Consider the following 57,671-nt stretch of genomic DNA (forward strand, 5'->3'; position numbering starts at 1 on the left):
TCTTTCCGCCAGGCTGGTCAGTGCTTGCATTTTCATGGCTGCGGGGCTGCAGCAGGGGCCCAACCCCTGGTTCCCCGCCAGGCCCGACTACTGGAACTTCATCAACATCTGGGACGCGCGGTGGTATGCCCAGGTCATCGTCAGCGGCTACCCGGCTGTTCTCCCGGTGGACGCTGCAGGCAACGTGCAAGAGAACACGTGGGCGTTTTATCCCCTGTTCCCCGCCCTCGCCCGTGCCCTGGGGTCGGTCACCGGGCTGACCCCTGCCGCCGCATTGACCGCCGTCGCGATGCTTTCCGGCCTGGCCGCTGCGCTGGTTGCGTACAGCCTCTTCCGACAAAAGGCCGCCCACGGGACCGCCCTATGGGGCGTTGCCTTTTTTGCGACGTTTCCGGTATCCGCCATTCTCCAGGTTCCCTACGCGGAGCCCCTGACTATCTTCCTTCTGGGCACAGCATTGTTGCTGGTGATCCGGCGCCGGTACCTCTGGGCCATGCCAGTAGTGGTGCTGATGTGCCTTTCCCGGCCCGTGGGTGTCCCTTTTGCGGCCATGGCGGGACTCCTCCTCGTCTACCATCTGGTGCAACGCCGCCGTGGCGGGGGAGAGCAGAGCCACAGCCCCCGTGAGCTGGCCGGCCTCGCAGGCCTGACCGTCCTCAGCGGGGTCTCCGCTCTTATCTGGCCGGCAGTTGCCTGGGCGGCCACCGGGGATATTGCGGCCTACACCAAAACGGAGACCGTGTGGCGCGGGGAGGACCTGGTCCCCTTCAAGCCGTGGTTCGATACTGGAATCCAGCTCTTCGGCCCGGTGCTGGGAGTCCTGGCGCCGTTTGTTTTTGCAGGACTTTTCGCGCTGGTGCTCTTCGCTCCCCCGGTGGTCCAGCTGGGTGAGGAGCTGCGCCTGTGGTGCGCCTGCTATGTGGGGTACCTCCTGGCCTTCCTGCACCCCCAGACAAGTACGTTCCGGATGCTGCTGCCGTTGTTTCCGCTCGCACTCGGGGCGGCCTTCCTGTCCCGCTCCCGCGCCTACCGGGGCACTGTCCTCACGATGTTTGTGCTGCTCCAGGTCGTTTGGATCGTCTGGCTCTGGGCGTGGGCCCAACTGCCCGGCGGAGGCGATTATCCGCCCTAGTTCCGGGCGGTGCTCCGCAGCGATCCGCAGGAATCCGACGCGGCCGGAAATGTCCATCGATTAGCTACGTACGGGTAATTACGGGATAATAGTAAGTAAGCAAGGACAAAAGCATTCAGACGATGTTCAGCCACGGCGGCCCCTCGGGCTGCCATAGCGGCTTGATTGACCATGCGGACACAGCCCGTCCGGGCTGCTATGTCCTGGGACTAAATGGAGGGGAATTCCTCATGGCGGCTATGAAACCACGCACCGGCGACGGCCCTATGGAAGTCACCAAAGAGGGCCGCAGCCTGATCATGCGTGTGCCGCTCGAAGGCGGCGGACGGCTTGTGGTCGAACTCAACGCTGCGGAAGCGGCCAACCTTAAGGAATGCCTCGTCGGCGTTACCGAGTAATCCCGACCGAACAATCCCGCCGGGCCTTTGGCCAGGGTCCGCAGCTTCAGCGCTGCGGGCCCTGGCCTTTTAAGGGTTCCTCTACTTCTTGACGGCTACCAGCAGGCCGTCGCCGGTGGGCAGCATGGCGGAGGCAAGGCGGTCGTCGTCGCGGATGGTCTTGCCCACCTGGCGGAGCACCACAGTGCTGGCCTCCCTGTCGGCAGGGTTGGCTACGCGGTCTTTGTCCAGGGCGTCGTTGATGATGAGCACGCCGCCCCTCTTCAGGAGCCGGATGGCCTGTTCCACATAACCCGGCAGGCCCGGCTTGTCGGCGTCGATGAACACCAGATCGTAGGCCGCATCCGTAAGGCGGGGCAGGACGTCACCCGCGCGGCCGGAAATCGTGCGGGTCCGGTTTGCCGGACTCCCCGCCTCAGAAAAAGCCTCCCGGGCGGCTTTCAGGTGTTCCACGTCCACATCGATGGTGGTCAGGACTGCCTGCGGGCCCAATCCCCGCAGGATGCAGACGCCGGAAACGCCGGCACCGGTTCCGATTTCAACGGCGGTCTGGGCTTTGGAGGCTGCAGTCAAGACTGTCAGGACGGCGCCGACGCCGGGGCCCACAGCCGTCACACCAAGCTCGAACGAACGCTCCCTGGCCCGAAGCATGACTTCATCCTCTGCGGGCAGATCTTCTGCATAGGACCAGCTCGTGGACTTGTCGGCGCTCATGGGATTCGCTTTCTGGGCGGCAGGGGAGTGTTTCATATAGCCTACTGGTTCACCCAGTGCCATCCGCGGAAGGCGCAGGGTTGCGCCCTTGGCAAAAAAGCAGCCCCGGTCAGGTAATTCCCAGCGAAATTTGAAATGATGGTTATCCGCTCATCCATGTGGTGATCGGCGCCGAACCAGAGATGTCAACAGTATCCGGGCGTTAGCAATCCACGAGGGGAGCGGACGATGTCAGCATCAGTTGTGGCACCTGTCCCTGCAGCAGAAGATTCAGCGGCTGAATGGGTCAGGCCTACCTGGGAGGAAGTGGTGGCCAACCACTCCGCCAAGGTCTATCGCCTTGCCTACCGTCTGACCGGAAACAAGTTCGACGCCGAGGACCTCACCCAGGAAGTGTTCGTCCGGGTCTTCCGTTCGCTGGAGAACTTCAAGCCGGGAACCCTGGACGGCTGGCTGCACCGCATCACCACCAACCTTTTCCTGGACCAGGCGCGGCGGAAGAGCCGGATCCGTTTCGATGCCCTGGCGGAAGACGCGGAGTCCCGCATCCCGGGCCGCGAGCCGGGGCCGGAGCAGAGCTTTGAACTCAACAACCTTGACCTGGACGTCCAGGCTGCCTTGGAGGAACTGCCGCCGGACTTCCGTGCCGCCGTCGTCCTTTGCGACCTGGAAGGGCTGTCCTACGACGAGGTCGCAGCGGCCCTGGACGTCAAGCTCGGAACGGTTCGTTCACGAATCCACCGGGGCCGGACCATGCTGCGGGAAAAACTTGCCCACCGTGACCCCAGGCCGCAGCAGTCGCGCAAGCCAAAGCTTTCCCTGCCACGCATCGCCGGCATTCTCTGATCGGCCCCATGGCGCCCCGGGAACTCTTTGGCCGCAGGCATCACCGCGGCGTCAACCACGTGCAATCATGTGCAGAGTGTGCCGCGGCCATGCATCGCGAACGCCAATACATTGAACGGCTCCGTGGCGCGGCTGTTCCGCCGGCAAGCCAGGACCTGACGGCCCGTTTGTTGGCCCACACAGAAATTCTGGCCGCTGCCCCTCCGCGGCCTGCCCCGGGGCAGCATCGTACGGCCAGGGTCCTCGCATTCACAGCAGGCGGTACGGCCGCTGTCGCAGGCGTGCTCGCGGTCAGCGCTTTCACCCTGGCCGGAGACACTCTGCCTGCGACGGGAGACTACCTGGCCGGCAGCCTGGCCCAGCATGCTGTGCAGCTTCCGGCGGACGGCAGAAAGTTGACTGAGGCGCAGCTGACGGAACTCCGCACTGAGGGCTGGGTCTGCCCCGAGCTCGGTTCCTTGGGATTCCACGTCCAGTCAGCGAGGACCACCACCCTGCAGGGCGTGCCTGCTGTGGAACTGCAGTTGTGGGACGGCCAGCACTACGCCACGGTCCTTGAACAGCACACTGGGGATGGTCGGCACCAGGCGGGCGGCCAGCCGACGGCGGCCGGGGAGCTGCGGGTCACCAGTACCGATCCCTGGACGGCCACCTACCAGACCCCGGCGGGGACGTTGACGTATCAGTCCGACCTTCCGGCGGACCAGACGGACGACGCCGTTGCACTCCTGAAGAAGCTCAGCGCCCTCGCTGCCGAGGGGGTCAACGCCGGTACCACTACGGAGGCCGGACCGGCTCAGGCTGGCGCCCGGGACGAATCCGTGAGCGAGCGGCTGCAGCGGGGAATCCGCAAAATTGCGGAAATGCTGACGCCTTGATTCCCGCTGTTTCGGCCGCCGTCGGGCGCGAATCGTCAGTGGGACGCAGGAGAGGGTAATCTTCCTAAAGTGTTTGGAATCAACGGCCCGGAGTTCTTTCTTCTGCTGATCATCGGCATTCTCGTGATCGGTCCCAAACGGTTGCCCGAATACACCCAAAAGCTCGCCAACCTGGTGAAGGAAGTCCGGCGCATGGCGTCCGGGGCACGCGACCAAATCAAAGAGGAGGTGGGGATCGATATCGACGAGGTCGACTGGAAGAAATACGACCCCCGCCAGTACGATCCGCGCCGCATCATCAAGGAAGCGCTGCTCGACGACGATGCCAAACCTGTCAGCCCGGGCGCCCCTGCCGCCGTGGCGGCTGTGTCCGGCGCAGCGGCCGTGGCCGCCAGCGGGACCGGGGACACCTCCCCGTCGGAAAGGGTCGTCCAGCGCCTCTCGGCGGGCGACGTGGCCCCCTTCGATTCGGAAGCCACGTAGGGCGGTTGTCTTAGAGCGCCGCCGCTAGTGGGGCTGCAGCCCCAGTTTCATTCCTGCCAGCCCCCGTGGCTTGGCGGCCAGCCTGTCCGCAATTGCAGTCAGCGCCAGGGATGCCGGAGTCTCAGGCCGGGCCAGGACGATCGGGGAACCTGCGTCCCCACCTTCCCGCAACAGGATGTCCAGGGGAATCTGCCCCAGCAGTGGCACGTCGGCACCCACCGTTGCCGTCAGCCTTTCGGCGAGGATCGCCCCGCCGCCGCTTCCGAACAGTTCCATCCTGCCGCCGTCGGGCATCTCCAGGTAGGACATGTTCTCGATGACGCCCGCCACTGACTGCCCTGTCTGGGTGGCGATGGCACCGGCACGTTCCGCGACGTCGGCCGCGGCCGCCTGGGGCGTTGTGACCACCAGGATCTCCGCCTTCGGCAGCAGCTGGGCCACCGAAATGGCGATGTCCCCTGTACCCGGCGGAAGGTCAAGGAACAAAGCGTCGAGGTCGCCGAAGTAGACATCGGTCAGGAACTGCTCCAGTGCACGGTGCAGCATGGGCCCGCGCCAGGCCACCGGCTGGTTGGCTGTCACGAACATGCCGATCGAAATGACCTTGACCCCAAACGCCACAGGCGGCAGGATCATGTCGTCCACGCGGGTGGGCGACTGGGTGATTCCCATCAGCGCCGGGACGGAGAACCCGTAGACGTCCGCGTCCACAATGCCCACCCGGAGCCCCTGCGCCGCCAGGGCGCATGCCAGGTTGACTGTGACTGACGATTTTCCCACGCCGCCCTTGCCGCTGGCCACGGCAAAAACCTTGGTCAGCGACCCCGGCTGGTTGAACGGGATCCCGCGCTGCCCGCCGGCTCCTCGGAGCTTCTCCTTGAGGGCGTCCCGCTGTGCCTGGGTCATCACCTTCAGTTCGACCTCGACGGCGGTGACGCCTGGCACCGCCGACAGCGCGTTTTCGGAGTCAGCCGTGATGGTTTCGCGCAGGGGGCAACCGGCGATGGTGAGCAGCACCGACAGCCGGACGGCGCCGTCGTCGGAAATCTCAACGGAATCGACCATTCCCAGTTCAGTGATGGGACGGCGGAGCTCAGGATCGATAACGGTTGCCAGTGCAGCGTGAACTGCCTGGTCCAAGGTGGCACTCATGCAGGCTGGACTCAGCTTTCGGGGGTCGGGGACTGCGGGGAGCCGGGGCGGTCCTGGGCGCTGTGGCCGGGACCGACTCTGGGAATCTGCTGCGTGCGGGGATTGCGCTGCCGGTCCCGCTTCTCCTTCAACTTTTCCTTGACCTTGTCGCGCGGTGATTCGTGGCTGCCGTCTCCGGAAGGATCATGGGTCCGCAGTTCCTCCTGCGCCTCCAGCATGTCCTCGAGCAGGGACCTGAGCTCTGCCCGGACGTAGTCGCGGGTAGCCACTTCGCGGAGGGCGATCCGCAGCGATGCCAGTTCCCTGGTCAGGTATTCAGTGTCGGAGAGGTTGCGTTCGGCCCGCTGGCGGTCCTGCTGGAGCGAGACGCGGTCGCGGTCGTCCTGCCGGTTCTGTGCCAGCAGCAGCAGGGGCGCCGCGTAGGAGGCCTGCAGGGAGAGCATGAGCGTCAGCAGCGTAAAGCCGAGGTCGCGCGAGTCGAACTGCCAGTCAACCGGGGCGAACGTGTTCCACAGCAGCCAGAAGACGCAGAAGACAGTCATGTACACCAGGAACTGCGGTGTACCCATGAACCGGGCAAAGCCCTCCGTGGCATGGCCGAAAGCATCGGGGTTCGGTGAGAACTTCGGCAGGATGCGCTGGCGGCCGCTCAGGGGCGTATCGAGGCTGCCCTTGCCCGCGGCCTTCTGCAGGTTCCGCTGGCCGGGATTCTTCGGGGCCATGTCAGCCAATGCGGCCTCCGAGCCTTCTTATGGGGGCTTCGCCGTCGTAGGCGCGCCAGTCATCCGGCAGCAGATGATCCAAAACGTCATCCACCGTCACCGCCCCCACCAGGCGGCCGGCGTCATTGACCACCGGGAGCGAGTTCAGGTTGTACGTCGCCAGGGTCCGGGCCACTTCGCTGATATGCGCCTGGTCCGACAACGGCTCCAGGTTCTTGTCTACGAGGTTGCCCAGCGGTTCAAACGGAGGAAAGCGCAGCAGCTGCTGGATGTGGACCACGCCCAGGAAACGGCCGGTGGGAGTCTCCAGCGGGGGCCTGGAGATGAAGATGGACGAAGCGAGGGCCGGCGAGAGTTCCTCCCGCCGGACATGTGCCAGGGCCTCGGCAACTGTCGCTTCCGGGGGCAGGATGACAGGAACGGGGGTCATCAGGCCGCCGGCGGTGTCGGCGTCGTATTCCAGGAGCCGCCGGACATCCTCGGCGCCTTCGGGCTCCATCAGTTGCAGCAGTTCCTCAGCCTGGGCGGAGGGAAGTTCGCCCAGGAGGTCTGCGGCGTCGTCGGGATCCATCTCTTCCAGCACGTCGGCGGCGCGTTGGACGTCCAGGGCGGAGAGGATCTCCACCTGATCATCTTCGGGAAGCTCCTGCAGGACGTCGGCAAGCCGTTCATCCTGGAGTTCGCTGGCGACTTCGAAGCGGCGTTTGTCGCTCATCTCCTGAAGGGCTTCGGCGAAGTCGGCGGGCTTGAGGTCCTCATGGTTTGCCACAAACTGGGTCGCGGCCTGCGGTTCTGTCCGGGCGCCCTGGAGCGCGTCCGCCCAGTCGATGATCAGGGTTTCGTTGCGGCGGAGCCGGCTCAGTGGCGACAGTGAATGGCCGCGGCGGACAAACAGCTTGCTCACGAACCAGTCGCCGGAACGGTGCTGGTCCATGGCGATGTCTTCGATCGTGGCGTCGCCGCTTCCGTCGCGGAGGGTGACCCGGCGGTCGAACATTTCTGCGACCACCAGGGTCTCCGCGCCGCGCTGTTCGAAGCGGCGGAGGTTGACCAGGCCGGTGCAGATGATCTGCGTCTGGTCGATGGAGGTGATCCGCGTCATGGGCACAAAGACCCGTTTCTTACCCGGAACCTCAACGACGATACCCACTACGTGCGGGGCCCCGCGGGTTCCTCTGGAGAGCACCACAACGTCGCGCAACCGGCCCAGCCGGTCGCCCAGCGGGTCGAAGACGTCAAGACCCAGAAGGCGTGCGACGAAGACACGCGTCAGATTTGTGCTCACGTCTACAGGCTACCGAGTCTGCTCTCTTTTAGCTGAATTTACAGGCGCTACACATGCTGATGGGCAAGAATGGAGGTATGTCAAACATTTTTGGTGCTCCCAGGGCCGGTGGCCCCAGCGGGCCGGACGAATCGCGTACCGTTCCCACCGGTGACACGGTCGGCTCGTATACGTCCTACCTGGATGCCCAGAAGGCGGTGGACTACCTTGCCGACCAGCAGTTCCCTGTCCAGATGGTTTCCATCGTGGGCAATGAACTCAAGATGGTGGAGCGCGTGACAGGCCGTCTCAGCTATCCGCGGGTCGCCCTTTCCGGGGCTCTCAGCGGCATGTGGTTCGGCCTGTTCGTCGGCGTGATGCTGTCCTTCTTCGCGCCATCCCCGGGCTATTTTTCCATCCTGACCTCCGTGCTGATGGGCGCGGCGTTCTTCATGCTGTTCGGGATTGTGACCTATGCAATGCAGCGGGGAAAGCGCGACTTCACCTCCACGAGCCAAGTGGTAGCCACCAGCTATGACGTTGTGGTCTCACTGGAAGCTGCCCACGAGGCCCGGCGCCTGCTCCAGCAATTGCCGATGACTCCCTCCGATGCCGCCGCCAGGCCGTACACCCAGCGCGACTACCAGAACCAGCCCTATAATCAACCAGGCCAGGCGCCCGGGCAGGGTCCTGTACGGCCTTCCGGGTGGTCAGACCCCTACGGCCAGCAGGGACCCGGCACGCCGGACCAGGGCGGGCCCGTTCCTGAGGGGCAGCCGGGCGGGCCGGCGCCCGCAGCAGGCGTCAGGTATCCGGACCTGCCTGACGGCCGCCCGCAGTACGGTGTCAGGGTTTCGGACAATCCGGCTCCCGCTGCCGCAGGGGCTGGCGAGGGCGACAAGCACCAGGACAGCGGACAGCACGTCCAGCAGCAGGAATCAGCTTCTCAACGTGACAGGAATGAACAGCAGCCCTAGCTGGTTCTGCAAGCTCATTCAGCATTAACGGACTGTTGAGGCCCCGGCGGGGCCTCAACAGTCCGTTAACGCGCCTTACGGCCGCCGCGCTTAGGAGGCGTCGCCGTCGGCCTCCCGGTAGATGCCCGCCATCCACGACTCGACGTCCTCGGCCTTGCGGGGCAGGGCGGCGCTGAGGTTAACGGGGCCTTCGGACGTCATCAGGATGTCGTCTTCGATGCGGATGCCGATGCCTCGGTATTCCTCCGGAATGCCGAGGTCCTCGTTCTTGAAATACAGGCCGGGCTCGATGGTGAACACCATGCCCTCGGTGAGCACGCCATCGAGGTACAGCTCGCGCCTGGCCTGCGCGCAGTCGTGGACGTCAAGCCCAAGGTGGTGGCTGGTTCCGTGCGGCATCCATCGCCGGTGCTGCTGGCCCTCGGGACGGATGGCTTCCTGGACGCTGACAGGAAGCAGGCCCCACTCCGCCAGCCGCTCGGCCAGAACGGTGGTGGCGGCCGTGTGGATGTCACGGAACCTGGTGCCCGGCTGTGCGGCGGCGAATCCGGCGTCGGCGGCATCAAGGACTGCCTCGTAGACTTTGCGTTGGACCTCGGAGAATACGCCGTTGGCCGGAAGAGTCCGGGTGACGTCCGCGGTATACAGCGAGTCCACTTCCACCCCGGCGTCCAGAAGCAGCAGCTCGCCGGCGTTGATTTTTCCGGTGTTGCGGGTCCAGTGCAGCACCGTGGCGTTGTTACCGGAGGCCGCGATGGTGTCGTAGCCCAGTTCGTTGCCGACCTCGCGGGCGCGTGCAAAGAAGGCACCCTCCACAACCCGCTCGCCGCGTGCGTGCGTGAGGGCGCGGGGCAGGGCCTTGACCACCTCCTCGAAACCTTCAACGGTGGCGGCCACGGCGATCTTCATCTGCTCGATCTCCCACTCGTCCTTCAGGAGGCGGAGTTCGGACAGCGCTTCGGTGAGTTTCTCGTCCAGCGCGTCCAGGACGGCGAGATCCAGATTCTCGGGATCCTTGGCCGTGTTGTAGCGGGCCGTGTCCACCAAGGCGTCGATGTTCTCATCCACCTTCCGGACCAGGCGGATGGAGATGCCGCCGATTTCCGGGGCGCCGACATTTTTGGTGATGGCCGCTTCGAGCTCGTCGATGTGGGCAGTGGCCAGGCCCAGACGGGCTTCGAACTCCGCCAGCGTAGGACGCGCGCCGATCCAGAACTCGCCGGACCGTGAGTCTGCGTAGAACCTTTCGGTGTCCCTTCCGGCCAGCGGGCGGAAATACAGTGTGGCGCGGTGGTGGCCGCCGCCGTCGCCCGTGCCTTCGGGAACGGGTTCGAGAATCAGGACGGCGTCCGGCTCGTGGTCCAGGCCCAGGCCCGTGAGGTGCGCGAAGCCGGAGTGCGGGCGGAAACGGTAGTCGCAGTCGTTGGAGCGGACCTTGAGAGGGCCGGCGGGAAGGACCAGGCGTTCGCCCTTGAACTTGTCCGATATTGCCTTTCGCCGGGCTGCGGCGTGGTCGGCCACATCGTCCCGCGGCGGGAGTTCCTGGTCCGAGGGAGCCCAGTTGCTGGCCATGAAGGCCTTGAAGGCGTCCGAACTGGGCCGCTGCGAGCGGTTGTTAACCCGCTCATCGAGAGGCTGGGAAGCAGAGTCAGGGGTGTTTTCGGCATCGTTCACGGCACCATCGTCTCACCAGCAGCCGGGCTAGGGCGACAAAGGAAAAACCAATCCGGGTGAATGTCCAGGCGGGCCGTGAGCAGACTCCTTCCCGCGCGCCTGCCCTGGCGCTACGATTGCCTCCCACGGGCAATGACCGGCATAAGGCAGGGCTTCCGTGGACACCCGGGAGGACTGCCATGGAAACCGACGAAAACAAGGCTTTGATCAGGCGTTTCTACGAGGCGATCGATGCAGGGAACATCGACGCCATGGATGACCTGGTCGCCGAGGACTACCTTGACCACAATCCGCCGTTTCCAGGCATGCCGGCCGGACGCGAGGGGCTGAAGCAGGCCTTCCGCATCTTTTGGAAGGCCACCCCGGGAAGGCACGAGATCGAGGACCAGGTCGCGGAGGGCGACAGGGTGGTGACCCCGCCTGACGGCGTCCGGAACCCACGAAGGCGAACTCCCCGGCCCGCTCCCGCCCAGCGGTGCGCCCTTGCGCGAAAGCGCGGTGGCGGTCCATCGCATCCAGGACGGCCGGATCGTTGAGCATTGGTCGAACAGGGATGACCTGGGGTTGATGCAGCAGCTGGGCGTGATCCATCTCCCCGGGCAGTGACAGCGGTGAGCGTGAACTAGGCTGGACGGGTGAGGATTGACCTGCATGCCCACTCCAACGTTTCCGACGGCACGGAAACGCCCGCCGATGTGATGGCAGCTGCGGCCCGGGCAGGCCTGGACGTGGTGGCATTGACAGACCACGACTCCACTGACGGCTGGGCCGAGGCCTCGTTGGCCGCGCTGGACAACGGAGTGGCGTTCGTTCCGGGCATGGAAATTTCCTGCCGGACGGACCAGGGCATCAGCGTGCACCTCCTCAGCTACCTTCATGATCCGGCCCATCCGGGACTGCTGGAGGAGATTACCAAGGCCAAGGACGCCCGGCTTACCCGGGCCGAACGAATGGTCACCCTGCTCTCCGAGGACTACCCGTTGACGTGGGACGATGTCATCCACCATGTGGCACCCGGCGCGACACTGGGGCGTCCCCATATTGCCGATGCGCTCGTGGCAGCCGGAGTGGTCGCGGACCGCTCGGAGGCCTTCACCTCCATCCTGACCTCCCATTCGCGCTATTTCGTCCAGCACTACGCACCCGATCCTGCAACCGCCGTCGAACTTGTCTGCGCAGCCGGAGGCGTACCTGTTTTCGCCCACCCGGTGGCTTCGGCCCGGGGCAGGATCGTGGGGGAGCGCACCTACCGGGAGATGATCGACGCCGGCCTCGCCGGCCTGGAGATCGACCACCGGGACAATCCCGAGGACGGCCGGGAGTTCCTTCGTGGCCTCGCGGCCAAGCACGGACTGCTGGTTACAGGTTCATCCGACTACCACGGCACCGGCAAACCCAACCTGCTGGGGGAGAACCTGACCGCACCGGAGGTGCTGGCAAGGATCGAGGAGCTGGGCAGCGGAACCGGCGTAGTCCGCCCCTTCTAACCCAACCGGGTAGCAGCAGGTGTCGTTATGAGCGCTCATAACGACACCTGCTGCTCCTTACTTGGGTCCGTACGAGGTGAACTCGGCCTTGGCGCCCAGCCGCTTGGCCATGACGTCGATGGCCGGCTGGTTCTGGTCCACGCAGACGAACCTGCGGTCAAGCTTCGCGGCCACGGCGCCAAGTGTTCCCGAGCCGGCAAAGAAGTCCAGGCACCAGTCGCCGGGCCTGCTTGAGGCAGCCACCACGCGCCGGATGAGTCCTTCCGGCTTCTGGGTGGGGTAGCCGGTCTTTTCCTTGCCCGTCGGGGAGACGATGGTGTGCCACCAGACGTCCGTTGGCAGCTTGCCGAGCTCACGCTTGGCCGGGGTCACCAGGCCCGGGGCCATATAGGGCTCGCGGTCCACCTCGGCGCTGTCGAAGTGGTACGTGGCCGGGTTCTTGACGTACACCAGGATGTTGTCGTGCTTGGTCGGCCAGCGGTACTTGGCGCGTGCACCGTAGTCGTAAGCCCAGATAATCTCGTTCAGGAAGCATTCGCGGCCGAAGATGGCATCCAGCATCACCTTGGCGTAGTGGACTTCGCGGTAGTCAAGGTGCAGGTAGAGCGTCCCGTCGTCCGCGAGCAGCCGCCACGCTTCAACAAGCCGCGGTTCCAGGAAGGACCAGTAGTCGCTGAAGGCGTCGTCATAGCGGTGCAGGGCACCTTTGATGGTGTCGTAGGAGCGCCCTTTGAAACCGACGCGGTCGCCCGCACCGTCGGCGTTGACCACCATCTTGGTTTCCTGGCGCTGCTGTGCCCTGCCCGTGTTGAAGGGCGGGTCCACATAAATGAGAGTGAAGGCGCCGTCCGGCAGCGAAGGGAGGAATTCCGCGTTGTCCGCGTGTACCACCAGGTTGCTGCCGTCCGGCGCCCAGACAGTGTCAGTCATTGAGGCTGTTAGGCCTCGGCGCTGCCCGGCTGTGCGCCGTTGTCGCCACCAGCCACGATCTCGCCGTTGCGGCGGCGGGTGCGGGTCCGGCGGCGGGCACGGGTGGCCCTGTCCACTTCCGTGGCAGCTGTCCCCGCCGCTTCTGCCGGCTGGGCTGACGCGCCTGCGGGAGCCTCAGTGTCGGATGAACGACGACGGCGGTCACCGGAGCGTCCGCTTTCTTTTCCGCTGCTCGTGCTGCCGCTGCGGCGGCTGCCGGTCCGGCCGCCGTCGCGATTTCCCTCGCGCGCGCCGGAACGGGCGGTGTCCCTGGTGCCACGGGTGTTCTTCTTACCCGTCTCGCCCAGGTCCTCCAGGACTTCGGCGTCAACTCCGGCCAGCGTGCGCTGGTTGCGGGGCAGCCGGCCCTTAGTGCCTTCGGGGATGTCCAGGTCCTCGAAAAGGTGTGGGGAAGAGGAATACGTTTCGACGGGCTCCGGAACGCTGAGGCCAAGGGCCTTGTTGATCAGGCCCCACCGCGGCATGTCATCCCAGTCCACAAACGTGACAGCGGTGCCCTTGTTGCCCGCACGGCCGGTGCGGCCCACGCGGTGCAGGTAGATCTTTTCGTCCTCGACGCACTGGTAGTTGATGACGTGGGTGACGTCGTCGACGTCGATGCCGCGGGCGGCGACGTCGGTGGCCACCAGGACGTCCACCTTGTTGTTGCGGAAGGCGCGCAGTGCCTGCTCGCGGGCGCCCTGGCCGAGGTCGCCGTGGATGGCGGCCGCCGCGAAGCCGCGGTCCACCAGTTCCTCGGCCACCTTGGCGGCGGTGCGCTTGGTCTTGGTGAAGATGATGGTGCGGCCGCGTCCGCGGGCCTGCAGGATGCGGGCGACAACTTCGGTCTTGTCCATGCTGTGCGCACGGTAGATGAGCTGCCGGATGTCGCGCTTGGTCAGGCCCTCGTCATCCGGGTCAGCCGCACGGATGTGGGTTGGCTGGGTCATGTAGCGGCGCGCCATGGCGACGACGGGACCAGGCATTGTGGCGGAGAACAGGAGCGTCTGGCGGACAGCCGGCGTGCCGGCGATCAGGGTCTCGACGTCCGGGAGGAAGCCGAGGTCCAGCATCTCGTCGGCTTCGTCAAGGATGACCATCTTGACGTTCTTGAGGACCAGGTGCTTCTGCTTGTAGAGGTCGATCAGGCGGCCGGGGGTTCCCACGACGATCTCTACGCCCTTCTGCAGGGCATCCACCTGGGGCTCGTAGGCACGGCCGCCATAGATGGTGGTGATGCGGGCGTTGCGCTTGCGGGAAGCGGTCTGGAGGTCGTTGGCGACCTGGACGGCCAGCTCGCGGGTGGGAACGATCACGAGGGCCTGCGGGGCGCCCGGGACGGCGAGTTTGTCAAAACCGGCGTCGTCCTGGCCCACAACGCGCTGCAGGGCGGGAATACCGAAGCCGAGGGTCTTGCCGGTGCCCGTCTTGGCCTGGCCGATGATGTCATGGCCTGACAGGGCAACGGGCAGCGTCATCGCCTGGATCGGGAAGGGGTGGGTGATCCCGGCATCGGCCAGGGACTCGACGATATCGGCGCGGACGTTGTAGTCAGCGAAGGATTTCTCCTCGATTTCGTGCGGCTTCTCATCCGAAATGATGGTTTCTTCGGGCACGAGGGTTTCGATGCCGGAATCGTCAGTCAGAAGCTGGTGGGTATGCAATTCACTCACAGGTGAGTTTCCTTATTCATTTGGGCATTGGCGCTGCCTGCTCGACGGGCCGGCCTGCATGGCCGTTCCGGAGCACGCTCGGGCGCGCAAGCAAATCCAGTGGAAGCCGATCGCGGGCTATCTAAGTACTGGCACTGGTGACCAGCGGGTGTATCTCAAGATCGCGTAGGGGCGGGCTTGTTGAGTTCAAATCAAGGAAATCAACGACCGGGCATCCATTTCTACTCCTTCAGTCTAGCCGTACGGAGCCTGAATGCTGGCTTTGGGCCCCTGTGCGGAGTGTGCGGCACTGAAGTCACGGACGCCGGGCCTCACTCCACAAGTTCGAAATGGACTTCCCTGGTGGCTATATCCGAGGAGATCAGCCGCACCCGGACCTTGGTGCCCGGCTCAAGATCACCCGCGCACCGGGCCGTGACCGCCGGTTCAGCAATCTGGATAATCCCGGATCCGCCGTTGCCGTTGGCGCCGTTCCTGCCGTTAGCGGTCCCGTTCCTGCCGTTGCCATTGCCGCCGCCATTATCCTTCTGCGGCTTGGACCCCGAGATGACTATCGCGTCGAATTCCTGCCCGATGTGGTTGACCAGCAGGGCGGCTTCGACGGTGTCCAGTGCCATGCGTTCCATCCGCGACGCGAGCTGGTCGGAGCCGGCCATGATCACCGGCAGCGATGGCAGCGCTTCCCTGGCCCAGCCTGGCGCGGGCCTGCCGTTGCTGAGCGCCTCACAGATCACCAGCACGAAGCGGTCCACCAGCCGACGGAGCGGAGCAGTGGTGTGCGCATAGGCAGCACCGATGGCAGATTGGATGGCGTCCTCGGGGACGTCGCCGTCGAACGCCGTGTAGCTGGCGCCGCGGAACAGCATGCCTGCCGAATGGAGGATGGCCAGCTGGCGCGGGTCGAGGGGGTCCAGGGTTCGGAGATATTCACCGTAGCTGACCTCCCCGTCCCACGGCTTGCCGAGGGCCTCGGTCTGGATCCTGAAGTGGCCCAAGGAGCGTTCGTCGGGGGACGGCATGGTACGGAGGATCCCCACTTTTCCGTCCAGCATCAGCCTGGCGGCCGCCATCCCGGTCATGAGCGAAATCTGGGCATTCCAGTCCTCCACGGGAAGCTGGGGAGCGGCGGCAATGCGGTAGCCGCCGTCGGGCAGCTGGACAATCTCCTGTTCCGGCATGTTCAGGCTGGCTCCGCCGCGGGCACGCTCCAGGGCAACGCGCTTGAGTCCCACTTCTTTGAGGAGTTGCAGGACAGGGGTGGCTGTTCCGGCGTCGAGCTCCGCCTGGGCGCCTTTGTAGCTGAGCTTGGTGCGGCTTCGCATCCTGGCCCTCCGGACAGTCACGGAGGTGACCTCGGCGGCATCATCAAGCCGGAATTCCCAGACGAACGCAGAGCATAGCTGACCTGCGAGGAGGCTGCCGGCCTGCTCGCTGATGACTTCCGGATGCAGTGGGATCCGGCCATCCGGCGCGTAAAACGTCTGACCCCGGCGCCGGGTCTCGGCGTCCAGGGCGCCGCCGGGGACCACGAAGGAAGGAACGTCCGCGATGGCGTAAAGCACCTTGTAGCCCGTACCGTCGCGCTCGATGAACAGCGCCTGGTCCAGATCGGTGGACGATTCGGGATCAATGGTGAGGAACTCTACGTCAGTCAGGTCGGAGGCCGGCATCCGGTGTGAAGCCACGGCCGCCTCAGCGTCGCGCACCGCCTCGTCGGGGTACGGTCCCGGCAGTTCCAGTTCCGTTCTCAGCGCGCCCAGCGCCTCCTCGAGCGCGTTGGTGTGCTCGTGGACGTTAGGGGCCAGCCGATGATGTGACACGAAAATCAGGTTAGCCCGATTTCCACAGTTAGTGCACGCTATCGCCCCGGCGGCCGTTCGAGGGAGGGCACCAAGGCTTTAGGACATCCCGGCGTCAAGCGCGGCAAGCAGCGCTGAGGCCGCTTCTGCCGGATCCGGCGCCTCGGTGATGGCGCGGACCACCACCACCCGGCTGGCTCCGGCTTCCACCACCTGCTCCACGTTGCCCAGGTCAATGCCGCCGATGGCGAACCAGGGCACGGGTGCACCGCCGGGAGAGGATTCCGCTTTGGTTACCGTTCCGGCGGCGTACCTGACAAGGTCAAGTCCGACGGCGGCCCGGCCTGGTTTTGTTGGGGTGGCCCAGACAGGACCGACGCAGAAATAGTCCAGTCCCGCCGGGGCGGCCAGCATTGCGGCAGATGCCCCGATGGCGGCGTCGATCTGTTCCGTACTGTGAGTGGACAGGCCGATTTCCGCGTTCCCGTTCAGAAGGGTCCTGGCCGCCGGCAGCGGGAGATCCCTCTGACCGATATGGAACACGGGTGCCCCCGACAGGACAGCGATATCTGCCCGGTCATTCACCGCCCACAGGCGCCCGTGGCGCTGGGCTGCCTCTTTCAGGACCGCGAGGAGTTCGAGCTCCTCGGCCGCTTCGATGGCCTTGTCCCTGAGCTGGATGATGTCCACACCGCCGGCAAACGCAGAGTCGACAAACTCAGCAAAGTCGCCGCGCTCGCGCCGTGCGTCGGTGCAGAGGTAGAGGCGCGCACTGCCGAGGCCGCGGCCGCCGTCTTCACTGCCGGCCGCGTCGGAGCTGGTGGAGACGGCCGCGTGGTCAGAAAGGGCTGGGTTCATGCAAACCACCCTAGTTCCTCTAAACTGGGCTGGTACTGCGGGAGCCGCGGCGGCTGTCACAAAGCACCGGGCTGAGAGGGCGTCAGAGCCGACCGCTTGACCTGATCCGGCTAGTACCGGCGTAGGGAAGGAAACACGTCTTGCCCCCATCCCGGAGTCCCTCACCGGATTCTGCTTCGTCTCCCCGCATTTCAGGGCTGCTAAAAGCGGACGTGGCGGTGATCGGCGGCGGAGTCATCGGCCATGGCATCGCCTGGGAAGCGAGGCGTTCAGGACGTTCGGTGGTCCTCATCGACAACGCGCCAGGTTCCGGTGCGAGCTGGGCGGCCGCCGGCATGCTTGCGCCGGTCAGCGAGCTCCACTACCAGGAGCAGGACCTCCTGGAGCTCATGCTTGAATCCTCCGGCCTGTGGCCGGCCTTCGCCTCAGACCTTGCTGACGCATCGGGGCTGGACACAGGCTACCTCTCCACGTCCACTATCGCGGTGGCGGCCGACGCCGCTGACCGCAGGGTGCTCATGGACCTGCGGACCGTCCAGCAGGCCAACGGACTGACAGTGGAACCGCTCACGGTTCGTGAGGCCAGGGCCAGGGAGGGCCTGCTCAGCCCCGCGATATCCTGCGCACTGGACATCCCCGCCGACCACCAGGTGGATCCGCGGAAGCTGGTGGCGTGCCTCCGGCAGGTGCTCGCTTCGCATGAGCCCGGATCCGGAACCGACGTCGAAGGAGCCCGGGATGGCTTCGCTGTCGAGGACCGGGCTACGTCCCTCCTCTGGCAGGACGGGCGGGTCAGCGGCGTGAGGCTCGCTCAAGGCGGGACGGTCCTGGCCCGCGAGACTGTGGTGGCCAACGGGCTGCAGGCTTCATCCCTGGAGGGCCTGCCGGAAGGGCTCCGGCTGCCGCTGCGCCCTGTCCATGGGGACATCCTCCGCCTCGCCGTTCCGCAGCATCTGCGCCCGCTGGTTACCTCCACCGTCCGCGGGCTGGTCCACGGTGTTCCCGTGTACATCGTTCCCCGGCAGGATGGCTCGGTGGTCATCGGAGCAAGCCAGCGTGAAGACGCACTGTCCGTCACGGGCGACGGCGCCGTCTCCGCTGGCGGGGTCTACCAGCTGCTGCGCGATGCCCAGGCGCTGGTACCCGCCGTCGCGGAGTTGGAACTGGTGGAAAGCACCGCCCGGGCACGTCCCGCCACGCCGGACAACGCACCGCTGCTTGGCCGGGCAAGGGTGCGCCCGCTTCAGGACAGCGGGGAAGATGTTGCGGGGCTGATCATCGCCACCGGGTTCTTCCGTCATGGCGTCCTGCTCACCCCCGCTGCGGCGGCTATCTGCAGGTCCCTCATGGATGGCGCCGAGGACCGCCGCTGGCAGGCTTTCAGCCCCGCCAGGTTTTCCGGCACGCCCCTGGCCGGCCGCAACCCTGACCCACAAAAGGAAACAGCATGAACATCACCCTCAACGGATCGCACCACGCCGTGGCCGACGGCGCCTCCATCACCACCCTGGTCAGCCAGGTCACAGGCCGCCCCCTCGCGCCCGACGGGCAGGCGACGGACGGCCGGAAACTCGGCGTGGCCGTAGCGCACAACTCCGCAGTAGTTCCCCGCAGCCAGTGGCACGTCACAGCGCTCGCCGAGGGTGACGACGTGGAACTTGTCACAGCAGTCCAGGGAGGCTGAGCGCCATGACGGAAACCAGCGGCATCGACACAGTGAAGCAGCGGACGGACGCGGACAGCCTGGTCATCGACGGCGTCGCCCTCGGATCCCGGCTCATCATGGGCACCGGCGGCGCGCCGAGCCTGGACGGGCTCGGTGCTGCCCTGATCGCGTCCGGAACCGAGCTGACCACCGTGGCCATGCGCCGTTATTCGCCCGCCGAGACGGGATCGCTCTTCCAGCTCCTGGTGGAACACGGGATCCGGGTCCTGCCCAATACCGCCGGCTGCTTCACGTCCCGCGATGCCGTCATGACGGCGGAACTTGCCCGTGAGGCGCTGGAAACCGACTGGGTCAAGCTAGAGGTCATCGCCGATGAACAGACCCTCCTGCCCGACGCCGTTGAGCTGGTGGACGCCACGGAGCAGCTGGTCAACCGCGGCTTCAAGGTGTTCGCCTACACCAACGACGACCCCGTCCTTGCCCTTCGGCTTGAGAACCTCGGCGCCGTGGCCGTCATGCCGCTCGGAGCGCCCATCGGTACCGGCCTGGGGATCCTCAATCCGCACAACATCGAGCTGATCGTTTCCCGGGCGTCGGTGCCCGTGGTCCTGGATGCCGGCATTGGCACCGCCTCGGACGCCGCCCTTGCCATGGAATTGGGCTGCGACGCCGTGTTGCTCGCGACTGCCGTGACACGTGCCCAGAACCCGGCGCTGATGGGCGAAGCCTTCAAACACGCCGTTATCGCCGGTAGGCTGGCGAAAGCGGCCGGGAGGATACCGCGCCGCGAGCACGCCCTGGCGTCATCGGCCATGGAAGGCCGGGCAGAGTTCCTGTAGACCGGCATCCAGCCGCCGCGGCCGCCAGGACCGGGCTCACCGCGACGAGCCAAGGAGTCAGCAGTGGCCGGCAAGGAAGACATTCTCACCAGGGCGCGGATCGACGAGGCCCTGGACGGACTCCCGGACTGGCGGTACCGCCTGGGCGGACTGGTCACTGCCTACAAAGCGCCGACGGCGGCCGCCGCGCTGGAGCTGATCGCCGCCGTCGGGCGCCTCGCTGAGGAGCAGAACCACCATCCGGACCTGGACTGGCGGTATAACCGTGTCTTCATCCGGTTTACCTCCCACGACGCCGGCGGTGAAGTCACAGAGCGCGACACCAGGGCGGCAGCCGCGGTCAGCGCGGCTGCCTCAGCGGCCGGGGCAGCGGCTGAACCGGGCCTGTACAGGACGGTTGAACTGGCGATCGATACCGCGGAGGCCGCAGCGATCTCGGAAGTATGGCGCGTTGCCCTCGGGTATAAGCGGGTTGAGGGCGGAAACGATCTGGTGGATCCGTTCGGGCGCGGGCCCAATGTCTGGTTCCAGGAAACACCGACGCCCAACAGCAGCCGCATCCATGTGGACGTGCACTGGAGCAAAGCCGAATCCGGACCTGTCCTGGAGAAGACGGCTGCGACCGGCGCGTCAATGAACCGTGACCACGCACCCGACTGGGTGGTGGTCACGGATGTCCAAGGGAACCGATTGTGCCTGTGCACTGAGGAAGGCTATGACCCTGAGGCCTAGGCCCCCGCGCTAAAGCTTGAGCGCTGCAGTCAGCCGCATGGTGTCGTAACGGGCCCGGGTCCGGCCCAGGTAGGCAACCGCCGCGATGGCCGCGGCGGTTCCCAGCGCCGTGGGCAGGACCCACGGGATCCAGGTCAGGCCCGGCTGGTACCCAAAGCCCGCCGCCATGAAAATGATCCAGCTCAGTGCGGCCACCGCGACTGCAACGCCTGCGGGCAGGCCCATGCCGTATTTGGCATGCCGCTTGTCATTGGCCCAGACAATAAAGCCGGCGGCTGTGGTCACCAGGACAACGATGGTCAATGAAAGCATGGGATCTCCTCAGGATGCGGCCGGAGCCCGGCACAGGGGTCAGAACTGGCCGAAACCAACGCGGCGGGCCTCTTCGGCACCGATCTCGACGTAGCCCAGCGCGTTGCCGGGAACGATGATCACGCGTCCCTTGTCATCCTTCAGGCGCAGTTCGCTGCCCTTGGTAAGGGCCTCCTGGACAATCTTGGCGACCGCATCAGCATCCTCATCCGACTCAAGCACAATTTCGCGGCCAATGTTCTGAACGCCGATCTTAATTTCCAAAGCGGGGCCTCCCAGCCAATCAAAGTTTCGATGATGATGTCTTATTTGTAGTCTAGGTTTCCTTGGGGAAGCGAGAGATTCCGCGCCAAGCTAAACGGTAGATGAGGTCACTTGCCACATCGAGGTCAAGGTTCCCGTCCGTTTCCAGCCAGTAACGTGCGCTGACCTGTGCCATTCCGGCCAGCCCCCGCCCCAGGAGCTGTGCTTCCATGTGCGGCAGTTTGGTGTCCTCGGCGATGACCCGGGCAACGGCGTCGGCGAAGGTCCTGTTGAAGGTTTCCAGCCGGGAACTGACATCTGGATCGTTGATGAGGTCGGATTCGAAGACCAGCCGGTGCGCCTGGTCATCGCTGGCGATGAACCGGTAATAGGCCCGCATGACTGCCTGGACCCGTTCATCGTTGTCGGTGGTGGAGCCGAGGGCGCCGAGCATCAGTTCCGTCAGGGCCGTGAGATGGCTGTCCAGCAGGGCAAGGTACAGTTCGCGTTTCGACGGGAAATGCTGGTAAAGCACCGGCTTGCTGACATGTGCCGTCTCGGCGATCTCGTCCATCGCTGCGCCGTGGTACCCGTTGGCGACGAAGACTTCCTGCGCAGCCGCAAGAAGCTGCGCCCGGCGTTCGTCGCGGGGGAGCCTGGCGGACCGCTGGCCCGACGTGCGCTGGGGGGAAGTGGGTTCGCCGCCGGACGCCCGGTCAGTCCGTGCTTCATGGACCACAGTTTGTCCTACTTTCCATTGCAGTTACTTCCACTTTACTGCGCGGTAATATGACCGCGCGGGATCTCGGGGCCTACATTGAAGTATGGCTTCGACATTCACCGCAAATGCTTCGTCCGTTTCGCTTGAACCGCTGGTGGAGCCCGCGGGCGATCTGACCCCGGCGGAGGTGGAACGCTATTCGCGGCACCTCATCATTCCGGAGATCGGCGCCGTGGGGCAGCGACGGCTCAGGAATGCCAAAGTCCTGGTCATCGGAGCCGGGGGGCTGGGGTCCCCTGCGCTGCTGTACCTTGCCGCGGCGGGCGTCGGCACACTGGGAATCATCGACGACGACGCCGTGGACCTCAGCAACCTGCAGCGCCAGGTCATCCACGGCATCGCTGACGTCGGACGACCCAAGATCGACTCCGCCCGGGATGCCATCGCCGGGCTGAACCCGCTGGTGGACGTCCGGCTGCATAACGTCCGGCTGGACGCCTCCAACGCCTTGGAACTTTTCGCCGAATACGACCTCATCCTGGACGGCGCTGACAACTTCGCCACGCGCTACCTGGTCAACGACGCCGCCGCCATCCTGGGCAAGCCGTACGTCTGGGGCTCGATCTTCCGCTTCGACGGCCAGGTCAGCGTATTCTGGGAAAAGCACGGGCCGACCTACCGCGACCTCTATCCGGAGGCCCCGCCGGCAGGGTCAGTGCCCTCCTGCGGCGAGGGCGGCGTGTTCGGCATGCTGTGTGCAGCCGTGGGCTCGCTCATGGTGACCGAGGCCGTCAAACTGATCACCGGCGTCGGGCGTTCCCTCCTTGGCCGGGTGGCACTGTTTGATGCGCTGGGCGGCAGCTGGCGCGAAATTCGGGTCTCCAAGGATCCGGCGGCGGAACCCATCACCGAGCTGACCGACTACGACGCCTTCTGCGGAATTGTCCCCGCCGCGTCCGCCGATACCGAACACACAGTGACGGCGACACAGCTGGCCACCATGCTGGCGTCGCGGAAGGCCGGACTGAAGGACTTTGACCTGATAGATGTCCGGGAACCGGGTGAACACGACATCGTCAGCATCGAGGGTTCGCTGCTGATCCCGCAGGGAAGAATATTGGCGGGGGAGGCCTGGAGCGAGCTTCCGCAGGACAGGGACATCGTCTTCCACTGCAAAGCCGGGACCCGGTCAGCCAACGTGCTTGAAGCGGCACGGAAGGCCGGCTACCAGAGGGTCAGTCATCTCGACGGCGGAATCCTGGCCTGGGTGCGCGACGTGGAGCCGGGAAAGCCCGTCTACTGACCAGAGCCCGTCAGCAACGCTCTCTCACTTTTCGCACCAATTTGAACGACGCTCTCTCACTTCCGTGAAGGAAGTGAGAGAGCGTCGCCGGGGGGTCAGGCGCTTTCAAATCTTTGGTCAACCGGGCACTCGGCCTGCGTTGCAGGAGTGGCAGCGGGCTGCTCGACGGTGATTCCGTACAGCGTCTCCAGGGCAGCCACGTAGTCGTCCTGCTGCCCGTTGGAGGCAAGTTCGCGTGCGCGCACCGTGGGGACGTGCAGCAACTGCTTGACCATTCGGCGGAGCGCGAACTCAACTTCCTCGGCAGCGGCCGTGCATCCGTGGCGGGCCCGGACCTTTTCCATTTCCGCGTCCAGGACGCTCATGGTGTGCCTGCGCAGGGCAACAATGGCTGAATCCACCGAGCGGACCTCGCGTTCCTGTTCAAAGGCCCTGGCGGCGCCATTGACGATGTCGCTGGCCTGGGCCAGGGACTCGGCCTGCTCCTGGGGAGCGGCGAGGCGTACGGATTCGAGCGTGAGCAGCTCGACGCCGTCGAGCTCCCCGACCTCGGGGTCGAAATCGTGGGTGAGCGCGAGGTCAATGGCGATCAGTGGCTGCGGGGACTCCGCGCGGACCTCCGCAAGCTCGTCGGCCTCGACCCGGGTGTCCGAGCCGCTGCAGCCGATCATGACATCGGCCGCCGCCACAGCCGGTCGAAGTGATTCACTGTCCAGGGCCGTCCCGCCGCGAGTGGCGACAAAGCCCTCCGCACGCCCTGAAGAGGAGAACACGGAGATGTCGGTGCAGCCGCGTTCCCGAAGCAGGGCCATGGTGGCGCCCGCGTAGGCGCCGGTGCCGAACACCACGACTTTCTTGGTTGTCCAGTCCGCGTTCTCTGACAGATCCGTGGCCAGGTCCAGGGCCACCGACACGATGGACAGCCCCCGGGAGCCGAGGGCGGTCTGGGCACCGACGTCCTTTGCCGTTTTGGAGGCGGCCTGGAAGAGCCGGACGAGGCCGGAGCTGGCCGTACCTTCATGCTGCGCCGTGATGAGGGCACGCCGCACCTGGCCGGCTATTTCGCGTTCGCCGACGACGGCGGAGTCGAGTCCGGCGCTGACGGCGAAAAGATGCTGGCTGACTTCGGGCCCGGTCCGGGTGCCGAAGGATCGTGACACGAGTTGTTCGTTGAGGCCGCTCAGTTCGCTGATCTGCGAGACAAGGGCGGCGCGGGCTGCCTCCACGTCATCGGCATGGGGCGCTTCGCCGTAGATTTCGTACCTGTTGCAGGTGGCAAGCACCACCGCACCCGTCACTGCCGGCGATCCGGAGAGGGCGGATGTGGCGACCCCGGAAGCACCGTTGCTCAGTTGAGCAACGGTCTCAAGATCGATGTCGGCGTGTGTAGCCACCAATGAAAAAAGAACCACAGCACCACAATCATAGCTTTTTCGTGTCTCGGTAGAACAACCTGCGTGACCGCGACCCGGACCACGGTGCCGTGATTCCTGACACGTGACCGGCAGGGCGGATGCGGATGACAGGCTGTCGTTATCTTTTACAGCCGATTTTGGGCACAATCGAAGGCATGACTTCCAGCTCCGCCGTGTCCAATCCGGCGTCAAATGCAGGGCCAAACGCAGCGCCCGCTACCGCGTCGAAGGCGGACGCTGCCAGCGCACTGCCCGCCGGCCATCCCCTCATGGACGGCCGCACCGCAGATTCCCCGCTCATCACGGCCTACCGCGGCGGCAAACCGTCCCGCCGTCCAGTGTGGTTCATGCGACAGGCCGGGCGCTCACTGCCGGAGTACCTGAAGGTCCGTGAAGGCGTCGCGATGCTGGACTCCTGCCTGCGGCCCGAACTGGCGTCCGAGATCACCCTTCAGCCGGTGCGCCGGCACGATGTTGACGCCGCCATCTTCTTCTCCGATATCGTGATCCCGCTCAAGCTCGCAGGCGTGGGAGTGGACATCGTGCCCGGCGTCGGCCCGGTCCTGGACAAGCCCGTGCGCACAGCCGCAGATGTGGCCGCCCTGCCGCAGCTCACCTGGGAAGCGCTGGAGCCCATCCGGGAGGCCGTCCGGCTGACCGTCGCGGAATTGGGCAAGACCCCGCTGATCGGCTTCGCCGGGGCACCGTTCACCCTGGCCGCCTACATGGTCGAGGGCAAGCCGTCCCGCGACCACCTCGGCCCGCGCACCATGATGCACGCGGATCCTGAGACGTGGACGGCCCTGGCCAACTGGGCCGCCGACGCGTCCGGGCTGTTCCTCCGAGCCCAGCTGGAAGCCGGCGCCTCCGCGGGGCAGCTGTTCGATTCCTGGGCAGGCTCACTGGGGCTGGCCGACTACACCAAATACGTGGCCCCGGCGTCAGCCCGCGCGCTGGACCACGTCAGGCACCTCGGGGCACCCCTGATCCACTTTGGCACCGGAACGTCGGAACTGCTGGTCGCCATGCGCGACGTCGGCGTAGACGTGGTGGGCGTGGATTACCGGCTTCCGCTGGATGAGGCAAACCGCCGGCTGGGCGGTAACGTGCCGCTCCAGGGCAACATCGATCCGGCGCTCCTGTCCGCCCCGTGGGAAGTCCTCGAGGCCCACGTCAGGGAAGTGATCGCGGCCGGTTCGGCAGCGCCCGGCCATGTGCTGAATCTTGGCCACGGGGTGCCGCCGGAAACAGATCCGGCCGTCCTGACCCGGGTTGTGCAGCTCATCCACTCCATTTCGCCGGAATAAGTCCATGGGCGGCTCAGGGGAAAGCACGGGACGGCGGCGGGAGGCAACTGCCTCGACGGCAGCATCCGTCCCGGCCGGCAAAACTGCGCTGGTAGCCGGTGGCGGCATTTCAGGGCTGCTTGCAGCGCGGGAGCTGTCCGCGGCCGGCTGCGCGGTGACCGTCCTGGAAGCCAGCCGAACCTGGGGCGGTTGCGTGGGCAGCCACGTCGTAGCCGGGCTCACGCTGGACAGCGGCGCGGAGTCCTTTGCGACCCGCTCCACTGCCGTGGCCGACCTCGCCGCCGAATTGGGACTCGCGGCAAAGATCGTCGAGCCCCGGCCGGGAGGCGCCTGGGTCCAGCTTCCGGATGGTCCCCGGGAACTTCCCAAGACGGGAGTCCTGGGGATACCAGCCAACCCTTGGGACCCGGAAGTCCGGCGCTCACTGGGGTTCCTGGGCTCGCTTCGAGCATCCCTGGACAAGTACCTGCCAGCCTCGGTGGGGACTGCTGCGGACGTCACGAGCGTGGCATCGCTGGTGCGGGCGCGAATGGGACGCCGCGTGCTGGACCGGCTCGTCGCACCGGTAGTGGGGGGAGTGCACTCCGCCGATCCCGGTCTCCTGGACGTGGACATGGTGGCGCCCGGACTGCGGGCGGGCCTCCGCCGGCACGGCTCGTTGGCCGCCGCAGTTGCGGCCCAGCGCCGCGGCAACGCCACCCCCCGGGACGGGACGCCGCCCGTGGCGAAAGCCGGCTCCGCCGTCGCGGGCCTCGCAGGCGGCATGCACACCCTGATCGCTGCGTTGCTGCGCGACCTCCGGGACCGCGGCGTGACCCTGCTGGACGCTTCGCCGGCGGAGTCGGTGGCCCAAACACCTGACGGCTGGCGAGTCACTGCCGGAAAGGCAACGTACGACGCCGGCCTGCTGGTAGTGGCGCTCGACGGCCCCGCCGCCGTCGGGCTGCTGGAAAAGGCAGTGCCCGGACTTGCCGGAAAGCGGCCGGAACGCGGGCCAGACGTCAGGCTCGTCACGCTGGTGGTTGACCTTCCGGAACTGGACAGCAGGCCACGGGGCACCGGAATCCTGGTAGCCCCGCAGACCCCTGGCATCCAGGCAAAAGCACTCACCCATGCAACGGCGAAGTGGGAATGGCTTGCCGCCGCAGCAGGGCCCGGCACCCACGTCCTCCGCCTCTCCTACGGGCGCATCGACGGTTCCGCAGCCCGCACCCGGGAACCCTCCACAGACGATGAACTCCTGGCTGCTTCGCTGCGGGACGCGTCAGCGCTGCTTGGCGTGTCGGTCGAAGCGGAGGACGTCATCGGCTGGGACGTGGTCAGGTGGCAGGGGGCGCTGCCTTTCGCCGCCGTGGGCCACAAGGCCCGGGTCGCGGATGTCCGCGAAGCCTGCGCGAGGGCCGGCTGCCTCGCTGTGGTGGGCGGATGGGTGGCAGGGAACGGTCTTGCGGCTGTCGTGGCTGACACGCGGGAGCAGATCCAAGTGCTTCTCAGCACGGCATCGTCCCAGTTCAGCGCGCTGCCCGCCCCCAAAAAACGAGTCCAATAGCGTCCTGCCGGCTTTCATTTCACCTGCGAATATGGCTAGGGTCGATGACTATGGTTGATTACAGGTCCGGACTTTCACATTCCCGGACCGGTATCCATGGGGGACTCCGGCGCGGCACCGCGGCTGCCGCAGCAGGAGTGGTACTGGTCCTTTCAGCGGGGATTCCCGCGTCACAAGCAGCGGATGGCAGTCCGGATCCCGGCAGCCCCGATGTCCAGGTCACCGGTACCGTGCAGCTGCCAGTGGTCGGCAGCCTGGTGCAGGGGCTGCTAGGTTCCGCCACGCAGTCCCCGACACCGGCATCCACCTCTCCTGCGCCCACGGCTTCTGTTGCCCCTGCACCTGCCACCGCGGCTCCGGCCCCCGCTACAGCTTCCCAGCCGCAGGCTGCTGGCACGCCGCCCGCCGGCGCTGCGCCCGCCGGCAGTGCACCCGCGGTTTCCGGCACCAGGACTGCAACCCCGGGCGCGGCCTCCGGAATGGCACCCGCAGCCAAAGGCGCAGTCCCGGCGCCGCAGCAGGCGGACCAGCCAGCCTCGGCGCCCGCGGAGTCTCCCGCGCCGGATCAACCGACGTCGGCACTCACTCCAACGGCCGGATCGACATCCCGGATCGGGAACCTCCATGCTGCGGGAATCCCGGCCGGAAGCCGGCAGTCGATGGCTCCCGCGCCTGCGCCCGCCGTCGAAGCCACCAAGGTGTGGCTGGGAGTGGGCCTGTTGGGATCAGCCGGAGTTGCCGGACTTGTCTTTGCCAGGATCCGCCGGTCCTGAGGCTCCGGCTGCGTTCCTCTGCCCGACAGCGGGTGTGAAATGTGAAATGCAACGCTTCTACGTCATGTAGAAGTGCCCGGTTTCGACTTGGCGCAGGGGAAGGGGCAAACTGGTAGGCATGAGCCACACTTCTGCCGAATCTGTCACTAAAACCGAAGAATCAGCCGAGCAGTTTTTCACCCTCTGGACCGTTTTCAAGCGGTCCGCGGAGGTCCTGCGCAGCGCCGACGCTGCTGAGGACTTCGATGCGCTGCTGTCCCGCCTGGCCGAGTCCGGTGTGACCCACCGCGGTAGTTACGACGTCTCCGCGATGCGCGCCGACGCCGATGTGATGGTGTGGCTTCACGGTGCCAAGCCCGAAGCGCTGCAGCAGGCCATCCGCGATATCCGCCGCAGCAAGCTCTTCGCCGGGACTGAGATCGTCTGGTCCGCAATGGGCGTGCACCGCGAAGCCGAGTTCGCCAAGAACCACACCCCTGCCTATTCCCGCGGCGTGGAGCCGGCGGAATGGCTTTGCGTGTACCCGTTCGTACGCTCCTACGAGTGGTACCTCCTACCCGAGGCCGAACGCGGAAAGATGCTGCGCGACCATGGCATGCTGGGCCGGGAGTTCCCGCAGGTCATCTCCAATACTGTGTCTTCCTTCGCCCTGGGGGACTGGGAGTGGATCCTGGGCCTGGAGGCTCCCGCCCTGGTTGACCTCGTGGACCTGATGCGGCACCTGCGCTCCACCGAAGCGCGCAACCATGTCCGCGAGGAAATCCCGTTCTACACGGGCCGTCGCATCACCGCCCCGGAAATCGCAGAGGTCCTGGCATGAGCCCGCTGGACCCTCAGGAAACCGCTGCCCCGGCAACCCCGCTCAATCCCGTGACCGAGGCCGGGCGGATGGCGCCCAAGGACTACGATGCTGTCCTCCTTGCCTCCTTCGGCGGCCCCGAGGGCCAGGAGGACGTCATCCCGTTCCTTCGCAACGTGACCCGCGGGCGAGGCATCCCCGACGAGCGGCTTGAAGAAGTCTCGCACCACTACCGCGCCAACGGCGGCGTCAGTCCCATCAACCAGCAGAACCGTGAACTTAAGGCAGCCCTGGAAGCCGAACTGGCCGCCCGCGGCATCGCGTTGCCCGTGCTGTGGGGCAACCGCAACTGGGCGCCGTACATCCCGCAGACCCTGCAGGACGCGTACGACGCCGGGCACCGTCGCCTGCTGATGATCACCACGAGTGCCTACTCCTGTTACTCCAGCTGCCGCCAGTACCGCGAGGACATCGGCATGGCGCTGACCGAAACCGGCCTGGACGGCCGGCTTGAAGTGGACAAAGTGCGCCAGTACTTTGACCACCCCGGTTTTGTGGAGCCCTTTGTGGAAGGAACGGCCGCCGGGCTGTCCGATGTCCGCGCTCAACTCCATGCGGTCGGCACCCCGGACGCGCCGTTGCATATTCTGTTCGCAACGCATTCCATCCCCACCCGCGACGCCGAAGCGGCCGGACGCTCCGAGGCCGAACCGCGCGAGTTTGAGGAAGGTTCGGCGTACGTCGCCCAGCACCTTGCCACCGGGGCGGCCATCATCAGCAGGGTCGAGGCAGAGTCCGGCCTTACCGCACCCTGGTCCCTCGTCTACCAGTCGCGCTCGGGCGCCCCGCACGTGCCGTGGCTGGAACCGGACATCAATGACGCCGTCGAGGAACTGGCCGGCCAGGGCATCAAGGGCATCGTGATCGTTCCGCTTGGCTTCGTCAGCGACCACATGGAGGTTGTCTGGGACCTGGACACAGAAGCCCTGGAAACCTGCCGCAACCTGGGCCTGGCCGCCACCAGGGTGCCCACTCCCGGAACCCACCGCAAATTCGTGAACGGGCTGGTGGACCTCATCTCGGAGCGGACCAGGTCCAACAACATCGCCGACCGCCCGGCAGTGACCGCCCTCGGGCCCTGGTACGACGTCTGCCGTCCGGGCTGCTGCGCCAACTTCCGCGGCGAGAAGCCCACCATCGCGGGCGCGGACACCACCGTTGGTACCGGACATGACCCGTACCCCGAAGCGGTTGGCGTGCCGGCCGGGGGAGAAGGCGTGCAATGACCGTCCGGATCGGAACCAGGGCCAGCAAGCTCGCTCTGACCCAGACCCAGCAGACCGCCGACCAGCTGGCCGCCGTCGGCGGATTCCCGGTGGAACTGGTGCATATCCGGACCGACGGCGACGTCCTGAAAGGCTCGCTGTCCCAGATGGGCGGCACCGGGGTGTTTGTGACCGCCCTTCGCGATGCCTTGTTGCGGAATGAATGCGATGTCGCCGTCCATTCCCTCAAGGACCTTCCGACCGGCGCGCCGGTGGGCCTGGCCCTGGCCGCCACGCCGCGCCGCGTCGACGTGCGTGACGTCCTCTGCGCCCGCGACGGCCTTAAGCTGGCCGACCTGCCGCAGGGGGCCACCGTGGGCACCGGCTCACCGCGGCGCGCTGCACAGCTCCGGGCTGCCAGGCCGGACCTGCAGATTTTGGACATCCGCGGCAACGTGGACACCCGCCTTGGCCGGGTCCCCGGTCTGCCGGGCAACGTCACCGACCAGGTGGTGCCGGGCAAATCCTGCGACCTTGACGCCGTTGTCCTCGCGGCTGCCGGGCTGGAGCGGATCAGCAGGCTGGACGCCGTCAGTGAGTTCCTCGAAACCGACGTGATGCTGCCGGCTGCCGGACAGGGTTCGCTGGCCATTGAATGCCGGACAGCCGACGCACCCCGGAAGGCCGGATCCACGGAAGGCTCCCAGGGCGTCCTCGCCCAGGCCCTCGCGGCGCTGGACGATCCGGACACCAGGCTGGCCGTCACTGCCGAGCGTGCGCTCCTGGCCCGGCTCGAAGCAGGCTGCGCCGCACCCGTTGGCGCCTACGCCTACCGGAAAGGCAGCATGCTTCACCTGGAAGGCGTTGTCTGCGCCGTTGACGGGACGGCATCCGTCCGTGACAAGCGGGCCACTGACGGGCTGACCGAGGTTGGCGCGACGCTGCTTGGCATCGAACTCGCCGAGGTTCTCCTTGCCGGCGGCGCGGCCGACATTGCAGACCTCCAGGCCTCCTGAACGCATCATGGACGCATGCGCCGGGGTGTCCTGAGATGGCGGACAAGGACAGTAGTTTCCAGCAGGATCCGCGGCCGCTCGCGCATGCCCGGGTCCTGGTCACGCGCAGCCCGGAGCGGTCGCTAACCCTCGTCGCCGCGTTGGAGGAGGCAGGGGCGGAGGCACTGTTGCTGCCGATGATTGACTTTGAGCGGGCAGCTGACCAGCATTCCCTGGACGTAGCCTGCGATGCCCTTGCGGCAGGTGCCTTCGACTGGCTGGTTGTCAGCAGCGCCACGACGGTCCACGTGCTCAGTGACAAGGCTGCCGAACGCGGCATGACCCTTGGCAACTGGCTGCCCGCCAACACCAGGGTGGCCGCCATCGGCCAAGCCTCACGCGGGCTGCTGGAGTCCGCCGGAGTTCCCGTGGCACTCACGCCGCCCCCCGATGCACAGTCGGCCGCAGGCCTGCTGGATGTGTGGCCGGCAGGTGCCGGACGGGTACTCCTGCCGCAGGCAGATATCGCGGCACCGCGCCTCGCCGAAGGACTGTCTGCATCCGGTGCGGCTGTCACCGTTATCACCGCGTACCGGACCGTGGACTATCCGGCCGATGCTGAGCGCCGGCTTGCCGTCGAGCCTGTGGCGATGGACCCGGCCGAGAAGTGGCTGGCTGGCACACCGTCACAGGTGACCCGACCGGCGTCGTACGCTCTGCTGACCCCGGAAGGCGCCCGGGACGAGATCGCTGCCGGCCGGCTGCACGCCGTCGTCGCTGCGTCACCCAGCGCCGCCCGGCGCATCAGTTCCGCGCTGTCCCCGCTGCGGGAGTGCAGGCTCGTCGCGATCGGACGCTCGACGGCGGATGAAGCCGCGGCGCTCGGACTCGACGTGGCCGCCGTTGCGGCTGAGCCCAGCCCCGCCGGGCTCGTGGCGGCGGTACGCGAAGCCCTGGATTCCCGACCCAACCCGGACCACCCGTGAAGGACGACTCATGAGCTTTCCCAGCCAACGCCCCCGCCGCCTCCGCACCACACCTGCCATGCGCAGGCTCACCGCAGAAACCCGGCTGGCGCCGGCAGAGCTGATCCTTCCGGCCTTCATCCGGGAGGACCTTACCGAGCCCAACCCGATCACCTCCATGCCCGGAGTCGTCCAGCACACCACCGACACGCTGAAACGTGCCGCCATTGAAGCCGTGGAACTGGGCATCGGCGGCATCATGCTCTTTGGCATACCGGCGGTCCGCGACGCGGAGGGCACGGCGTCGCTGGACCCTGATGGCGTGCTCAACAAGGCGATCCGGGACGTCCGCTCTGAGGTTGGCGACGAACTCGTCATCATGAGCGATGTCTGCCTGGACGAATTCACCGACCACGGGCACTGCGGGGTCCTGGACGCGGACGGCTACGTGGACAACGACCGTACCGTGGAGATCTACGCCAGGATGGCAGTGGCGCAGGCCGAGGCCGGAGCCCACATGCTGGGCCCCTCGGGAATGATGGACGGCCAGATCGCGGCCATCCGCACGGCACTGGACGGCGCCGGGTACTCCGCGACCTCGGTGGTTGCCTATGCCGCGAAGTATGCCTCGGCGTTCTACGGCCCGTTCCGGGAGGCGGTGGATTCCCAGCTTAAGGGGGACCGGCGGACCTACCAGATGGACTCCGGTAACCGCCGAGAGGCCATCCGGGAAGTCGAGCTCGACCTGGCCGAGGGCGCGGACATCGTGATGGTCAAGCCGGCCATGAGCTATCTGGACATCGTGGCCGACGTGGCAGCCATGAGTCCGGTGCCCGTAGCCGCGTACCAGATTTCGGGGGAGTACGCGATGATCGAGGCCGCCGCCGCCAATGGATGGATCGACCGCCGCGCAGCCATCACCGAATCCGTTCTGGGCATCCGCCGCGCCGGCGCGGATATGGTGCTGACCTACTGGGCGTCCGAGCTTGCGGGCTGGCTGAGGGAATCGCGGTGAGTGAGGCCGCCAATCACGCGGCGGGCCCGACGGCACCGGTACCCCCGGACCGGATCCTGCTGGGCCTGAATACCTTCGGCGACGTCGGAACCTACCCTGACGGGCAGCCCGTCCCGCACGCGCAGGTGCTGCGCCAGCTCCTCGAACAGGCTGAGCTGGCGGACGCCGTCGGACTTCACGCATTTGCCGTGGGGGAGCACCACCGCAAGGACTTCGCGGTCTCGGCACCCGAAGTGTTCCTCGCGGCCGCGGCGGCCCGGACCAGGAACATCCGGTTGGGCTCGTCTGTGACGGTGCTCAGCTCCGATGATCCCATCCGGGTCTTCCAGCGTTTTTCCACAGTGGATGCCATCTCCGACGGCCGGGCGGAGGTCATGCTGGGCCGCGGATCTTTTATTGAGTCCTTCCCGCTGTTCGGCCTGGACCTGGCGGACTATGAGGTCCTGTTCGAAGAGAAGCTTGAGCTGTTCGATAAGGTCCGGGCGCAGAAACCCGTGCACTGGGAGGGCCGCACCAGGCCGGCCATCAACGGGTTGAGCGTCTATCCGCCGCTTGAACACCACCTGCTGCCCGCCTGGGTGGGCGTGGGCGGCACCCCGGAGTCCGTGCTCCGCTGCGCCTTGTACGGCTATCCGATCATCTTCGCCATCATCGGCGGGCAACCGCGGTCCTTTGCACCGCTTGCCAACCTCTACCGCCAGGCGATGGCAAAATACGGCCACCCCATGCAGCAGATGGCCACGCATTCGCCGGGCCACATTGCCGTCACCGACGAGCAGGCACGCGAGGAACTCTTCCCGCACTGGCTCGAACAGCGGAACCGGATCGGACGCGAACGCGGCTGGGGCCCGGCGAACCGGGGCGAATTCGACGCGATGTGCACCCCGGAAGGTGCCCTGTACGTCGGCTCGCCGGAAACTGTCGCGGCGAAGATCGCCCTGCTCAAGAAGAACCTGGGCGTGGACCGCTTCGACCTCAAATACAGCAACGGAACCCTGCCGCATGCGGCCATGATGCGCTCCATCGAACTGTTCGGCGCCGAGGTGGCGCCCAGGGTGGCGGAGCTGCTGGCCGGGGCGTCTCCGGCTACCTGAAAGAATAGGAACCATGACTTCCAGCAACCCTCGCAACGAGGCTCTCTTCGACCGCGCCCGCCAGCTGATGCCGGGCGGAGTCAACTCTCCCGTCCGTGCCTTCGGATCCGTGGGCGGGACCCCCAGGTTCATGGTTTCGGCCAAGGGTCCGTACCTCACGGACGCAGACGGCAAGGAGTACGTTGACCTGGTCTGCTCCTGGGGCCCGGCGCTGCTCGGACATGCCCACCCCGCCGTCCTGGAGGCCGTCCACGCCGCCGTGGACCGGGGTCTCTCCTTCGGCGCCTCCACTCCGGACGAGGCCAACCTCGCGGCCATCGTCCAGGAGCGCGTGCCGGCTGCCGAGCGTGTCCGCATGGTTTCCACCGGCACGGAAGCCACCATGACGGCAGTCCGGCTGGCCCGCGGGTTCACCGGCCGGAACCTGATCATCAAGTTCGCCGGGTGCTACCACGGCCACCTCGACGGCCTGCTGGCCGCCGCCGGCTCCGGGGTCGCCACCCTGGCGCTGCCTGGCTCGGCCGGCGTGACTGAGGCAACCGCGGCCGAAACTCTGGTGCTGCCGTACAACGACCTCGCCGCCGTCGAGGCTGCCTTCGCAGCCCACGGCCCCGACATCGCCGCCGTCATCACCGAGGCAGCCCCGGCCAACATGGGTGTGGTGACACCCGGAGAGGGCTTCAACCTGGGGCTCTCACGCATCACCCGGGAGCATGGCGCGCTGCTGATCCTCGATGAGGTGCTGACCGGGTTCCGTACCGGCTACTCCGGCTACTGGGGCCTTACCGGCGGAGCCGCCGATGCCGCCGAGCCGTGGACCCCTGACCTGCTTACTTTCGGCAAGGTGATTGGCGGCGGAATGCCGACGGCGGCCCTGGGCGGACGTGCCGACGTCATGGACTACCTCGCCCCCCTCGGGCCGGTCTACCAGGCGGGAACGCTCTCCGGTAATCCCGTCGCTATGGCCGCCGGGGTTGCCACCCTGACCCATGCAACCCATGACGTGTACTCCTTCGTGGATGCCCGCTCCCTGGAGCTGTCCTCCGCGCTGTCCGCGGCGCTGGATGACGCGGGCGTGGACCACTCCATCCAGTTCGCGGGGAACCTGTTCTCCGTTGCATTCGGTACCTCGGCCAACGGCGTCCACAACTACGCGGATGCCCAGGCCCAGGAAACCTTCCGCTACGCGCCGTTCTTCCACTCGATGCTGGAATCCGGGGTTTACCTGCCGCCGTCGGTGTTCGAGGCCTGGTTCCTGTCTGCAGCCCATGACGACGCCGCCATGGGCCGGATCCTGGACGCGCTGCCGGCAGCCGCCAAGGCCGCCGCTGCCGCCCAGGGCTAGCCCGGTCACTAGGGCTTAACCGGAAAATCCCCGCCGCCCGGACAAATCCCCCCATCATGCGAGGGGGTAATGTCCGGGCGGCGGGGATTTTCCTGGTTCCGGGCCGAATTTAGAGAACGTCGGAGAGGAAGCCCTTCAGCCGGTCGGTGTCCGGAGCCGTGAAGATCTGTTCCGGGTGCCCGGATTCCACCACCACCCCGCCGTCCATGAACGTCACCGTGTCCGAAACGTTGCGGGAAAAGCCCATTTCGTGGGTGACCACCACCATGGTCATCCCTCCTTTTGCGAGGTCGGCCATGAGGCTCAGGACACCCTTGACGAGCTCGGGGTCCAGCGCGGAGGTGGCTTCGTCGAAGAACATCACCTCGGGCTTCATGGCCAGCGCGCGGGCAATCGCGACCCGCTGCTGCTGGCCGCCGGACAGGTTTGCCGGGCGTGCATCGGCCTTCTGCTTCAGGCCCACCAGGTCCAGCTGTTCCAGCGCCTCTTCGCGGGCTTGCTCCTTGGACATGCCCCGCAGCTTGCGAAGCGCCAGGGAGACGTTTTCCGCCACGGTTTTGTGCGGGAACAGGTTGAACTGCTGGAAGACCATCCCGATCCGCCTGCGCAGCACGTCCGGATTGTCGTTGAGCACGGAGCGGCCGTCCAGCAGGATATCGCCCTGGTCCGGTTCGATCAGCCGGTTCATGACCCGCAACAGTGTCGACTTGCCGGATCCGGAGGGCCCGATCACCGAGGCGGTGGTCCCTTCGGGAACGTGAAGATCGATGCCCCGCAGCACATGGTTGGACCCGAAGGAGAGATGGATGTTCTTCGCTGTCAGCGACCCTGAGGCGAACTCGCTCATACCTGGGCCCCCTTTCCGACCTTGGCGGCCGCTTCGTCCGGTTCCTTCTTTTCCGGCCTGCCCGAGCGCAGGCGGGAGTCGATCCAGTTCACGAAATGGGTGAGCGGGATAGTGAGGGCCAGATAGAACAAGGCCGCCGCGACGTACGGTGACAGGTTGCCTGTGGTCGAAGCGGCGTCCTTACCGATCTGGAAGATCTCCCGCTCGGTGGCCAGCAGCCCCAGCAGGAAGACCAGCGAGGACTCCTTGATCAGGGCGATGAACTGGTTAACAAGCGCCGGAAGCACCCGACGGATGCCCTGGGGCACCACCACCAGGCGCATCGAAGGGCCGTAGCCGAACCCCAATGCGCGCGACGCCTCAAGCTGCCCCTTATCCACGCTCTGGATCCCGGAGCGGAAGATCTCTCCGATGTACGCCGCCGACATCAGCGAAAGGGCGGCGACGGCCATCGGATAGGGGCTGGTTGACCCTGTGAACTGACGGATGATCGGGCCAAAGCCGAGGCCGATCACCAGGATGGTCAGCACCGGCGGCAGTCCACGGAGGACGTCAGTGTAAACGCGGGAAATCCAGCGCACGGCTGCGTTCCGGGAAATCCCCATGAGGGCGAGCACCATGCCCAGCACTGTTCCGATAATGCCTGACGTCACGGCCAGGACAAGCGTATTCGGCAGTCCGACAGCGAACATCATGGGGATGACTTCGCCCATCGCCTTCCAGTCGAGGAAGGTGTCGCCGAGTTGTTTGAGGATATCCATGGAACGCCCGGGTTACTTCGCGGGGATCTGGACGGCCTTGCTGCCTGGCTTCCAGCCCTGCGGCGTCTGCTCGGCGGAGGTGGGCCGGTCCGTGTACCACTGCGCGGTGAGCTTGGTCCAGGTGCCGTCCGCGATCACGGCGTCAAGACCGGCATTGAGCGCGTCGATCAACGCCTGGTTGTCCTTGTTCACAGCGTAGGCGGTGAAGTTCTGGGTATTGACGACCTTCTCGGCGATCTTGGTATTGTCGCCGTCCTTGACCTGTCCGCTGGCCTGCTGGGACGGGGCCACCCAGGCGTCCACCTGGCCGTTCTTAACGTTGGAGTAGACGGTGATGTAGTCCGGGAAGCGGACCGGCTCGAGCTTGAGCGTGTTGGTGACATAGTCGTCCTGGACAGTGCCCTGAACGACGCCGATCCGGACGCCGGCCTTGAGGTCAGCGAAGCCCTGGACCTTGGCGTCGTTCTTGGTGACAACAGCCATGTAGCCGAAGTCGTAGCCGTTCGTGAAGCCTACTGTCTCCCGGCGCTTGTCCGTGGTGGAGATGGAGGAGGAGCCGACGTCGAACTGCTTGTTCTTGACCTGGGAGAGCAGTGCGGCGAAGTCTGTGGACGCGAACTCGACCTTGAGGCCCAGCTTGTCGCCGATGGCGCGCAGGAGCTCGTTGTCGTATCCCGTGAACTTGCCTGAGGGATCGATGAAGATGTTGGGCGGGGCATCGGAAAGCGTGCCCACCCGCAGGGTACCGGGGGTGGCCAGGCCCAGCTTGCTCTTATCGATCTTGTCGAGGGGAGTGACATCCTTGGTGGTGTACTTGTCCAGGGTGGTCTGGTCGCTGCCGGCGAGGGCATCAGTGGGGCTGCCGCCGGGCTGTGCCGCCGCTCCGCCGCAGGCGGCGAGGGAGACGGCCAGTGCAACTGCCACGGGAACGCTGGCCAGCCATTTCATGGTCTTGGTTGTCATGAGTAAGTCACTTTCATATGAGTCATAAATTTCAACAGGGCCGTAGGCTGGCAATGAAGCCTGGGACCTGCCCGGCAATGGCGCGGATGACCGGGGGGCGGGATGACCGCAAAACTTAATGCTCTCACTTCACGCCAGGGGCGTGGATAGGTGAACGATCGCAGGCTTGACTCGCTGGTAACCGAATTTTATTCGGCGTATCTCTCATGCAGATGGCCGGAAGCACTCATGCCCTCAGGCGCAGCCGAATTCCCTCGTGTCCAATTCGCGGCGATTGTGACGTCCTGGGAAGTGTGAGTTAGCTCGCAGCTAGAACTCGCCCCGGCTGGCGTCTTCCGGGGGCAGGACCGGCCAGTCGCCTTCGATCACCGCAGCGGGCTTGGTCTTTCGAAGGTACCCCTGGAAGTCCTCGGCCTGGCTGACCGCCCACTCAACCTGGAGCCTGTGGAGCTGGCTTGCCGGCATTCTGAGCTTGGGAAACTTGCCGGCCATGGCATCGAGCACCCGGAGCGTGGCAAGGGCATCTGCAGCCGAGGTGTGGGCATTGTCCAGGTTCACCCCGTACTCCTCGCAGAGTGCGGTGAGCGTCCGCTTGCCTTTGCGGTACCGGTCCACCTGCTTGTTCATGATGTACGGGTCAAGGACTGGAAACCGGCTCAACTGCGGGACTCCGTGACGGGCCGATTCCGCAGCGAGAACCGTGAAGTCGTAGCTGGCATTGAATGCGATGACAGGAACGCCGTCGTCAAAAAGTCCCTGGAGGACAGCGGCCAGTTCCCTTGTCACCTCATGGGAAGGCCGGCCGTCGCGTCTGGCTTGCTCTGTGGTGATGCCGTGGACATCACTCGCCTCGGTGGGAATCTCGACGCCCGGATCCGCCAGCCATTCATGCTCAGAGATGACGTCACCTTTATGGTCCACAACGGTCACTGATGCGGTGACGATCCGCGCGGCACGGGAATTCCGCCCGGTGGTCTCGAGGTCGAAAGCTGCGCGGGGGAGGGTGTTCCAGGTGGTCATGCGTCAACGCTACCGGCGGGGCAGGACAATTTCGGGGAACGCCACTGCAGCTAGTCTGGATCCATGCGGACTGAGTATGTAGAGGCGGTGCTGGCCCTCGTAGAGCTGGTTCCGGCCGGGTCCGCAGTTGCCTACGGGGACGTCGCCGAGCTCCTCGGCTCGGGCGGTCCACGCCAAGTCGGGTCCGTCATGAGCCACTATGGCAGCGCCGTGCCCTGGTGGCGGGTCCTCAGGGCGAACGGGCTGGCTCCGGAAGGACACGAAGCTGAGGCGCTGCGCCACTATCTGCAGGAGGGCACACCACTGCGGGGCGAGCACCTCGATTACCTGCGTACAGGTGAAGGCCGGTGGAGGGTTGACCTGACGGCGGCGCGCTGGGCACCCGACGAGGACTGCTTCGACCGGATAGACGCCATTGCGGAACAGCTGGAACGGCGGTTGCACAGATTGTCGGTGGCTGATGATGGAATGTCGGTGTGACGGTAACAACCCCCCTGACTGGCCCCCTCAATCCCGGCAACCCAACACGCGATACTGGACCCCTGGCTGGCCCCCTCGCCACTTACCTTGACGGGCGCCCGGCTGCGCCCGGCCCGATGGGTACCAGGCTTCGGTTGCTTCCGCCGCGCCAGGTCAGCGCGGAGCTGCCGGTGCTTTCTGCCGACCAACGGGCCGCCGTCGAGGTACCGCACGGTTCGGGGCCCGTCCTGGTTCCCGGGGCTCCGGGAACCGGAAAATCGACCGTCCTGGTGGAGTCAGCAGTCCGCAGGGCACTTCACGACGGCGTCGACCCGGAACGGATCCTGATCCTGGCGCCAGGCCGGCTGGCCGCGGACTCGCTGCGGGACCGGTTCACGGCCAGGCTGGACCGGAGCCTCAGCACCACACCGGCGCGCACGTGGGCCTCCTATGCCTTTGACCTGATCCGACGCGCCAAGGCCGAAGGGATCCTGCCTCTTCCGCGCCCGCCCCGGCTCCTGTCCGGCCCGGAGCAGGATCTGATCATCAAGGAACTGTTGGAAGGCCACAGGATGCCTGGGTTGGAACTGCCGTGGCCAGCGGACCTTGAAGCAGCTCTGGAGACGCGCGGCTTCCGCCAGGAGGTGAGGCAGCTCTTTGACCGGATTATCGAATCAGGCAGGACGTCAGAGGACCTTGAGGAGCTCGGCAGGCAGTGCGGCAGACAGGACTGGATTGCCGCCGCCGCGCTGTATGCAGAGTACCGGGACGTCCTGGACCTGCGTATGCCGGAGGCGTTCGACCCCGCCGGAATCATTACCGCCGCACGCCAGATTTTCCAGGATTCACCTGACTTCCTGGCTACGGAAAGGGAACGCCTGCAGCTGGTGCTGGTGGACGACGCCCAGGAAGCAAACCCCGCAGTGTTTGAACTCCTGGCGGACATCGCGGCGGGCAAGGACTGCTACGTGGCCTCGTCGCCGGATACCGTGGTGCAGGGTTTCCGCGGGGCACGGCCCGATCTCGTGGCCGAACTGCCACGGCTGCTGTCCGCCGATGGCGGGGTAATGGAGCGGCCACTGTGGCACACCCACCGGCATGCACCGTCGATCGCCCAAGCCTGGCTCGGAGTTGCGGGAAGGATCTCACAGCGGGCGGGCGGCCAGGCGGCCCGACGGCTGGAGCAGCCAGCCCCTCCCGCTGAAGGGCTGGAAGAGGAGGTGGCGCATGGGGGCCGCCATACGGGAGCCGTGGAGGCACATCTTGTCCCGTCGGCAGTCCATGAGCTGCGGTACGTCGCGCAGCGGATCCTGGACCAGCACATCAACCACAAGCGGGAACTAGCCGAAATAGCCGTGATTGTGCGCAACGGCGGCCAGCTTAGTGAGCTCCAGCGATACCTGTCCGGGCAGGGCATCCCCGTGCGGGTGCCTGTGGCGGAATCGGCCGTTCGCGACGAAGTAGCAGTCCGCCCGCTCCTTGACGCCTATGCCATTGCCCTGGACCCGGCCCTGATGACGCCCGAAGCCGCCGTATCCCTACTTACTTCCCGGATCGGGGGAGCGACATCACTGGAACTGCGAAGGCTCAGGCAGTCGCTCCGGCGCGAGGAACTGCTGGGCGGCGGCGGACGGACCAGCGACGCACTCCTTGTGGAGGCCATTCTGCAGCCCGGTGCGTTGACTACCCTCGGTATGGAGGGCCGGGCCGCGCGGAGGACGGCCCGCATGATCCAGGCCGGCCGGTCGGCGGCGGCCGAACCGGGAGCCAACGCCGAAACAGTCCTGTGGGCCCTGTGGCACGCCACCGGCCTGGCAAACGCCTGGACGGAATCCGCTTTGTCAGGCGGTATGCACGGCGCCAGGGCTGACCGGGACCTCGATGCCATGATGGCGCTTTTTCACACCGCGGAGCGCTACGTGGACCAGATGCCGGGCGCCGGACCCGAACAATTCCTCGAGTACCTCCTCAACCAGGAACTGCCCATGGATACACTGGCCGCAAGAGCCCAGGTGGATGACGCCGTCGAACTCATGACACCGGCCAGTGCCGCGGGGCGGGAGTGGCCTGTTGTCATCGTGGCGGGGCTGCAGGAGGGGGTCTGGCCGAACACAAGGCTCCGAGGGGAGCTGCTGGGCAGCACCCTCTACGCTGACGCCGTCGAACACAGCGTCGGTTACGCCCTGCAACTCGACCCCCTCAGCCGGTTGCGGGAGATCCGGTATGACGAGCTGAGGAGCTTCTCCACTGCCGTGTCCCGTGCCCGCGAACTCCTGATCTGCACGGCAGTTTCCTCCGAGGATGATCAGCCGTCCTCTTTCCTCGATTACGTCTCGCCGCTGGCAGCCGATGAGGAGGGCCGGGGATTCACGCCAGTGGAGCGCCCCATGACGCTGCGTGCCCTCGTGGCCGAACTCAGGCAGTATGCCCAGCTGGACGGACGGTACGCTCCCGAAGCCGCCGAGGCAACGAGGGTGCTCGCCGGACTCGTAGCAGCTGAACCTCCCGTTCCCGGCGCACATCCGGACAGTTGGTGGGGCCTCGCACCTTTGAGCACCACGGCTGCGGTCGTGCCGCCGGGCGGGACTGTGTACGTGTCGCCGTCCAAGGTGGAATCGGTGCAAAAATCGCCCCTCGACTGGTTTGTCCAGGCTGCAGGCGGCGAAGCTGCCACCGACTTCGCACGGAGCCTTGGCACACTGGTCCACGCGATCGCACAGGATCTTCCGGACGCCTCCGGTTCCGAGTACGTCGCCGAGCTCGTCCGCCGGTGGCCGTCTTTGGGAATGAAGGACAACTGGGAAGGCAAGCTCGATTTCCAGCGTGCAGAGGCAATGGTCCGGAAACTGGCCCAGTACGTCCTGGTCATGCGGAGCGAGGGGCGGAGCCTTCTGGGAGTCGAACAGGATTTTGAGGTCCGGCTCCCTGACCTGCCCGCGGACACAGGAGCTGAGCAGGCGGAGAACGACGCCGGCGCGGAGCCAGCTTCAGGGAGCTCATCGCGGTCGGCTGTTCTCCGTGGCCAGGTGGACCGGCTTGAGATTGATGCGGAGGGCAGGCTCGTCATCGTGGACCTGAAGACCGGCAAGCGCCAGCCGGGCAAAACCGAGCTCTCCCGCCACCCCCAGCTGGGTGCATACCAGGCGGCTGTCCTTGCCGGCGGCTTCGGGGATGCGCAGGGGGCACTACCCGATCCCAGGCCCGGCGGTGCCGTGCTGGCGCAGCTCGGCACTGGCACGAAGAACCCCGGGGTGCAGCAGCAGGACGCCCTGGACCCGCAGGAAAACTGGGCCCTGGAGATGGTCACCGATGCGGCGGTCGTGATGTCCGGCAACAGCTTCGAAGCACGGCACGATCCGTCCAAGGGCAGGCAAGGCGGCCACGGCTGCAGGCTTCCCGAAGTCTGTCCTTTGTGCATCCGGGGAAAGCAGGTCACGGAGTGAGCTTCGGACCTGAGACCCCGCCGGCACGTTTCAGCCCGGAGGAGCTGTCCGGGATGCTTGGTGAAAAGAACACCCCCACACCGGAACAGTCCGCCATTATCTCCTCGCCCCTGGCTCCGAGGCTGGTGATAGCAGGAGCCGGCTCCGGCAAGACCGCAACCATGGCCGACCGGGTGGTCTGGCTGGTCGCCAACGGCTGGGTCCGGACCGAGGAAGTACTGGGCGTCACGTTCACCAGGAAGGCGGCCGGTGAATTGGCCACCCGTATCAGGGCCAAGCTGGCGGCGCTGCAGCGCATCGCCGCCCAGGACAGCCGGCACGCCGTGTTCCCGGAAGGACTGCTCAGCAGCGACGCCCTCGAGCCCAGGGTGTCCACCTATCACTCATTCGCGAGCGGGATCGTTTCCGACTACGGCCTGCGGCTTGGAATTGAACGCGACGTGGTGCTGCTGGGAAGCGCCCAGGCCTGGCAGCTCGCCAGCGAAGTCGTGGAGGCGTTCGACGGCGACTACCGCCACTTCAGTGCGGCCAAGTCCACCTTGGTCAAGGCCGTCATCCAGCTTGCTGGGGAATGCGCGGAGCATCTGCAGGAACCCGGCGAGGTTGAGGCCTGGCTGATGGCCAGGGTTGCAGAGTTCGAGGAGCTGCCGTACACGGCCGGGGCCAAGAAGAACGCTCCCCACGCCTCCGCCGAGCTGGCGGCCATGCTGCGGACCAGGGCAAGCGTCGCAGACATGGTAGGCCGCTATTCTGCCGCCAAACGTGCCAGGGGAGCCTTGGATTTCGGGGACCTTGTGGCACTCGCCGCGAAGGTGGCCAGACAGGTCCCGCTGGCCGCTGAGATGGAACGGCAGCGCTATAAAGTTGTTCTCCTGGACGAGTTCCAGGACACGTCCTACGCCCAGCTGGTGCTGTTCTCCCGGCTGTTCGGCGGCGGCCATGCCGTCACCGCTGTCGGCGACCCCAACCAGTCCATCTATGGCTTCCGCGGCGCTTCGGCCGGCCAGCTTTTCCATTTCGTCCGCGAATTCCCGGTCCGACTCGCGGACCCGGACGGACAGGAGACGTTCGCCCCTGCGCCGACGTCGTACCTGACCACGGCCTGGCGGAATGGCCGCGCGATCCTCTCGGCGGCCAATGTCATGTCTGAGGGCCTTGGCAGGGCGGCGATGTCTAGGCAACCTGCGGGCGGAGGTGACGGTTCGCTGGCGGCTGCGAAAGTACCGCCGCTGCAGCCCAGCCCGTTTGCAGCCGAGGGGCGGGTTGTCCTTGGGCGCTTCGGCACGGACGCCGAGGAAGCCTCAGCGCTGGCTGACGATGTGCTGAGGTACCGCCGCACCGATTTCGAGCACCGGCCGGACGGCAGTCCGGTTCCTCCTGCGCTGGCCGTGCTGTGCCGTCGTCGGGCGCAGATGGAGACCATACGCCGCGAGTTCGAGGCGCGGGGGATCGCCTACGAGATCGTGGGTCTGGGGGGCCTGCTCGATACGCCCGAGATCGTTGACTTGGTGGCCAGCCTGCGGGTACTCGCCGACCCGGGACGTTCGGATTCACTGATGCGCCTCCTTGCGGGTGCACGGTGGCGGATCGGTCCCGCAGACCTGATGGCTTTCAGGGACTGGTCCGGCCAGCTTGCCCGCAGGCGCGGACACCGGGCCGAAGCAACATCCCCGGACAGTGGAGGCACGGATGTGTCCGAGGAGACCGTGATCGAAAGCGACCTGACGGACGGTGCCAGCCTGGTGGAGGCCCTGGACTCGCTCCCATATGAGGACTGGACGTCCTCCCATGGACGATCGCTCAGCTTGGACGCCAGGCAACGGCTCAGCAGGCTGTCCCTGGAGTTGCGTCAGCTACGCGGGTACCTTGGGGATGATCTTGCCACGCTCCTCGGGGAGGTGGAACGTGCCATGCTGCTGGATATCGAGGTCGCGGCCCGCCCGGGAATCAGCATCCACCAGGCCCGCCGCAATCTGGATGCCTTCCAGGACGCTGCCGCCGGTTTCCTGCGCACATCCCAGCGGGTGGACATCCTGGCATTCCTTTCCTGGCTCGAGGCCGCGGCGGCTGAAGAGAACGGCCTGGATACGCCGGCCGGCGAGGTGAACCGCGAGGCGGTGCAGCTCCTGACCGTCCATGCGTCAAAGGGGCTGGAATGGGATGTGGTTTTCGTGCCGGGCCTGAACGACGGCGCCTTTCCAAGCAACAGGGATTCCCGGTGGAGCAGCGGATCAGCGGCTCTGCCGTGGCCCTTACGCGGGGACCGTGCTGATTTGCCGCAGTGGGACACCGACCAGACGGATCAGAAGGGCTGGCTGGACGCAGAGAAGGAGTTCAAGTCAGCTGTCCAGGCCCACGGGGAGGCCGAGGAACGCCGTCTCGCCTATGTGGCATATACCCGGGCCAAACACATCCTCTGGGTCTCAAGCGCTGCGTGGGTGGGTTCCAGGGCAGGGCGTGCCGAAATGTCGCCCTTCCTCGCCGAGCTGGAACCGCTTGTCACCCGGGCGACACAAGGGAGCGAGGTCAGCGCCGCCGTCGTGCATCCCGACTCTGTGGATGAGCAGTCGCTACCAGAGACGAGCCCGTTGACCCTGGAGACGGAGGTGGCGGGATGGCCATACGATCCACTTGAGGGTCCGGTCAATCCCCGGACCGGCGAACGGCTCCGGTCCGTCCCGGGGCGGCGGGCCGCCATGGAAGCGGCCGCGGCGCGAGTACTGGCGGCCCTGTCTGCAGTCGAAACGGGCGAAGTGGAAACGGTTGGCGTCACCGAGGTCGGCCCTGGCCGGGACAGGGGTGAGCTCCGCGGCAACGCAGCCGGCTGGGCCAGGGAAGCCGCCTTGCTGCTGGAACGGCGCTTCAGAAGGGCGGGCGGCCAGGACGTGCACCTCCCCGGCCACATTTCGGCGTCGACGCTGGTGGATCTCGGCGAAGACCCCTCGGCCGTCCTGGGCCGGCTCCGGAGGCCGGTGCCGCGGGCGCCCGGCATGTCAGCGCGGAAGGGGACTGCCTTCCACTCCTGGGTGGAGGAGTACTTCGGCGCTGCCGGAATGCTGGATCTTGGAGAAGCTCCCGGTCCGGACGGCCATATCGATGCCGCCTTCGACCTTGACGCGATGGTGGCCACCTTCCGCGCATCCGAGTGGGCGGACCGTTCCCCGGCTTTCGTTGAGGTCCCAGTGGAAACGCGCGTGGGTGAAGTGGTGGTGCGGGGCCGGATCGACGCCGTTTTCCGCGACGCGGACGGCCGCTGGGAGTTGGTGGACTGGAAGACGGGCCGTAAGCCCTCCGCCGCCCAGCTCGACGCCAAGGCGGTGCAGCTGGCCGCGTATCGGCTGGCGTGGGCGCGGCTGAAAGGGGTTGCCGTGGAAGATGTGCGGGCCGCATTCTTCTACGTGGCGGACAACGAAGTGGTTCGCCCTCACAATCTCGCGTCAGCCGCGGAACTGGAGGAGATCCTTGCCGCGGCCCTGGGTGTCAGTGCTTCTGGACGTCAATGATGCTGATTGCCGCCGTGGAGGTGTCGTCTGCGGACGGAGTCGGGAGGCCGGCGTCGTCCGGCTCCTCCCGGCCCGACTCTTCCACGGCTGACGCTTCCGCAGCGGGGGATAGTTCCTCGGCCGGAATCGGAGCGACGTGGACTGCCGGCAGCGCGGGGACGGAAACCAATGGCACAGGCGGGGGCACAGGGACAGGAGCGACGGTCACCGTTGGAACCGGTGAGGCACCTGCGGGGCGATTGGTGGCGATGACGGCGGCGGTGGCCGTGCTTCCCGTGGCGGGGGTTCCGGCGGCGGCAGCCGTTCCATCGGTTTCGCCCGCTGCCCCAGGGCCGGGACTGGAAGCGCTGGCTACTGGCAGCGCTTCCACGCTGATGGCCTGCCCGCCGTGTTCCGCGACATCGCTGGCGAGGGATTCGAGCATGCCTTCGGCTTCGGAAATCATGTCCGCGTCGCCGGCGGCGATGCCTTTTACCAGGTACTGTGCAAGGGCAAATTCGGCAGAAAGCGCCGCCCTCCGGATCAGATGCTTGTCCGGCAGGTCCCGGCGGCCGGCGGTGTAGCTGCTGAGTACGCTGTCCACAAAGTCCTGCTCGTTGGAGGCGACCAGCCAGGCGAAGTCATCTGCGGGATCACCAATCCTCAGGTCTGTCCATCCGGTGACGGCCGTGACGCGGGCGCCGTCCACCAGGAGGTTGTCCTCATGAAGGTCCCCGTGGACGACGCAGGGGTTGAACCGCCACAGCGAGACATCTTCCAGGGCATGTTCCCAGCGGCGCAGCAGCGCGGGCGGGATCTTGCCCGTCGTGGCTGCCTGGTCAAGCTCGTTAAGCCGGCGCTGGCGGAATTCGTTAGGAGTGTAGCTGGGGAGGTCCGCGTTGCTGACCAAGGCGTGGGGCAAATCGTGGATGGCGGCCAGGGCTCCGCCGATTTCGCGGGCCAGGGCATCGGGACCGGCTGTGAGTTCCTCCACGCTGCGGGTGGTGCCGGCAAGGTGGGAATACACGAAGGTGCTCAGGCTGCCGAGGCGGACGCTGCCGGCAACCGTGGGCATGAGGAATGGCAATTCGGCCCGAATCCCTGGAGCAAAGGCGCGGAGCACCAGGAATTCCGTTTCAAGCCTGGCACTGGCTTCTGCATGCTTCGGTGACCGGACGCGCCAGCGCTTTCCTTCCGAATCGAGCAGCAGGGCTGAGTCGAAATCGGCAGGATCGTCCGCAGCGGCGCTAACGGCGGTGGGCGTCAGCCCGGGGACTGCCGCGGTTGCCACGGCTGCCAGTTCGATCGGTTTTCTTCTCACCGTTCCACGGTAGGTTGACCGGAGGCCAAGACAACGATGTGCGACGGCGAGTCTTCAGATCGGCTCCAAATCTCGGTGCTTCCGCGCAGTGCCAGCGCCGCGAAGCCCCGAAATGTCAATTGTCGGTCCGAGTCAGTACGGTGGACACATGAGTCATGCGGAGTCCGCTACACCGCCCTATCAGACACCTGCCTACCAGACGCAGCCAGGGCAGCTGCGGGCCAACCATCTCTTCGATACGGTACTCCCGGTCCGGCCCGCCCTCGTTGATCGTGGCTCTGCAGTCCGTATGAGGCCCGGCATGATCGAGGAGCTGCTCGGACGCGATGGGACGCTGGCGGCGGTGCTATGCGGACGGCAGGCACTGGTACAGGGGAACAACCTGCTGCTGGCAGGAGCCTCACAACTGTTGTCGGAGCTGCAGGGTCTTGGCACGACTCCCGATCTGGTGATCTATCTCGGGTCCGCCCTGCCCGGGTCGGACCTGCCCGCCGGCACCGAGCTCGTCCTTTTTGTGCTTCCTGCCGCCACGGAGCCTGGAACGGCCGGAATCCCGGCAGACGCATCCTGGACAGGCTTCCGCGACATTGCCTCAGCCCTGAATCCCACCGACACGGCCCTGTTCGTCGAAGCCAGCGCTATCGCCAACTGGCATTCCGGCCATACCCACTGCCCTCGCTGCGGAGCCCCTACGCTCGTGGAAGCGGGCGGCTGGGTCCGCCGCTGTCCCCAGGACGGTTCGGAGCACTACCCGCGCACGGATCCGGCGATCATCGTCACCGTTGTGGGGCCGGACGGGCGCCTGCTGCTCGGCGGCGGCGGCGCGGTCGATGCCAGGAACTATTCAACGCTCGCCGGGTTCGTGGAACCCGGCGAATCCCTTGAGCAGGCAGTGGTCAGGGAAATCCACGAGGAAGTTGGTGTGCGGGTCACCGGGTGTCAGTATCTGGGCTCCCAGTCCTGGCCGTTCCCCGCCTCCCTTATGCTTGGATTCACCGCCGTCACCGCCGATACCGAGGCTAGGCCCGACGGCGTGGAGGTCACCCGGGCACGCTGGTTCAGCCGGGAGGAACTCCAGGAGGCAGTGCTGAACGGTGAAATTACGATCTCCAGCCGCCTATCCATTGCCCGCTCGCTGATCGAGCACTGGTATGGCGGAAGAATCCTGGACCGAAGCGAGTCCTGACCCGGCACCGCCAGGCAAAACCAGGCACCACCTATCGAGCAGACTCCAGCAAGCGGCAGTCGAGACAACAGAGCAGCAGAAGTGACAACAGAGAACAATGACAGCGCAGAGTCCCTCGAGGATCGGATTCTCGGCGGCCTGGACGCCGAACAGCGCGAAGTCGCCAGCACGCTCAACGGACCGCTGTGTGTGCTTGCGGGCGCCGGCACCGGGAAGACCCGCGCCATCACGCACCGCATTGCCTACGGTGTCCATTCAGGGGTGTACAGCCCCCAGCGGCTTTTGGCAGTGACCTTCACGGCCCGCGCCGCCGCCGAAATGCGCAGCAGGCTGCGCGATCTGGGTGTCGGGAACGTCCAGGCAAGGACGTTCCACGCGGCCGCCCTGCGGCAGCTCCAGTTTTTCTGGCCACAGGCAGTGGGCGGCACATTGCCAAACCTGCTTGACCACAAGGCCCAGATGATCGCCGAAGCGGCCCGCCGCTTGCGGCTCAGCACCGACCGTGCCTCCATCCGGGACCTGGCATCGGAGATCGAGTGGGCGAAGGTTTCCATGTTGACTCCGGCGAACTACCTGGAAAACGCGCAGGGGAGGGGCACACCCGGAGGGTTCGACCTCACCGCCGTCGCCCGGGTCTTCCAGTCGTATGAGGACGTCAAAACCGACCGCAATGTCATCGACTTCGAGGACGTGCTGCTGATCACTGTCGGTATCCTCCAGGAGGACCAGAAGGTAGCCGCTACAGTTCGCGAGCAATACCGGCATTTTGTCGTTGACGAGTACCAGGACGTGTCCCCGCTGCAGCAACGCCTCCTCGAGCTGTGGCTCGGCGGCCGGGATGACCTTTGCGTTGTGGGCGACGCCAGCCAGACCATCTACTCCTTCACGGGGGCTTCACCCAAGCACCTGTTGGGCTTCAAGGCCAGGTACCCGGAAGCCCATGTGGTGAAGCTGATACGGGATTACCGGTCGACCCCCCAGGTGGTCAAACTGGCCAACGACCTTCTGGCCGGGCGGCGAGGCGGCGGACCGGTAGCAGATGCCGCGTGGGCCACTCCGCTTCAGCTCGTGGCCCAGAGGCCGGCAGGTCCGGCACCCCAATTTACCGAGTGCGCTGATGATGAAGCGGAAGCCGCCACCGTGGCGCTCAAGATCCGGGAACTGCTCGACGCCGGCACACCGGCGAGCCAGGTGGCTGTTCTCTTCCGCACCAACGGGCAGTCTGAGGCCTACGAGCAGGCCCTGGCAGCAGCAGGCATCGGCTACCAGCTGCGCGGCGGCGAGCGCTTCTTTGCCCGGAAGGAAGTGCGGGATTCGATCCTCCAGCTACGGGCCGCAACAAGGGCAGTGGCCGAAACCGCGACGGAGGAGCCGCTCGGGCAGCTTGTCCGCGACATCCTCGCCTCGCTCGGTTACACCGAAGCGGCTCCGCATAACGGCGGCGCCCTGAGGGAGCGCTGGGAATCACTGGCCGCCCTGGTGGCACTCGCGGACGAGCTGGTCCAGACGCGGGGGGATCAGTTCAGCCTTGCTGATTTTGTCAACGAGCTCCAGGAAAGATCCCTGGCGCAGCATGCCCCCACCGTCGAGGGGGTCACGCTCGCGTCCCTGCACGCCGCCAAAGGCCTGGAGTGGGACGCTGTTTTCCTGGTGGGCCTCAGCGAGGGCCTGATGCCGATTTCCTTTGCCGACACACCTGAAGCCGTGGACGAGGAGCGCCGGCTCCTCTACGTGGGGATCACCCGCGCGCGGGAGCACCTTGCCCTTTCCTGGTCAGCCGCCCGCACCCCTGGCGGCCGGGCCAACCGGAAACCTTCCCGGTTCCTCGACGGGCTCAGGCCCGATTCGGTGGCCAGTTCCAGTGCACGCGGAAAAGGTCCGGCGCCCCGCAGGAAAGCGGCAGCGCCTGCCGTGTGCCGGGTCTGCGGCAGCATGCTGGCCAGCGGTGCCGAGCGGAAGGTGGGGCGCTGCAACGATTGTCCCCCCAGCTATGAGGAACAGACATTTGACGCCCTCCGGCAGTGGCGGAAGGCTGTCGCGCTGTCGGCTGAGGTACCGGCTTTTGTGGTCTTTACGGATGCCACGCTGACTGCCATAGCCGAGGCCAAGCCTGCCTCGCTGGAGGAACTGGCAGCCCTTGCCGGCGTCGGACCTTCCAAGCTCGAACGCTACGGCGAAGACGTGCTCCGCGTGCTAGTTGAAAGCACCGCCCTGTGAGGCCGCCCGCTTCGGCACCGCCAAGAACAACCGGGGATGGCGCTCCTGTTGAGGTGAGGCGCTCGTCCCGCCGAACACGGACCGTGGCAGCTTTCTGGGAAAACGGAACGGCAGTGGTGGCCATACCGGCCCGCTTTACCGTCGCGCAGGAGGCTGAATGGGTACACCGGATGCTCGAAAAGCTGCACCGCCAAGGGGAGCAGCGCGGCCACAAGGGGAGGAGGCGGCCGGCTACGGACAGTGCGTTGGCAGCCCACGCCGCCGCATTGTCAGCCCGTTACCTCGGCGGCCGGGCCGTTCCGACGTCGGTACGCTGGGTCAGTAACCAGAACTCCCGCTGGGGGTCGGCCACACCGGCAGACGGAAGTATCCGCCTCTCAGACAAGCTCAGGCCCATGCCCCAATGGGTGATTGATTACGTGCTGCTCCACGAGCTGGCCCACCTGTTGGTAGCCGGGCACAACTCCGCGTTCTGGAAACTGCTGGAGGCTTATCCCGATACGCGGCGGGCCAAGGCGTTCCTTGAAGGCGTTTCCTTCGCCACTGCCCGCGGGCTGGAACCGGGGCAGGCCGCCACGCCGGGGGACGACCAGGAGGCCTACTAGATCCGGCTCAGCCCTTTGGCTGGCCGTCGTCGTCGTCGGGACCGTTCGCGTCGCCGTCCTTGGCTGTATCTTCACCGGCGGGGCCGGTCGTCACATCACCGGATGCCGGGGCGTCATCGAAGCCGCCGTTCAGCAGTTTCTGCAGTGCGTCGTCCACTTCACTGTCACTGGCTTCGGCCAGTTTACGGCGGCCGGTGAAGCCCGCGGGGTCATCAAGGTCATGGGCGGTCGGCAGCAGGTCGGGGTGCTGCCAGATGGCGTCGCGTCCTTCGATGCCGCGTTCATCCTTGAGGCCGGCCCACAGGGTGGCGGCCTCCCGGAGCCGGCGGGGACGCAGTTCCAGCCCTACCAGGGAAGAGAAAGCGTGCTCCGCGGGACCGCCGGTGGCCCGGCGACGGCGGACCGTCTCGCGGAGGGCGGCGGCCGAGGGCAGCAGCCTCTCGGTTGCCGCGGCAGTCAGTTCATCCACCCATCCTTCAACCAGGGCGAGGGCAGTCTCAAGCTTTTCCAGGGCCTGTTCCTGGGCAGGAGTGCGCTGGGGCATGAAGACCCCTTGGGACAGAGCCTCCTGGATGCCCTCGGGATTGCTGGGATCAAGGTCTCGGGCAAGCTCTTCGATCCGTGAGGTATCGATGTGGATGCCGCGCGCATATGCCTCGATCGCTCCCAGGAGGTGGCCCCGGAGCCAGGGAACCTGGACAAACAGGCGTGCGTGGGCTGCCTCCCTGACGGCCAGGAACAGCCGGATGTCATTTGCCGGCAGGCCCAGGCCTTCGCCGAAGGAGGCCACGTTCGCCGGCAGCAGGGCCATCTCAAGGTCGGCCAGCGGCACACCGATGTCGGTGGAACTGACCACTTCGGCTGACAGCGCCCCGATGGCCTGCCCAAGCTGCATCCCGAAGATGGCGCCGCCCATGTTCTGCAGCATGGAGGATGCGCCGCCCATCATGGACTTCATTTCCTCCGGCATCTGTTCAGTCATGGCGGTGGACAGCGCGTTGGCGATGCTGTTCGCCACCGGTTCGGTGAGCCGCTTCCAGGTTCCCAGGGTGGCTTCCACCCACTCCGCACGCGACCAGGCACGGCCGATCAGGCCCGTTGCCGGGAGGTCCGTGACCGGATCAAGCCACAGTTCGGCCAGGCGCAGGGCCTCGTCGACCTCACGGGACTGCACCGAGGTGACAGAGGGGTCAATGCCGCTGGCCGCCACCCTGCGCGCATTCTCGTGCGCAAGCTTCCAGTTGACAGGTCCCTCTGAGGGCGCGCTCATCATGGCCTGGACCTGGGAGAACATCTGGGCCAGGAGATTGGGGTCGTCCGGAAGTCCCGCCGCCTTTGCGAGCTCGGCGGGGTCGATGTTTTCCATGCCCTTGCCGCCCATCAGGTTCTGCAGCATTTCCGTCAATGGATCCTTCGGCGCATCATCGCCATTGGATGGATTGAGTGGGTTGGAGGTCATGATCCCGCCGATCGTCGGTGTGACTGTTCAACTTCACGGTACCCCGGGCCGGGGCGGCTGTCTGCCGGACAGCGCATGCGTTCGCTGTAGGCAAAGAGCGGGCTGCAGGCGTCACCGCGTAGTGTTGGTTCGGTGACTACAACCCGTGGCGAGCACCCATCCGAGGACCACGCCGACAGGCTCGAAGCCCGCATGGCCCCGGCCGAACAGCCCACCGAACCAGGACACGCAAGCACGCTGCCCGATGACACTGCCCCGGACGGCGACGTGCCGCGGCGTGCGAAGCAAGGCAACAAGCTGTCCGTGATGACGGTGTCCGGCGTCCTGGCTCTGGGTCTGGGCATTGCGGCCGGAACGGTCCCCGTGCCCTACGTGGTGGAATCGCCCGGTCCTGCATTCAACACGCTCGGCGAGGCCCAGGGAAGCCCGGTCATCAGCGTCACAGGGCATGAAGCGTATCCGGCCAAAGGGAACCTCGACCTGACCACCGTCTATGTCGAGGGCGGCCCTAACGGCCCGATCAGCATCCTCGGGGCCTTCGCCGCCTGGCTGGACCGGTCAAAAGCGGTATACCCGGAGGAACTCATCTACCCGAGCGGGACCACCAAGGAGCAGTCCGCGGAAGAGGGGGCGGTGGCTATGGCCACCTCGCAGGAGAATGCCGTCGCTTCCGCCCTGACCGAGCTCAAGATTCCCTTCGGCCAGCAGCTCCAGGCCGCCGGTCTCTCTGATGGCTCCCCGTCGGCGGGCAAGATCGAGAAGGGTGATGTCTTCGAGTCGATCAACGGCAAACCAGTGACCTCCCTCGCTGTCGTCCAGGCAGAACTGGCAGCGGGAAAGGGGGCACCGGCCACATTGGTGATGGACAGGGCAGGTCAGCCGGTCACCGAGACCGTCACGCCGATGGACAACGGCGCCGGCCGGTACATCCTGGGCGTTATGCTCCAGTACCGCTTCACCTTCCCCTTCGACGTGAAAATCTCGCTGGACAAGGTCGTCGGACCCAGCGCGGGCATGATGTTTTCGCTGGGCATCATCGATACCCTGACTCCCGGTGACCTGACCGGCGGGAAGCATGTCGCCGGAACAGGCACAATTTCGCCCGACGGGGTGGTGGGGCCGATTGGCGGAATCGGCCAAAAAATGGAGGGTGCCCGCGCCGGCGGAGCCACGCTGTTCCTTGCGCCGGCAGCGAACTGTAACGAGGTTGTGGGACATATTCCGCAGGGGCTGCAGGTGGTGAAGGTGGAGAATCTCGCCCAGGCGCGCCACGCCGTCGAGGTTGCCGGTTCAGGCCACGACACGTCCGGTCTGCCTGGTTGTTCCAGCAACTAGACTGAGGCCAGGAACTAAGCTTTACCGCCACTCGTGGCAGATATGACGGACGTTGCCACAGGCTTGACCGGTCACGGATGTCACCTGCAGGCACGCGCTTGAAATGTTAATCTGACGACAGCTATGAGGTACCGAGTTTGTCCCGTCCCACCAGCCCCATCCCGTCCGGAAGGAACCCGTCAAGACGCGGTGCCCTCACGCCCACGCTGATCCTGGTTGCCCTTGTGGTGGTGGGTTTCATTTTCTTTGCCAACGTGTGGACTGATGTCCTCTGGTACCGGCAGCTCGGGTTCTTCGAAGTGTTCGTGACGGAAAACGTCGCACGTATCGGCATCTTTGTCGCAGGCTTTGCGCTCATGTTCCTGGCCGTCTATTTTGCCATCCGGACCGCCTACCGGGCCCGGCCTGTCTACGCCCCCGATTCGGAGGTCCGGGACAACCTCAACCGGTACCAGGCCCAGCTCGAGCCGGTCCGCCGTGTCGTCATGGTGGGACTGCCTATCCTGTTCGGTCTTTTCGCCGGCAGCGCCGCCGCCAGCCAGTGGCAGAAGGTCCTCCTGTTCTTCAACCAGGAGCCGTTCGGACAGAGGGATCCTGTGTTCGGCATGGACATCAGCTTCTACCTGATGACCCTTCCGTTTTTCGGGTTCGTCACCGGTTTCCTGATCAGCGTCGTGGTGCTGGCAGGCATTGCCGGCACCCTGACCCACTACCTCTACGGCAGCATCCGGCTGATGGAACGCGGAATTTTCACGAGCCGCGCCGCCCAGATCCACCTCGCGGTCACCGGCGCCGCGTTCCTTCTCCTTCTCGGCGCCAACTTCTGGCTCGACCGCTTCGGGTCATTGCAGAACAGTGGGGGCCACTGGGCCGGCGCGCTATACACAGATGTGAACGCCGTCATCCCCACGAAAGCCATCCTTGCGGTAGCCGCCGTGCTGGTGGCCATCCTGTTTGTCGTGGCCGCGGTCATCGGACGCTGGCGCCTGCCTGTCATCGGAACCGCCATGCTGGTCATCACCTCAATCCTGGCCGGCGGAGTCTATCCCTGGGTCATACAGCAGTTCCAGGTCCGGCCCTCCGAGCAGACGCTGGAAAATCCCTATATCACCCGCAACATCCAGATGACCCGCTCCGCTTATGGCCTGGACAAGGTCCAGGTGGATCAGTACAACGCGACGAACAATGCGACTACCGGCGCTCTCGCCCCCGACGCCCAGACCACCGCCAACATCCGGTTGCTGGACCCCAACCTCATTTCGGACGCGTTCGCCCAGCTGGAGCAGTACCGGCCCTACTACCAGTTCCCCAAGTCGCTTAATGTGGACCGTTACCAGGTGGACGGCAAAGTGCAGGACACAGTCATTGCTGTCCGTGAACTCAATCCCCAGAACGTGGCGTCGAACCAGCAAGGCTGGCTCAACCAGCACGTTGTGTACACGCACGGCTACGGCGTTGTCGCGGCGAAGGGAAACAAGTTCACCGTCGACGGCAAGCCGGACTTCCTCCAGTCAGGCATACCCTCGACCGGTGTCCTCGGCAACGATTCCACATACGAGCCGCGCATTTACTTCGGCGAGGATTCACCGGAGTATTCCATCGTCGGCGGCCCGGCCGGCGCCGCTCCCCGGGAGCAGGACAGGCCCTCCGGCAAGGAAGGCGGCGGCGAAACGCAGTACACCTTCACCGGCAACGGCGGCCCCAACGTGGGCAGTTTCTTCAACAAGGTCCTTTACGCCATCAAGTTCCAGTCTTCGGACCTGCTTCTGTCGGACGGCGTGAACGCGGACTCGCAGATCCTCTATGACCGCAACCCGCGGGAGCGGATCCAGAAAGTCGCCCCGTACCTGACTGTTGACGGCAACGCCTACCCGGCTGTAGTCGACGGACGCGTGAAGTGGATTGTGGACGGCTACACCACGAGCCAGTACTACCCGTATTCCCAGCAGGCGCAGCTCTCGGACGCCACGACGGACTCGCAGACCACTTCCGGACGCGCAGTGGCACTGCCGAACAGCTCGGTGAACTACATCAGGAACTCGGTCAAGGCGACCGTCGACGCCTATGACGGATCGGTGACCCTGTACGCCTGGGACGACCAGGATCCGCTCCTGAAGGCGTGGCAGAAGGTCTTTCCGACTTCCCTCAAGCCGTTCTCCGAAATGTCAGGAGACGTCATGAGCCACGTGCGCTACCCGGAGGACCTGTTCAAGGTCCAGCGCGAGCTCCTCGGCCGTTATCACGTCACGGACCCTGTCAGCTTCTACAAGACAGACGACGCCTGGAGCGTGCCGAACGACCCCACGGTCTCAACGGACGTCAAACAGCCCCCGTTCTACATGTCCCTCCAGATGCCTGACCAGAAGCAGCCGGCCTTCCAGCTGACATCGTCGTTCATTCCGCAGATTGTGAACGGTACAGCCCGCAACGTCCTGTACGGCTTCCTGGCAGCGGACTCCGACGCCGGCAACCAGAAAGGCGTCAAGGCAGACACCTATGGCCAGCTGAGGCTCCTCCGGATTCCGCCTGAGGCCCAGGTTCCCGGTCCGGGCCAGGCACAAAACAAGTTCAACTCGGACCCGTCTGTCTCCCAGGCGTTGAACCTGCTGAGGCAAGGGGCCTCGGATGTGCTGAACGGCAACCTGTTGACCCTTCCTGTCGGCGGTGGAATCCTGTACGTCCAGCCCGTTTACCTCAAATCCACGGGTGAAACGTCCTATCCCACGCTGCAGCGCGTGCTCGTGGCCTTCGGTGACAAGGTTGGGTTCGCCCCCACCCTGGACGCGGCCCTCAAACAGCTCTTCGGCGGGGATTCAGGCGCTTCCGCCGGCGACTCCGCCAACAATGGCCAGACGCCAGCCGCTCCGGGTGCCACGCCGCCTACGGTCAGCGTCGGCGCACAGGCCGACCTGAAGGCCGCGCTGGAAGCGGCGAACGCCGCCATCAAGGCCGGGCAGGCGGCCCTCGCGGCCGGTGACTTCGCCACGTACGGGGACCAGCAGAAGAAGCTCGCCGCAGCCATCCAGAGTGCCCTTGACGCCCAGGCCAAGATCCCGGCAACGACTCCGGAAGCCACGCCGGCGCCCGCTGCCACCCCATCGGCAAGCCCGTCAGGTTCGTCCACGCCGTCGCCCTAAACGGTCACCTGACAGGCCCAGGCCTGGAACAAACAACTGCGGCAGCCCGGCCACATCCCACAGAAGGGAGTG

General features: G+C 66.0%; 50 protein-coding genes, 1 pseudogene and 1 riboswitch (1 of these 52 running past the window's edge). Of the genes and pseudogenes, 32 read left to right on the plus strand and 19 right to left on the minus strand.

Features of this window, described 5'->3' with window-relative positions:
• Together QFZ40_RS05600 and QFZ40_RS05605 are read left to right on the plus strand one after the other, a co-directional pair.
• Positions 1-1,132 carry the 3' portion of a hypothetical protein gene (locus QFZ40_RS05600; protein WP_306903307.1) on the plus strand. 116 nt of this gene lie to the left of the window's left edge, so 1,132 of the gene's 1,248 nt are visible here — the last part of the coding sequence; its start codon lies beyond the left edge, outside the window; the stop codon is at positions 1,130-1,132.
• A gap of 230 nt (positions 1,133-1,362) precedes the next feature.
• Complete coding sequence (locus QFZ40_RS05605) at positions 1,363-1,530, plus strand: DUF3117 domain-containing protein (RefSeq protein WP_009357720.1); 168 nt, start codon at positions 1,363-1,365, stop codon at positions 1,528-1,530.
• 81 nt (positions 1,531-1,611) lie between these two features.
• Here QFZ40_RS05605 and QFZ40_RS05610 read toward each other — a convergent pair whose 3' ends face one another.
• Positions 1,612-2,244 (minus strand): O-methyltransferase, encoded by a 633-nt coding sequence (locus QFZ40_RS05610; RefSeq protein WP_306906828.1) that lies wholly within the window; start codon positions 2,242-2,244, stop codon positions 1,612-1,614.
• A gap of 228 nt (positions 2,245-2,472) precedes the next feature.
• Between QFZ40_RS05610 and sigE the strand changes: the two genes are divergently transcribed.
• The 3 genes from sigE (at position 2,473) to QFZ40_RS05625 (ending at position 4,451) form a co-directional block, all read left to right on the plus strand.
• Positions 2,473-3,090, plus strand: coding sequence for an RNA polymerase sigma factor SigE (sigE, locus tag QFZ40_RS05615; RefSeq protein ID WP_306903309.1), 618 nt, complete (start codon positions 2,473-2,475; stop codon positions 3,088-3,090).
• Between the two features lie 89 nt (positions 3,091-3,179).
• Positions 3,180-3,968, plus strand: a complete 789-nt coding sequence (locus tag QFZ40_RS05620; RefSeq protein WP_306903311.1) for an anti-sigma factor — start codon at positions 3,180-3,182, stop codon at positions 3,966-3,968.
• 69 nt (positions 3,969-4,037) lie between these two features.
• The gene (locus QFZ40_RS05625) at positions 4,038-4,451 is read left to right on the plus strand and encodes a Sec-independent protein translocase TatB (protein ID WP_306903312.1); all 414 of its coding nucleotides are present in this window, start codon (positions 4,038-4,040) and stop codon (positions 4,449-4,451) included.
• Positions 4,452-4,475: 24 nt separating this feature from the next.
• Here the strand turns inward: QFZ40_RS05625 and QFZ40_RS05630 are convergent, their stop codons facing one another.
• Genes QFZ40_RS05630 through QFZ40_RS05640 form a run of 3 tightly spaced genes read right to left on the minus strand, consistent with a single transcriptional unit; the run spans position 4,476 to position 7,610 of the window.
• Complete coding sequence (locus QFZ40_RS05630; protein ID WP_306903313.1) at positions 4,476-5,603, minus strand: Mrp/NBP35 family ATP-binding protein; 1,128 nt, start codon at positions 5,601-5,603, stop codon at positions 4,476-4,478.
• Positions 5,604-5,614: 11 nt separating this feature from the next.
• Entirely contained in the window at positions 5,615-6,325 is a 711-nt protein-coding gene (locus QFZ40_RS05635) for a DUF1003 domain-containing protein (protein ID WP_306906829.1), read from the minus strand.
• A gap of 1 nt (position 6,326) precedes the next feature.
• Positions 6,327-7,610 (minus strand): magnesium transporter MgtE N-terminal domain-containing protein, encoded by a 1,284-nt coding sequence (locus tag QFZ40_RS05640; RefSeq protein WP_306903314.1) that lies wholly within the window; start codon positions 7,608-7,610, stop codon positions 6,327-6,329.
• 77 nt (positions 7,611-7,687) lie between these two features.
• On the opposite strand from QFZ40_RS05640, the gene QFZ40_RS05645 reads away from it, so the two are divergent.
• The gene (locus tag QFZ40_RS05645; RefSeq protein WP_306903315.1) at positions 7,688-8,566 is read left to right on the plus strand and encodes a general stress protein; all 879 of its coding nucleotides are present in this window, start codon (positions 7,688-7,690) and stop codon (positions 8,564-8,566) included.
• Between the two features lie 90 nt (positions 8,567-8,656).
• Here QFZ40_RS05645 and QFZ40_RS05650 read toward each other — a convergent pair whose 3' ends face one another.
• A complete protein-coding gene (locus tag QFZ40_RS05650) occupies positions 8,657-10,240 on the minus strand; it encodes an aminopeptidase P family protein (RefSeq protein WP_306903316.1) in 1,584 nt (527 codons plus the stop codon).
• Positions 10,241-10,419: 179 nt separating this feature from the next.
• Here QFZ40_RS05650 and QFZ40_RS05655 point away from each other — a divergent pair.
• The 3 genes and pseudogenes from QFZ40_RS05655 to QFZ40_RS05660 form a co-directional block, all read left to right on the plus strand.
• A pseudogene (locus QFZ40_RS05655) lies at positions 10,420-10,731 on the plus strand (ester cyclase); the annotation flags it as partial.
• Positions 10,661-10,846: an ester cyclase gene (locus QFZ40_RS21605; protein ID WP_373427462.1), complete on the plus strand. Its 186-nt coding sequence runs from the start codon at positions 10,661-10,663 to the stop codon at positions 10,844-10,846. The pseudogene QFZ40_RS05655 and the gene QFZ40_RS21605, both read left to right, overlap by 71 nt.
• 29 nt (positions 10,847-10,875) lie before the next feature.
• Complete coding sequence (locus tag QFZ40_RS05660; protein WP_306903318.1) at positions 10,876-11,727, plus strand: PHP domain-containing protein; 852 nt, start codon at positions 10,876-10,878, stop codon at positions 11,725-11,727.
• A 57-nt stretch (positions 11,728-11,784) separates the two neighbouring features.
• Here QFZ40_RS05660 and QFZ40_RS05665 read toward each other — a convergent pair whose 3' ends face one another.
• From QFZ40_RS05665 to thiE, 4 genes are all read right to left on the minus strand, one after another.
• Positions 11,785-12,657: a DNA-methyltransferase gene (locus QFZ40_RS05665; protein ID WP_306903319.1), complete on the minus strand. Its 873-nt coding sequence runs from the start codon at positions 12,655-12,657 to the stop codon at positions 11,785-11,787.
• Between the two features lie 8 nt (positions 12,658-12,665).
• Positions 12,666-14,369 (minus strand): DEAD/DEAH box helicase, encoded by a 1,704-nt coding sequence (locus QFZ40_RS05670; protein WP_306903320.1) that lies wholly within the window; start codon positions 14,367-14,369, stop codon positions 12,666-12,668.
• 311 nt (positions 14,370-14,680) lie between these two features.
• On the minus strand, positions 14,681-16,189 hold the full coding sequence (locus tag QFZ40_RS05675; protein ID WP_306903321.1) for an RNB domain-containing ribonuclease: 1,509 nt from the start codon (positions 16,187-16,189) through the stop codon (positions 14,681-14,683).
• A gap of 78 nt (positions 16,190-16,267) precedes the next feature.
• A complete protein-coding gene (gene thiE, locus QFZ40_RS05680) occupies positions 16,268-17,026 on the minus strand; it encodes a thiamine phosphate synthase (protein WP_306903322.1) in 759 nt (252 codons plus the stop codon).
• A gap of 27 nt (positions 17,027-17,053) precedes the next feature.
• Positions 17,054-17,171, plus strand: a riboswitch (TPP riboswitch).
• On the opposite strand from thiE, the gene thiO reads away from it, so the two are divergent.
• From thiO to QFZ40_RS05700, 4 genes are all read left to right on the plus strand, one after another.
• Positions 17,167-18,477: a glycine oxidase ThiO gene (gene thiO / locus QFZ40_RS05685; protein WP_373427396.1), complete on the plus strand. Its 1,311-nt coding sequence runs from the start codon at positions 17,167-17,169 to the stop codon at positions 18,475-18,477. Its footprint overlaps the riboswitch before it by 5 nt.
• Positions 18,474-18,710, plus strand: coding sequence for a sulfur carrier protein ThiS (gene thiS / locus QFZ40_RS05690; protein WP_306903324.1), 237 nt, complete (start codon positions 18,474-18,476; stop codon positions 18,708-18,710). The genes thiO and thiS overlap by 4 nt, the downstream gene beginning before the upstream one ends.
• 5 nt (positions 18,711-18,715) lie before the next feature.
• A complete protein-coding gene (locus QFZ40_RS05695; RefSeq protein WP_306903325.1) occupies positions 18,716-19,531 on the plus strand; it encodes a thiazole synthase in 816 nt (271 codons plus the stop codon).
• 63 nt (positions 19,532-19,594) lie between these two features.
• Positions 19,595-20,263, plus strand: coding sequence for a 4a-hydroxytetrahydrobiopterin dehydratase (locus QFZ40_RS05700; RefSeq protein WP_306903326.1), 669 nt, complete (start codon positions 19,595-19,597; stop codon positions 20,261-20,263).
• 9 nt (positions 20,264-20,272) lie between these two features.
• Here QFZ40_RS05700 and QFZ40_RS05705 read toward each other — a convergent pair whose 3' ends face one another.
• From QFZ40_RS05705 to QFZ40_RS05715, 3 genes are read right to left on the minus strand one after another with little or no spacing between them, the layout of a single operon-like run.
• Positions 20,273-20,575: a hypothetical protein gene (locus QFZ40_RS05705; RefSeq protein ID WP_306903327.1), complete on the minus strand. Its 303-nt coding sequence runs from the start codon at positions 20,573-20,575 to the stop codon at positions 20,273-20,275.
• Positions 20,576-20,614: 39 nt separating this feature from the next.
• On the minus strand, positions 20,615-20,839 hold the full coding sequence (locus tag QFZ40_RS05710) for a DUF3107 domain-containing protein (protein WP_306903328.1): 225 nt from the start codon (positions 20,837-20,839) through the stop codon (positions 20,615-20,617).
• Between the two features lie 52 nt (positions 20,840-20,891).
• Positions 20,892-21,557, minus strand: coding sequence for a TetR/AcrR family transcriptional regulator (locus QFZ40_RS05715; protein WP_306903329.1), 666 nt, complete (start codon positions 21,555-21,557; stop codon positions 20,892-20,894).
• Between the two features lie 85 nt (positions 21,558-21,642).
• Between QFZ40_RS05715 and moeB the strand changes: the two genes are divergently transcribed.
• A complete protein-coding gene (moeB, locus tag QFZ40_RS05720) occupies positions 21,643-22,842 on the plus strand; it encodes a molybdopterin-synthase adenylyltransferase MoeB (protein ID WP_306903330.1) in 1,200 nt (399 codons plus the stop codon).
• A 95-nt stretch (positions 22,843-22,937) separates the two neighbouring features.
• Here the strand turns inward: moeB and QFZ40_RS05725 are convergent, their stop codons facing one another.
• A complete protein-coding gene (locus tag QFZ40_RS05725) occupies positions 22,938-24,254 on the minus strand; it encodes a glutamyl-tRNA reductase (RefSeq protein WP_306903331.1) in 1,317 nt (438 codons plus the stop codon).
• A 158-nt stretch (positions 24,255-24,412) separates the two neighbouring features.
• Between QFZ40_RS05725 and hemE the strand changes: the two genes are divergently transcribed.
• From hemE to hemL, 10 genes are all read left to right on the plus strand, one after another.
• Positions 24,413-25,564 (plus strand): uroporphyrinogen decarboxylase, encoded by a 1,152-nt coding sequence (gene hemE, locus QFZ40_RS05730; RefSeq protein WP_306903333.1) that lies wholly within the window; start codon positions 24,413-24,415, stop codon positions 25,562-25,564.
• 4 nt (positions 25,565-25,568) lie between these two features.
• Entirely contained in the window at positions 25,569-27,113 is a 1,545-nt protein-coding gene (gene hemG / locus QFZ40_RS05735) for a protoporphyrinogen oxidase (protein ID WP_306903334.1), read from the plus strand.
• A gap of 44 nt (positions 27,114-27,157) precedes the next feature.
• On the plus strand, positions 27,158-27,886 hold the full coding sequence (locus QFZ40_RS05740; RefSeq protein ID WP_306903335.1) for a hypothetical protein: 729 nt from the start codon (positions 27,158-27,160) through the stop codon (positions 27,884-27,886).
• A gap of 118 nt (positions 27,887-28,004) precedes the next feature.
• Positions 28,005-28,706 (plus strand): hydrogen peroxide-dependent heme synthase, encoded by a 702-nt coding sequence (gene hemQ / locus QFZ40_RS05745; RefSeq protein WP_306903337.1) that lies wholly within the window; start codon positions 28,005-28,007, stop codon positions 28,704-28,706.
• The gene (locus QFZ40_RS05750; RefSeq protein WP_306903338.1) at positions 28,703-29,971 is read left to right on the plus strand and encodes a ferrochelatase; all 1,269 of its coding nucleotides are present in this window, start codon (positions 28,703-28,705) and stop codon (positions 29,969-29,971) included. The genes hemQ and QFZ40_RS05750 overlap by 4 nt, the downstream gene beginning before the upstream one ends.
• Complete coding sequence (gene hemC / locus QFZ40_RS05755; RefSeq protein WP_306903340.1) at positions 29,968-30,966, plus strand: hydroxymethylbilane synthase; 999 nt, start codon at positions 29,968-29,970, stop codon at positions 30,964-30,966. Before QFZ40_RS05750 ends, hemC begins: the two co-directional genes overlap by 4 nt.
• Before the next feature lie 35 nt (positions 30,967-31,001).
• Positions 31,002-31,931, plus strand: coding sequence for a uroporphyrinogen-III synthase (locus QFZ40_RS05760; RefSeq protein WP_306903341.1), 930 nt, complete (start codon positions 31,002-31,004; stop codon positions 31,929-31,931).
• A 10-nt stretch (positions 31,932-31,941) separates the two neighbouring features.
• The gene (gene hemB, locus QFZ40_RS05765) at positions 31,942-32,925 is read left to right on the plus strand and encodes a porphobilinogen synthase (RefSeq protein WP_306903342.1); all 984 of its coding nucleotides are present in this window, start codon (positions 31,942-31,944) and stop codon (positions 32,923-32,925) included.
• Entirely contained in the window at positions 32,922-34,019 is a 1,098-nt protein-coding gene (locus QFZ40_RS05770; protein WP_306903343.1) for an LLM class flavin-dependent oxidoreductase, read from the plus strand. Before hemB ends, QFZ40_RS05770 begins: the two co-directional genes overlap by 4 nt.
• Before the next feature lie 13 nt (positions 34,020-34,032).
• A complete protein-coding gene (gene hemL / locus QFZ40_RS05775) occupies positions 34,033-35,364 on the plus strand; it encodes a glutamate-1-semialdehyde 2,1-aminomutase (RefSeq protein WP_306903344.1) in 1,332 nt (443 codons plus the stop codon).
• Between the two features lie 109 nt (positions 35,365-35,473).
• Here hemL and QFZ40_RS05780 read toward each other — a convergent pair whose 3' ends face one another.
• The 4 genes from QFZ40_RS05780 to QFZ40_RS05795 form a co-directional block, all read right to left on the minus strand.
• Entirely contained in the window at positions 35,474-36,211 is a 738-nt protein-coding gene (locus tag QFZ40_RS05780) for an amino acid ABC transporter ATP-binding protein (RefSeq protein ID WP_306903345.1), read from the minus strand.
• Positions 36,208-36,972 carry an amino acid ABC transporter permease gene (locus QFZ40_RS05785; RefSeq protein ID WP_306903346.1) on the minus strand — a complete coding sequence of 255 codons (765 nt, stop codon included), beginning with the start codon at positions 36,970-36,972 and terminating at the stop codon, positions 36,208-36,210. The genes QFZ40_RS05780 and QFZ40_RS05785 overlap by 4 nt, the downstream gene beginning before the upstream one ends.
• A 12-nt stretch (positions 36,973-36,984) precedes the next feature.
• On the minus strand, positions 36,985-37,935 hold the full coding sequence (locus QFZ40_RS05790) for an ABC transporter substrate-binding protein (protein ID WP_306903348.1): 951 nt from the start codon (positions 37,933-37,935) through the stop codon (positions 36,985-36,987).
• A gap of 309 nt (positions 37,936-38,244) precedes the next feature.
• Positions 38,245-38,955 (minus strand): 3'-5' exonuclease, encoded by a 711-nt coding sequence (locus QFZ40_RS05795; RefSeq protein ID WP_306903349.1) that lies wholly within the window; start codon positions 38,953-38,955, stop codon positions 38,245-38,247.
• 63 nt (positions 38,956-39,018) lie between these two features.
• Here QFZ40_RS05795 and QFZ40_RS05800 point away from each other — a divergent pair, with 63 nt between their 5' ends.
• From QFZ40_RS05800 to QFZ40_RS05810, 3 genes are all read left to right on the plus strand, one after another.
• Positions 39,019-39,435: an MGMT family protein gene (locus QFZ40_RS05800; RefSeq protein ID WP_306903350.1), complete on the plus strand. Its 417-nt coding sequence runs from the start codon at positions 39,019-39,021 to the stop codon at positions 39,433-39,435.
• Positions 39,436-39,551: 116 nt separating this feature from the next.
• The gene (locus tag QFZ40_RS05805; RefSeq protein WP_306906831.1) at positions 39,552-42,857 is read left to right on the plus strand and encodes an ATP-dependent helicase; all 3,306 of its coding nucleotides are present in this window, start codon (positions 39,552-39,554) and stop codon (positions 42,855-42,857) included.
• Between the two features lie 53 nt (positions 42,858-42,910).
• Positions 42,911-46,360 carry an ATP-dependent helicase gene (locus tag QFZ40_RS05810; RefSeq protein WP_306906832.1) on the plus strand — a complete coding sequence of 1,150 codons (3,450 nt, stop codon included), beginning with the start codon at positions 42,911-42,913 and terminating at the stop codon, positions 46,358-46,360.
• Here QFZ40_RS05810 and QFZ40_RS05815 read toward each other — a convergent pair.
• The gene (locus tag QFZ40_RS05815) at positions 46,338-47,660 is read right to left on the minus strand and encodes a macrolide 2'-phosphotransferase (RefSeq protein WP_306903351.1); all 1,323 of its coding nucleotides are present in this window, start codon (positions 47,658-47,660) and stop codon (positions 46,338-46,340) included. The two genes, QFZ40_RS05810 and QFZ40_RS05815, sit on opposite strands and share 23 nt — an antisense overlap.
• A gap of 148 nt (positions 47,661-47,808) precedes the next feature.
• On the opposite strand from QFZ40_RS05815, the gene nudC reads away from it, so the two are divergent.
• From nudC to QFZ40_RS05830, 3 genes are all read left to right on the plus strand, one after another.
• On the plus strand, positions 47,809-48,846 hold the full coding sequence (nudC, locus tag QFZ40_RS05820; protein WP_306903352.1) for an NAD(+) diphosphatase: 1,038 nt from the start codon (positions 47,809-47,811) through the stop codon (positions 48,844-48,846).
• Positions 48,847-48,927: 81 nt separating this feature from the next.
• Entirely contained in the window at positions 48,928-51,063 is a 2,136-nt protein-coding gene (locus QFZ40_RS05825; RefSeq protein WP_306903353.1) for an ATP-dependent DNA helicase UvrD2, read from the plus strand.
• Positions 51,060-51,668 (plus strand): M48 metallopeptidase family protein, encoded by a 609-nt coding sequence (locus QFZ40_RS05830; RefSeq protein WP_306903354.1) that lies wholly within the window; start codon positions 51,060-51,062, stop codon positions 51,666-51,668. The genes QFZ40_RS05825 and QFZ40_RS05830 overlap by 4 nt, the downstream gene beginning before the upstream one ends.
• 7 nt (positions 51,669-51,675) lie before the next feature.
• Here QFZ40_RS05830 and QFZ40_RS05835 read toward each other — a convergent pair whose 3' ends face one another.
• A complete protein-coding gene (locus QFZ40_RS05835) occupies positions 51,676-53,127 on the minus strand; it encodes a zinc-dependent metalloprotease (protein ID WP_306903355.1) in 1,452 nt (483 codons plus the stop codon).
• A 306-nt stretch (positions 53,128-53,433) separates the two neighbouring features.
• Here QFZ40_RS05835 and QFZ40_RS05840 point away from each other — a divergent pair, with 306 nt between their 5' ends.
• Both QFZ40_RS05840 and QFZ40_RS05845 read left to right on the plus strand, forming a co-directional pair.
• Complete coding sequence (locus QFZ40_RS05840; RefSeq protein WP_306906833.1) at positions 53,434-54,462, plus strand: YlbL family protein; 1,029 nt, start codon at positions 53,434-53,436, stop codon at positions 54,460-54,462.
• Positions 54,463-54,599: 137 nt separating this feature from the next.
• Positions 54,600-57,599 carry a UPF0182 family membrane protein gene (locus QFZ40_RS05845; RefSeq protein WP_306903356.1) on the plus strand — a complete coding sequence of 1,000 codons (3,000 nt, stop codon included), beginning with the start codon at positions 54,600-54,602 and terminating at the stop codon, positions 57,597-57,599.
• Positions 57,600-57,671 lie beyond the last annotated feature (72 nt).

This window comes from Arthrobacter pascens, assembly GCF_030816475.1.
In the GTDB taxonomy this organism is placed as follows: domain Bacteria; phylum Actinomycetota; class Actinomycetes; order Actinomycetales; family Micrococcaceae; genus Arthrobacter; species Arthrobacter pascens_B.

Excerpts from the sequence above, each read along its gene's own strand:
- QFZ40_RS05760 (WP_306903341.1), top strand. The coding sequence starts at position 31,002 with ATGGCGGACAAGGACAGTAGTTTCCAGCAGGATCCGCGGCCGCTCGCG.
- QFZ40_RS05785 (WP_306903346.1), bottom strand. The coding sequence starts at position 36,972 with ATGGATATCCTCAAACAACTCGGCGACACCTTCCTCGACTGGAAGGCG.
- QFZ40_RS05750 (WP_306903338.1), top strand. The coding sequence starts at position 28,703 with ATGAGCCCGCTGGACCCTCAGGAAACCGCTGCCCCGGCAACCCCGCTC.
- moeB (WP_306903330.1), top strand. The coding sequence starts at position 21,643 with ATGGCTTCGACATTCACCGCAAATGCTTCGTCCGTTTCGCTTGAACCG.
- thiS (WP_306903324.1), top strand. The coding sequence starts at position 18,474 with ATGAACATCACCCTCAACGGATCGCACCACGCCGTGGCCGACGGCGCC.
- QFZ40_RS05665 (WP_306903319.1), bottom strand. The coding sequence starts at position 12,657 with ATGACTGACACTGTCTGGGCGCCGGACGGCAGCAACCTGGTGGTACAC.
- QFZ40_RS05645 (WP_306903315.1), top strand. The coding sequence starts at position 7,688 with ATGTCAAACATTTTTGGTGCTCCCAGGGCCGGTGGCCCCAGCGGGCCG.
- QFZ40_RS05800 (WP_306903350.1), top strand. The coding sequence starts at position 39,019 with ATGCGGACTGAGTATGTAGAGGCGGTGCTGGCCCTCGTAGAGCTGGTT.
- QFZ40_RS05780 (WP_306903345.1), bottom strand. The coding sequence starts at position 36,211 with ATGAGCGAGTTCGCCTCAGGGTCGCTGACAGCGAAGAACATCCATCTC.
- nudC (WP_306903352.1), top strand. The coding sequence starts at position 47,809 with ATGAGTCATGCGGAGTCCGCTACACCGCCCTATCAGACACCTGCCTAC.
- QFZ40_RS05620 (WP_306903311.1), top strand. The coding sequence starts at position 3,180 with ATGCATCGCGAACGCCAATACATTGAACGGCTCCGTGGCGCGGCTGTT.
- QFZ40_RS05810 (WP_306906832.1), top strand. The coding sequence starts at position 42,911 with ATGCTTGGTGAAAAGAACACCCCCACACCGGAACAGTCCGCCATTATC.
- hemB (WP_306903342.1), top strand. The coding sequence starts at position 31,942 with ATGAGCTTTCCCAGCCAACGCCCCCGCCGCCTCCGCACCACACCTGCC.
- QFZ40_RS05740 (WP_306903335.1), top strand. The coding sequence starts at position 27,158 with ATGACTATGGTTGATTACAGGTCCGGACTTTCACATTCCCGGACCGGT.
- sigE (WP_306903309.1), top strand. The coding sequence starts at position 2,473 with ATGTCAGCATCAGTTGTGGCACCTGTCCCTGCAGCAGAAGATTCAGCG.
- QFZ40_RS05840 (WP_306906833.1), top strand. The coding sequence starts at position 53,434 with ATGACGGTGTCCGGCGTCCTGGCTCTGGGTCTGGGCATTGCGGCCGGA.
- hemG (WP_306903334.1), top strand. The coding sequence starts at position 25,569 with ATGGGCGGCTCAGGGGAAAGCACGGGACGGCGGCGGGAGGCAACTGCC.
- QFZ40_RS05630 (WP_306903313.1), bottom strand. The coding sequence starts at position 5,603 with ATGAGTGCCACCTTGGACCAGGCAGTTCACGCTGCACTGGCAACCGTT.
- QFZ40_RS05805 (WP_306906831.1), top strand. The coding sequence starts at position 39,552 with ATGGGTACCAGGCTTCGGTTGCTTCCGCCGCGCCAGGTCAGCGCGGAG.
- QFZ40_RS05610 (WP_306906828.1), bottom strand. The coding sequence starts at position 2,244 with ATGAGCGCCGACAAGTCCACGAGCTGGTCCTATGCAGAAGATCTGCCC.
- hemC (WP_306903340.1), top strand. The coding sequence starts at position 29,968 with ATGACCGTCCGGATCGGAACCAGGGCCAGCAAGCTCGCTCTGACCCAG.
- QFZ40_RS05705 (WP_306903327.1), bottom strand. The coding sequence starts at position 20,575 with ATGCTTTCATTGACCATCGTTGTCCTGGTGACCACAGCCGCCGGCTTT.
- QFZ40_RS05635 (WP_306906829.1), bottom strand. The coding sequence starts at position 6,325 with ATGGCCCCGAAGAATCCCGGCCAGCGGAACCTGCAGAAGGCCGCGGGC.
- QFZ40_RS05795 (WP_306903349.1), bottom strand. The coding sequence starts at position 38,955 with ATGACCACCTGGAACACCCTCCCCCGCGCAGCTTTCGACCTCGAGACC.
- hemL (WP_306903344.1), top strand. The coding sequence starts at position 34,033 with ATGACTTCCAGCAACCCTCGCAACGAGGCTCTCTTCGACCGCGCCCGC.
- hemE (WP_306903333.1), top strand. The coding sequence starts at position 24,413 with ATGACTTCCAGCTCCGCCGTGTCCAATCCGGCGTCAAATGCAGGGCCA.
- QFZ40_RS05695 (WP_306903325.1), top strand. The coding sequence starts at position 18,716 with ATGACGGAAACCAGCGGCATCGACACAGTGAAGCAGCGGACGGACGCG.
- QFZ40_RS05605 (WP_009357720.1), top strand. The coding sequence starts at position 1,363 with ATGGCGGCTATGAAACCACGCACCGGCGACGGCCCTATGGAAGTCACC.
- thiE (WP_306903322.1), bottom strand. The coding sequence starts at position 17,026 with ATGAACCCAGCCCTTTCTGACCACGCGGCCGTCTCCACCAGCTCCGAC.
- hemQ (WP_306903337.1), top strand. The coding sequence starts at position 28,005 with ATGAGCCACACTTCTGCCGAATCTGTCACTAAAACCGAAGAATCAGCC.
- QFZ40_RS05790 (WP_306903348.1), bottom strand. The coding sequence starts at position 37,935 with ATGACAACCAAGACCATGAAATGGCTGGCCAGCGTTCCCGTGGCAGTT.
- QFZ40_RS05835 (WP_306903355.1), bottom strand. The coding sequence starts at position 53,127 with ATGACCTCCAACCCACTCAATCCATCCAATGGCGATGATGCGCCGAAG.